A 55225-nucleotide genomic window follows, 5' to 3' on the forward strand; every position below is an offset into this window, starting at 1 on the left:
CCGCCGGCGGCCCCCGCCGATCGAGTCATCCTTTTAAACGGTTCCGACCGATACGGACGGGTATGAGTCTCGACGCGTCGACGACGGCCGACGGCGAGCGGGTGTACACCGACCGGACGCAGGTCGAGCGGGGCGCTGACGGGCCCTTCTACGTCGTGTTCGCCGACGACGACGGCTCCTCGCGGTGGGGGTTCCAGTGCGGGAACTGCGAGTCGTTCGACACCGCGATGGACACGATGGGACGGATCCAGTGTACGGAGTGCGGCAACCTCCGGAAGCCGGACGAGTGGGACGCGGCCCACGAATAAGCGGAGCCACGGGATCGGGTCGCGTCCCGTACGGCGCGCCCGACCCCGGGCAGACGGGTACTGACCCGACGGCGACAGAATTGCCGGGAGATGTACCTTTAGCTCAGCGGTCGGCGAACGGGCGTACGGAGACGCCGATGAACCGAAACGACCGCGCGATCGTGGGCTTCACCACGATCGGTCACGCCACGTTCCATCTCTACGAGCTCGCGATTCCGCTTTTCATCGTCTACTGGCTCGCCGACTTCGACGTCTCGGCCGCCGTGATCGGCGCAGTCGTCGGCGGGGGGCTCGCGCTCGTGGGGGTCGGTGCGATCGGCAGCGGCGTGCTCGCCGATAAGTACGGATCGGCGCGGCTGGTGACCGCCTCGATCCTCGGGATGGGCGGTTCCTTCGTCCTGATCGGGCTCTCACCGCGGATCGAGGTGCTCGCCCTCGCGCTGCTCGCGTGGGGGGCCGCCTCCAGCCTGTACCACCCCGCGGCGCTGTCGCTTCTGACCCGCGGGACCGCGGAACAGGGCACGGCCCTCGCGTACCACGGCGCGGCCGGCAACGTCGGCACCGCGCTCGGCCCGTTCGCGGCCGCCGTGCTGTTGACGTTCGCGCCGTGGGAATGGGTGGCGTTCGCCTTCGCGCTCCCGGCGGTCGCCGCGGCGACGCTCGCGTTCCGATTCGACTTCGACGAGACCGCGGGAGTCGATCCGGAGGCGGAGAGTCGCGGTCCGTCCCTGACCGATGGCGAAACCGGACTCGCCGCGTTCCTCGCGCAGTCGCGGCACCTGTTCACCGGCGGGTTCGTCGTCGCGTTCGCGATCATGATGGTGCACGGCGTCTACTCCCGGGGCGTCATCTCGTTCCTCCCCGAGATTCTCGCCGACCTCCCGCTTTTCGCGCCCGTCCCGATCGGCGCGGAGTCGTTCGAGCCGAGCCAGTACGTCTTCGCGGGGCTGCTCCTGCTGGGTGCTGGCGGGCAGTACGTCGGCGGGAAGCTGACCGATCGCGTTCGGATCGAGCACGCGCTGATCGGCGCGTACGCGGGGATCGTCGCCGTCTCGCTGTCGTTTCTCCCTGCGGCGAGCGCGGGCATCGTCCCGATGCTCGCGGTCTGCGGCGCGCTCGGCGCCGGCATATATATGACGGCGCCGATCCGGCAGGCGCTTCTGGCCGCGTACTCGGCGGCCGACGTCCGCGGGCTCTCGTTCGGGTACTTCTACCTGGGGGTGTACGGCGTCGGCGCCGTCGGAGCCGCCCTCGCGGGCGCCGTGTTGACGTACGCCTCGACCGAGGCGTTCTTCGTCGTCTTCGCGGGGATCGCCGCGGCCGCGGTCGCTCTCGGCGGCCTGCTGCTCGTGCGCTTCGCGGGAGTGTCTGGCGGGCGCGACCGCGCCGCCGACGCTGATCACGGCGATCGCGACGAACCAGAATCGTGAGAAAGTTTATCACGGAAGCCGGTCAACATCGGAGTAGATGGCCACTGCGAGCATCCCACCGACGACGGAGGCCAGAGACGTCTTTCGCGAACTCGGGTACACTGTCTCCGAGGGCGGACAGGAGTTCGTCGCGGAGCGGAAATGGCGGCGCGTGCTCGTGACCGTGTTGTGTATGGAGAACGACGATCTCGACCCGTATCTGGCCGACGGCGGCGAGACGCCGCGGCTCCGCTGTTTCGTCACGTGGCGCAATCGGGCGGGCGACCTGCGAGACCGACTCGTCTCCGCGAAGCCCCCGTACGACTGGGCGGTGATCGGCGTCGACGCCGACGGCGAGGACTTCGCGGTGATGGAAGGCGCGCCCGGCAGTCCCTGACCAGCTTCGACGGCGGTCCCCGTTCCATCGCCTCCTTTTATATCGCCGTGCGCCTAACTACCGCGTGACATGGTGTTCAAGAAGATCACGCTGATCGGAACGAGCGAGGAGAGCTTCGACGCCGCCGCAGACGACGCGATCGACCGCGCCGAGGACACGCTGGAGAACGTCTACTGGGTGGAGGTCGAGGAGTTCGGCGTCGAACTGAAGGGCGCGCCCGACCGGGAGTATCAGGCCGAGGTCGAGGTCGCGTTCGAGCTCGAGGACTGAGATCGGGTCGCGTCTCGGCGAGCGGTGGTTTCGGCTTTTTACGTATCGGTAGGGACAAGATGTTTCTCAGCCGCTCGCTTATAAGTGATTGCGGGTGACTCGACGATGAATTCCTTCAAAGCCCCAGCAGCGCTCGGCTCCCACAGCTCGCTGCGGTCCTCAGTCGTTCGCTTCGCTCACTCCTTGCGGTCCTTGCGTCGCTGGGGTTCGCCGAGCGCGACTGCCCCTTTGAGTCCCACCCCGCCCGCAACCGCAGCCTCACGCCTCCCCAGCCTCGCGGCTCACGGCTCGCGGCTTCGCCGCTCGCGTTCGCCGCGTCCCTCGCACCGGCGGTTCGCGGCCCTGCGGGCCGCTCACCGGGGCGCGCCAACCGCACCGGCTGTATATAAGCGATCACCGATGCGCCCACCTATTTATCCGATCGCCACCACGGACCGCCAATGACTGCGTCACGCGCGCCGGCGGAACCCGACGTTCGGGAGTTCGAGGCGACGGTCGAATCGGTCGACGGCCGGGAGGTCGTCCTCGACGAGACGTACTTCTACGCCGAGTCGGGCGGCCAGCCGGCGGACCGGGGGACGATCGACGGAGTGCCGGTGGCGGACGTGACCGAGCGCGACGGCGAGGTGGTCCACCTGCTCGACGGGGGCGCGGAGAGCCTTCCCGAGGCCGGCGAGACGGTCTCCGCGGTCGTCGACGACGCGTTCCGGACCTACTGCGCCCGCGCGCACACCGCCTCGCACGTGCTCTACGGCGCGGCGCGCCGGACCTGCGAGGACCTCGGCTACGCCGGCTTCGACATCTCGGAGACGAAGGTGCGCGTCGATCTGACGACCGCCGAACCCCTCGACGACGCGGATCTGGTCGAGTTAGAGCGGCTCGCCAACCGCGCCGTCTGGGACTCGCTCCCGGTGTCGTGGGAGACGCTGTCCGAGGACGAGGCCCGCGCGCTCGACGGGATCGCGTTCAACACCAAGACGGAGGAGGGGGCGATGAGCGGCGGCGAGGCGGTCCGGGTCGTGACGGTCGGCGAGCGCGGCGGGGAGCGAGACGACGGCGGGAACCCGCCGACGTGGGACGTGGCCGCCTGCGGCGGGACCCACGTCAGGAACACGAGCGAGATCGGTCCCCTCTCCGTGCTCGACCGGTCGAACCCCGGCGAGGGCGTGACGCGCGTGGAGTTCGCGGTGGGCCCGACCGCGATCGACCACGAGGCCGCGGTCCACGCCGCCGCGCTCGACGCGGCGACCGCCCTCGACGCGCGGGTCGGCGACCTCCCGGACGCGATCGACCGACTCCGCGATCGGGCCGACCGACTCGAAGCCGACCTGCGGGCCGCCACGAGCGATCTGCTCGCAGCGCGCCTGCGCGAGCTCCCGACTACCGAGGCCGACGCCGACGGCGCGACGTGGGCGGTCGGGACCGTCGAGGACGCGGACCCGAACGACCTCCGCGAACCGGCCCAGCGCGCCCTCTCCGCGGCGGACTCGCCCGACGCGATCGCGGCGGTCGGGACGGGCGACGCCCCCTTCGTGGTCGCCGCGGTCGCTGACGACGCGGGCGGCGAGGGCGACGGCGACGCGACCGACGACGCCCCCGACGCCGGCGCGGTCGTGGCCGCCGTCACCGACGAGTTCGGCGGCGGAGGCGGCGGCGGTCCGACGTTCGCGCAGGGCGGCGGGCTCGACGCCGACCCGGAGGCCGTCGTCGCGTGGCTCCGCGACCGATGACCGGCAAGCTCGGCCCCGAGGCGCTCGCGGAGGTGCTCGCGGCGACCGGCGCCGACGACGCCGCGGTCGACGCGGGACCGGCCTACGGCGAGGACGCGGCCGCGATCGACCTCGAAGGCGCGGAGTCCACCCTCGTCGTCGCCGCGGACCCGCTGTCGCTGGCGGCGGACGCGGTCGGCGAGCTGGCGGTCCACGTCGCCTGCAACGACGTGGCCGCCAGCGGCGCGGACCCGCGGTGGCTCACCCACACGCTCTTCCTCCCCGACGACGACCCGGCCCGCCGGCGGACCGTCACGGAGCAGGTGGACGCGACCGCCCGCGAGCTGGGCGTCGCGATCGTCGGCGGCCACACCGAGGTGCTGCCGTCGCTGGAGCGACCCCTCTGCTCGATGACCGCGCTCGGCACCACGGACCGGTTCGTGTCGAGCGGCGGAGCCGAGCCGGGCGACCGCCTCCTGCTCACGAAGGGCGCCGGCATCGAGGCGACCGCGATCCTCGCGACCGACTTCCGGGAGGAGTGCGCCGAGGCCGGAGTCTCCGAGGAGACGCTCGACGCGGCCGCCGGATTCCTCGACGAGGTGAGCGTCGTCCCCGACGCGGCCGCCGTCCGCGACGCCGCGAGCGCCATGCACGACCCCACCGAGGGCGGCCTGCTGACCGCGCTCGTCGAGACCGCGACCGCGAGCGGGGCGATCCTGTCCGTGGAGCGCGACCGGGTCCCGGTTCGACCCGAAACGGAGGCGTGCTGCGCGGCGTTGGGCGTCGACCCGCTGGCGACGTTCGGCTCCGGCGCGTTGCTCGCGGCGGTTCCCCCCGAGCGCGTCGACGAAGCGACCGACGCGCTGGCGACCGCCGGGATCGACGTCGGCGAGATCGGGGAGGTGCGGGCGGCGGGAGACGGCGAGGACGGATCCGACGACGGCGACGCCCTCGACGACGGACGCGTCCTCCTCGACGGCGATCGGATCGACGAGGCGCCCCGCGACGAGCTGTACCCGCTGTGGGAGTAGCGGGGAGAGCGGGGGGAGCGGAAGTCTCGCGCCGGCCCCCACCCCCGATCGCCCACCTTTTTCAGTGTGAGATCGAACCGAACGGTATGACTGGCGCACGCGTCGGCTCGTCGCTCACCGACGAACAGGAGGCGATCCGCGACCTCGTCCGGGAGTTCGCGGCCGAGGAGGTCCGACCCGGGGCCGGCGAGGCCGACGAGGCCGAGTCGTTCCCGGAGGAGGTGTGGGACGGGCTCGCCGAGCTCGGCCTGACCGGCCTAACGGTCCCCGAGGAGTACGGCGGCTTCGCGGCCGACGAGACGACCTACGCGGTCGTCAACGAGGAGCTCGCGTACGGCCACCTCGCGGTCGCGACCGCGCTCTCCGTCCACTGTCTCGCGACCTCCTGTATCGCGGAGTTCGGCAGCGAGGCGCAACGAGAGCGCTGGCTGCCGGAGATGGCGGAGTCGGGCCGGCCCGTCGGGATGTTCTGTCTCTCCGAGCCGCACGCGGGGTCGAACCCGGCGGAGATGTCGACGACCGCCGAGTACGACCCCGAGGCCGACGAGTACGTCCTGAACGGCGAGAAGCAGTGGATCACGAACGGGAAGCGGGGCGGGGTCGCGATCGTCTTCGCGAAGGCCGACGGCGACGACGAGCGATCGATCACCCAGTTCCTCGTCCCGGCCGACGCCGAGGGGTTCGAAGTCGGCAAGAAGGAGGAGAAGCTCGGGCTCCGCGCCTCGGACACGACCGGGATCAGCTTCGACGACTGCCGAATTCCGGCCGAGAACCGGCTCACCGAAGAAGGAAAGGGGCTCTCGGCCGCGTTCCGGACGCTCACCGGCGGTCGGATCGGGATCGCGTCGCAGGCGGTCGGGCTGGCGCAGGCGGCCTTCGACGAGGCGAAGGCGTACGCCGCGGAGCGCGAGCAGTTCGGCGGGCCCATCGACGACATCCAGACGGTCCGACACAAGTTCGCGGAGATGGCGACCGACGTCTCGGCGGCCCGCCTGCTGGTCCGGGAGGCGTGCCGGCAGGCGGAGGCCGGCGAGGACAACCGCGTCGCGGCCTCAAAAGCGAAGTACCGCGCCAGCGAGACCGCGATGTCGGTGACCAACGAGGCCGTCCAGATCCACGGCGGGTACGGCTACACGACCGAGTTCGACGTGGAGCGGTTCTACCGCGACGCGAAGATCACGGAGATCTACGAGGGGACGACGGAGATCCAGAAGACGATCATCGCTCGGGGGGTGTTGGGCAAATGACGACGGAGGACGGGCGAGTGGCGACGGAGGACGGGCGAGCGACCGAGACGGGCGGCGACGAGCGGTCGGTCGACACGGAGGCAGACGCCGGCAAAAGCGCCGCCGGCGCCGTTCCGAGCGTCGAGAGACCGGTCGATCTTTCCGCGTACGACGCCGTCGTTTACGATCTGGACGGGACCCTCGTCGAGCTCGAGGTCGACTGGGTCGCGGTCGCGGAGTCGGTCCTCGACGTGTACACCGAACACGCGGTGATACCCCCGACCGACGACCTGTGGGGCCTGCTCGGAGCCGCCGAGGGGTACGGGCTCCGCGACGAGGTCGAGGAGGCCATCGCGGCCCACGAGCGGGCCGGCGCGCGCGACTCGACGCTGCTTCCCCTCGGAGGGCGGCTGATCGAGGCCGTCGAGGAGGGCCGAAACGGTCCTCCCGCCGGCGTCTGCTCGCTCAACTGCGAGGAGGCCTGCCGGGTGGCGGTGGAGGTCCACGGGCTCGGCGAGGCGCTCGATCCGGGCGCGATCGTCGGGCGCGACACGGTCGACACGTACAAACCGGAGCCGGAATCGGTGCTCGCGGCGGTCGAGCGGCTCGGCGCCGACCCGGCGCGCGCGCTGTTCGTCGGCGACTCGCGGCGCGACGCCGTGGCGGCGGAGCGCGCGGGCGTCGCGTTCGCGTGGGCGGAGGATCTGCTCGATCAGTAATCGGCTCGGACGGCTGCTCAGGCGGTGTCGGTGTCGTCCTCCTCCCCATCTTCGGAGCCGGTGTCGGCCTCCTCCGCCACTCCCCCGTCCCCCGCCTCGGTGCGTCGGGCGTAAGCCGCGACGGCGACGGCGGTGACGAACCAGATGGGGGCGCCGACGCGGACGGCGAAGGCCGCGCGGGCCGGCCACGAGTCGAGGGTGACGAACGCGGAGAGGACCGCGACGACGGGCGCGCCCACGAGGATGGTGACGACGAACGTCGTCTGCATCACCCAGCCGTAGTCGATCCCCTCGTACTCGGCGCGCTCGACGGGTTGCACGACGGCCCGTCCGTGGCGGACGTGCAAATCGGTGACGATCCACGGGGCGGTCCGCCGGCACGGGAGCGGGGTCCGAGGGGACGGTTCGAGCGGTCCCGACCTTCCGGATTCCGGCGATTTTAACCGGTCGCACGGGCGTGTTCGAGGTATGACCACGACGCGGGGACTCCGGGAGGGCGACGAGCCGATCACGATGCTGACCGCCTACGACGCCCCGACGGCGGCGGTCGTCGACGAGGCCGGGATCGACGTGGTCCTCGTCGGCGACAGCATGGGCAACGCCGTCCTCGGCTACGACTCGACGCTCCCCGTGACGTTCGAGGAGGTCGCGAGCCGGACCGCGGCGGTCGCCCGCGCGACCGAGGACGCGCTCGTCGTCGCCGACATGCCCTTCCTCTCCTTCGGCGTCGACGAGGCGGAGTCGGTGCGCAACGCCGGCCGGCTCCTGAAGGAGGCGAACGCCGACGCGGTGAAGATCGAGAGCGGCCCCCACACCGTCGAAACGACCCGGCGGATGACCGACGTGGGGATCCCGGTGATGGCGCACCTCGGCTTAACGCCCCAGCACGTCAACCGACTCGGCGGCTACACCCGGCAGGGGACCGATCAGGACGCCGCCGAGGAGATAATCGACCTCGCGGGCGCGCACGCCGAGGCCGGGGCGTTCGCGCTCGTGTTGGAACACGTCCCCGCGAACCTCGCGGGGGCGGTGACGGAGGCGCTCGATATCCCGACGATCGGTATCGGCGCGGGCCCGGACTGCGACGGACAGGTGCTCGTGATCAACGACGCGGTGGGGCTCGGCGAGTGGTCGCCGCCGTTCTCCCGGCAGTTCGGCGACGTGCGCGGCGAGATGCTCGACGCCGTCGAGGCGTACGAGGAGGCGGTGACGAGCGGCGAGTTCCCCGCCGAGGAGCACTCGCACGTCGAGTCGGAACTGGAGGATCTGTACTGAGTCGGGGCTGTCGAAAGAGAGGCGCCCTGTCTCGGATGCGATCAGTACAGATATCACCGCGAGCGATACCGGGAGTGGGTATTGCAGATCGGTGGCGGCGAGAGAGTATTTAAACGACCGAGAGCGACGGCGACGATCGCTTATAAATCGATGCGGTGGCGTGCGCCTCCGAGCGGCCGACAGGCCGCGAGGAGCACGCGCGAGGGAGTCGCTGGCGGCGACAGCCGCCAGCGACGAGGCTGGGGAGGCGTGAGGCGCGGTTGCGGTGCTGTGCGGGTGGGATTCAAAGGGGCAGTCGCTGTGGGCGGCGCAGGCGACGCAAGCACCGCAAGGAGCGAGTAAAACGAGCGACTGAGGCGCGCAGCGAGCGTGCGCCGCCCACAGCGACTGGGGCTTTGGAGGTCTTCGCCGCAATACCGTCGATCACTTATAAACAGCCGCCAGCAACACCACTCGATCGCTTATAAACAACCGATCAACCAATGTGCTATACCCACTCCCGCTATCGGTCAGAAGTCGGCTCCCACACCGAAACCGTCCCACCCGGCGTGGGGTATATACGCGTCAGCGGCCTAGTGAACCCGTGACAACCCGGACGATCCGCGCCCGCGACCGGCCGGTGTTCGGCGTCGACGTGCACAGCGGCGACGTCCGCGGCGACGACCCCTCCTACGCCCTCGTCATCTTGGACCCCGTCGACGAGGACGACCCGGACGCGCCCGACGCGGACGGCCCGATGGCGCGAGTCACCCGCGACGTGGTGTCGTTCCGGAAGCTCTGCCGACTGATCGACGACCGCGAGCCGCTGTACGTCGCCACCGACAACGCCTACGAACTGGCGGCGGACAAAGGGGAGCTCGTGGGGTTCCTCCGGTCGCTTCCCGACGGCACGCGGCTGGTGCAGGTGACCGGCGCGGAGCGCCCGGAACCGCTTTCGCGGGTCGCCTCGCGACACGGGATCCCGTACGGGAAAGAGCCGATGAAGGAGGCGGAGGCGTCGGCCCGGCTCGCGGCCGCCAACGTCGGCCACGAGGTGACCGCGTTCACCGACGAGACGCGGGTGAAGGTGTCCCGCGGGCGCTCGACCGGGAAGGGCGGGTGGAGCCAGGACCGCTACACTCGACGGATCCACGGCAACGTCCGGAAGCGGACCCGACAGGTCCAGTCGAAGCTGAAGGAGGCGAACCTCGAGTTCGATCGCGACGTGACCGAGAAGTACGGCGGCTACGCGAACGCGACGTTCACCGTTGAGGCGCGCCCCGAGGACATCCCCGTGTCGAACTCGCGGGCCGGCGACGTGCGCGTCGAGGTCGAGCGCGAGCGCCGAGACGGGATCGAGTACGAGCCGCTCGTGCAGCGGCGCGACCGGGTGATCGTCGGCATCGACCCGGGGACGACCACTGCGGCCGCCGTGGTCGGGCTCGACGGGACCGTCCACGCGCTGTACTCCTCGCGGACCGCCGACACCGCCGACGTGACCGAGTGGGTCATCGAGCAGGGGCGGCCGATCATCGTCGCCGCCGACGTGGAGCCGATGCCGGAGACCGTCGAGAAGTTCCGGCGCTCGTTCGACGCCGCGGGCTGGCGACCCACCACGGACCTCCCCGTCGACGAGAAGCTCCACCGGACCCGCGAGGCCAGCTACGCGAACGACCACGAGCGCGACGCGCTGGCGGCCGCGCTGTACGCCTACGACGACCACGAGGACCAGTTCGAGCGGATCGCGGCGAAGACCCCGCCGCGGCTCGACCGCGAGGCGGTGATCGCGGGCGTGGTCGCCGGCGGCGGCTCCGTGGAGGCCGTCGTCGCGGAGCTGAGCGAGGACGACGGAAGCGGCGCTGGCGGCGGGAGCGGCGACGACGAGGCCGACGAGACGGACCCCACCGAGCCCGAGCGCACCGAAGAGGAGGAGACCATCCGGCGGCTCCGCGAGCGCGTCGACCGGCTGGAGTCGCACGCGGAGTCGCTGGAGGACGACCTCGCCGAGCGCGACGAGCGGATCGCGGAGCTTGAAGGAGAGCTGGAGGAGGCGAAACGCGAGGAGCGGATCGAGGCGCGCACGCGTCGGGCGGTCTCCCGGCTCGAACGCGAGACGGACCGGTTGGAGCGCGAGCGCGACGAGGCCCGGGAGCGCGTCGCGGAGCTCGAGGGGAAAGTGGAGACGCTGAAGGAGCTGTGGCGGCTCGACCACTCGAACTTCGACGACGTGGCCGCGGACCAGGGGCTCGCCAGCGTGAAGGTCGTCGAGCAGTTCACGCTCGACGCGATCGAGGCCGCCGACGAGGAGTACGGCCTCGTCGCCGGCGACGTGGTCTACCTCCGCGACGCGTCGGGCGCGGGCCGCCGGACCGCCGAGCGGCTGGCGGAGACGGACCCGCGCGCCGTGATCCGCGACGGGAACCTCTCGGACGTGGCCGATCAGGTGCTCTTCGACCACGACGTGCCGGTCGTCCCGGCCGAGTCGGTCCCGGTCCGCGAGGTCGACGAGCTGGCGGTCGCGAGCGAGGAGGACGTGGCCGCCGCCCTCGACGACTGGGAGCGTCGGGCCGAACGGCGGCGGAAGGACGAGAAACAGGAGCACCTCGACCGGATCATCTCGGAGCACCGGGCGGGGCGGACGCTGCCGGAGACCGAGGAATAGGGCGGACGGCCGTTCCGCAGAGATTCCTCCTCGCCATCCGTCCGCACGCATCCAGAAGTCATATGACCGACAACCGCACAGTCGGAAGCATGGACGCTTACGAGCGGATCACCCGGAACGCGGCCGAGGTGGTCACCGAGGAGGAGATCGAGGCGCTGGCCGACGACCCCGACGGGAAGCGGGCGTACGTCGGTTACGAGCCCTCGGGCGTCCTCCACATCGGGCACATGCTCACCGCGAACAAGCTCATCGACCTCCAAGAGGCCGGGTTCGAGGTGACGGTGCTGCTCGCCGACGTGCACGCCTACCTCAACGACAAGGGCTCGTTCGAGGAGATCCGCCACACCGCCGAGCGCATGCGCGACCAGTTCATCGCCTACGGGCTCGAGGAGTCGAACACGCAGTTCGTCTTGGGCTCCGACTTCCAGCTCGACGACGACTACACCCTCGACCTCCACTCGCTGGAACTCGAGACGACGCTCGCGCGGGCCGAGCGCGCGATGGCCGAGATCACCTCCGGCGACTCGGTGAAGGTGTCGCAGGCGGTGTACCCGCTGATGCAGGCGCTCGACATCCCGTACCTCGGCGTCGACCTGGCGGTCGGCGGGATGGAGCAGCGCAAGGTCCACATGCTCGCGCGCGACGTGCTCCCGAGCATCGACCGCGAGCCGCCGACGAGCCTCCACACGCCGCTCATCGCCGATCTGGGCACCGGCCGCGGAAAGATGTCCTCCAGCGAGGGCGTCACCATCTCGATGGAGGACTCCCGCGAGGACATCGAGTCGAAGGTGAACGACGCGTACTGCCCGCCGACGGCCGACCCCGAGCCGACCGACGACGGCGAGGCGCGGGAGAACCCCGTCTTGCAGGTGTTCGAGTACCACGTGTTCCCGCGGTTCGACGCCGTCGTCGTCGAGCGCCCCGAGGAGTACGGCGGCGACCTGGAGTACGACGCGTACGACGCCTTAGAGGCCGACTTAGAGTCCGGCGAGCTCCACCCCGCCGACGCGAAGGGCGCGCTCGCGGAGTACCTCGACCGGCTGATCGCGCCGGGACGCGAGCAGCTCGCGGAGTAGGCGGCTTCAGTCGGATTTCCGCCGTTTCTACCCGCCTGTCGCCGTGTGACCGTCCAGCTCACAGCTTCCGTCCAGACAGCCGTTTCCGGCGGCCGTCTCGAAGACCGGGAGCCCGCAGTCGCACTCGTCGACGACGACGCCGGAGGGGATCGAGAAAGTGGTTTCACAGTCCGGACGATTTTCGCAGGCGAGGTAGACGCGGCCGGGCGCGGACTGGACGGTGAGGTCGCCGTCGCAGTCCGGACAGTCCCAAACCCGGTCGAACCGGTCTCTCACGGCGGCCTCCATGGGGTCGCACGCGGGGTCGAGACAGAGGTGGAACGGCTCGCCGCGTTCGATCCGGATCTTCGGGAGCCCGCAGTCGTCGCAGACGCCGTCGGTGACGCTCGCGCCGGCCGGGAGCCCCCACCGCTCCTCGCAGTCGAGACAGACCACGTCGCCGCGCGAGCGCACGAGCGCCCCGCCATCTTCCGGGCAGGTGCCGACCGGGAGCCCGGCTTCGGTGACGGGCAGCGCGCGGCTCGCGGTCGCCTCCTCGGCGACGACCCGGAGCCGGCGGGTGCCGTCGCGGGCGGTGATCGAGAACCCGTCGCCGTCGCCCTCGACGACGACCGAATCCGGTCGGGTCAGCCACGCGACCGGCTGATAGCCGTCGGCGTCGTGGACGAGGGTGGTGTCGTCGGGCTTGATCAGGACGACGACGCGCCCGCGGTGGGTGCGGGAGCGGTCGCCGCGTTCGGTCACTCGGCAGTCGCCTGCGAACACGCGGAGTCGTTCGGGCATACGACGGGTGGCCGCGGTATCGGGCTTAACGTGTGGGCCGACCGCGGAGCGGTGCGCGGTCCGCGCGGCCAGCGGTTCAGGCGGGTTCGCGTCGAAGCCGGCGCGCGGACCTGACTCGATCGGTGAGCCGCCGGATCGCGAGCGCGAGGGCCGCACCGACGAAGGCGGCGACGAGGGTGTCGCCGCCGAAGACGGTCGCGGCCCACGCGAGCGTCAGCACGCCGACGTGGAGGGCGACGACGAGCCCCGAGACGACGGCCAGGCCACGCGCCGAGACGTCCTCGAGAGTTGTCGAAGCGCCCACTGTACGGAAACGAACGGTCGAGCGGCGTCGGTCACGTCCAGTCATCACCTGTACAGAGGGCGACCTCCGCCTAAAGTGTAATCTGAATAATGTTTATGTAGCGCGGGTTACCAAAATATCTTTCAGCGAACGTTTATGATGGATGCTCCGACATTCCCGGGTATGAGCGGTATCTCCGGATCCGACGCGGGGGGATCGAACCGAGCGCGCGAAGAGCGGTCGATCGCGACCTGCGGCGGAGAGTGCGTTCCGCCGGCTGACGCGTTCGCGGTCGTCGCCAGCGAGACTCGGCTCCACATCTTGGAGGCCCTCTGGCGGAGCGACGACGACGCCGTGCGGTTCTCGGACCTTCACGGGGAAGTGGATCTGCGCGACTCCGCGCAGTTCAACTACCACCTCGACAAGCTCACCGACCAGTTCGTCGCCAAGACCGACGAGGGGTACGCGCTCCGGCACGCGGGCGAATCGGTCGTCCGGTCGGTTCTCGCGGGCACGTTCACCGAGAGCCCCGATCTCAACCCGATCGACGTCGGGCACGACTGCGTCGACTGCGGCAGCGGCCTCCGAGCGACCTACGCGGACGAGCGCCTCGCCATCGAGTGCCCCGACTGCGGCGCTTCCCACGGTCGGTACAGCTTCCCGCCGGGGGGACTCAACGACCGCACGGACGCGGAGGTCCTCGACGCGTTCGATCAGCGGGTCCGCCACCTCCACTGCCTGGCCGCCGACGGGGTCTGCCCGGAGTGTAACGGCCGGATGGCGACCCGGATCGCCGAGGGGGCATCCGGCGATCACGGCACCGATCTCGGCCTCTCGGTCCGGGTCGTTCACGAGTGCGCGCAGTGTCGCCACCGCCTCGACTCGCCGGTCGGCCTCTCGCTGCTCGACACCGCCGCCGTCGTCGCCTTCTACGAGGAACGGGGCACGGACCTGACGGCGACGCCGTACTGGACGCTCCCGTGGTGCGTCTGCGACGAGTACGTCTCGGTGGTCGACCGCGATCCGTACCGCGTGCGAGTTCGGATCCCCGGGGACGAGGAGACGCTTTTCGTCACGCTCGACGAGTCGCTGGACATCGTCGCGACGGAGCGCCGGTAGCGATCCCACTCCGTCCGGGTGGCGACCTACTCCACCCGAACGGTCCGCGCCGCCCGGACCGGCATCAGCGGCAGGTCCGGGAAGACGACCTCGACGACGAACTCCAGCTCGTCGGCGTCGGGCGGCCCGAACACGCCGACCGGGACCGCGGTCTCCCCGTCGAGGTACGTCGTCGTCGCGGTCATCTCCACGTCGTTGACGGTCACCCTGATCCCCGCGCGGGCGCTCCCTGAGACGGCGGCGACGGCGACTTCGCACATCTCGTTTTCGCCGACGGCGATGGTCTCCGGGAAGTCGCCCCAGTCGACGTCGACCCGCGGGCAGTCACGGGCGGCGTCGACGACGCGCTCGGCGACGGAGCCGCTCATGCCGGCGTTCTCGAGTTCGCTCGCGCCGGCGTCGACGACGCCGGCGGGGGAGGTGAGTCCGGCGTCCGCGAGCCGCTCGGCGCGACCGGAGCCGACCCCCTCTATCGCGGTGAGCGCGACGGCCTCGCGGGAGACGCCGTGCTCGACGCGCGCCTCGACGCGGCACGCGAGGTTGGCGGCGCGGGGACCGGCGAACCGGTCGAGGAACTCCGCGAGCGCGGCGAGCAGTCGGAGCGCGTTCTGCCGGATCACCCACGCGTCCGAGCGCAGGTCCGAGGGGATCGAGTCGGCCATCCCGGCGAGCAGGATGGCGAACACCTTGCGGTGGCCGTCCTCCAACTCGGTGTCGCGACCGTCGAGGATCCGGTCGATCGCGTCCGACTCGGCCGACCGCGCCGAGACGGAGTCGAACTCGCCGGCCGACGCGACGGTCTCCAACACCGAGTCGACCGTCAGCGTCTCCCGGTCGGCAAGCCGCCGGAAGCGGCGGGCGGTGTCGAGCCGCAGGTAGTACTTCGACGCGAGCCGCCCGAGCCCCGTCGGCTCGATCGCGAGGTCGTCGTCGGCCGCGACGAATCCGTCGTCCACCAGCGACTCGAGGGTGTCGCGGACGCGGTCGCGGAGGGTGGCGAACTCGTACTCGTCGGGCTTCGACTCGGCGCGGACGTAGTAGAAAGTGGTCTCCAACCACTCCATCACGTCCTCTAACCCGCGGATGGTGCCCATCGCGATCTCGGCGTTGAGGTGCGACTCGAGCTCGGCGGCGAGCCGCGACTCGATCTCCTTGCCCTCTCGCAGCAGTTCGCGGTACTTGTCGGCGTCCGCGCGGTCGCAGACCACCCAGCCGTACCCCACGTCGTCGTAGCCGGGACGGCCCGCGCGCCCGAGCATCTGGAGCACGTCGAGCGGCGAGATGTCGGTCTCGCCCTCCAGCGGGTCGTGGTACTTCGTGTCGCGGATGACGACGCAGCGCGCCGGGAGGTTCACCCCCCACGCGAGCGTCGACGTCGAGAAGAGGAGCTTGATCTTCCCCTGTTTGAACCACTCCTCGACGCGGTCGCGGTCCTCCTTCCCGAGCCCCGCGTGGTGGAAGCCGACGCCGTCGGTGACCGACTGCCGGAGGGTGTCGTTGGTGAGCTCCTTCGCCTCGTTGTGGAAGTCGTAGTCGCCCCGCGAGTCGATCGGGATGTCCCGATCCGTTATCTCGTCTCGCGCCTTCTTGGCGGCCTGCACCGTGTCCTGCCGCGAGGAGACGAACACGAGCGCCTGCCCGTCCTCGCGCACGTGCGGCTCGGCCAGGTCGAGCGCGCGGTAGAGCCGCCGGTACTTGTCGGCGAAGGCGTTCGAGCCGTGCGAGTACGTCTTCACGCCCGTTTCCAGGTCGACCGGGCGGTACTCGTCGCCGAACTCGTAGGTCGTCTCCGCGGGCGCGTCGAGCCACTCGGCCACGTCCGCGACGTTCGGCATCGTCGCCGAGAGCGCGACGACGCGAGGGTCCTGTAAGCGGCGGAGCCGCGAGACGGTGACTTCGAGCACCGCGCCGCGCTTCTCGCTGTCGAGGAGGTGGACCTCGTCGATGACGACGCAGTCCACGTCGGTGATGAACGAATAGCGCCCGGAGTCGTGCTTCCGGGTGGCGCTGTCGGCCTTCTCCGGTGTCGTCACGAGCACGTCCGCGCGCTCCGCGCGGCGGGGGTTGAGGTCGCGCTCGCCGGAGACGACGTACACGGAGTAGCCGAGCTCCTCGAACCGCTCCCACTCGCTCTCCTTCTCGTTGGTGAGCGCGCGGAGCGGCGCGACGAAGAGCGCGGTCCCGCCCTCAGAGAGGGTCTTGCAGATCGCGAGCTCGGCGAGCGCGGTCTTGCCCGAGGCCGTCGGCGCCGACGCGACCACGTTGTGGTCGGTCTCCATGATTCCCGGCAGCGCCTCGCGTTGCATCCGGTTGAACTCCTCGAACCCGAAGGCGTCGGCGAACTCCGGCACCGCGTCCGCGACCTTCACGCCGCACCACGCCCGTGGGCGACTCGACGGCGACCGAGAGTCGTTCGCATCACGTCGAACGGAGGGCTTCGAGAGCAAAGGCGTTTCTCATGCGGTCGGCGCGACCGCGTCGGATCGAGAACCCCGAGCGTTTACGTGACCGCGGGTCGACCGCCCGGTATGTTGCCGTCGTCGCCCGTCGTCATCGGTGCCGCCGCCGTGATCGCCCTGCTCGTCCTGCTGGTCGCCGCCCGTCGCCTGCGCGGCCCCTCCTCAGAGGCGCGCGAGTCGAAGCGCGCGCACGACGCCGCCCAGGAGCGCGAGCCGCCGGTCGAGATCGGAGAGACGTACGAGTTCGGCGTCACCGAGCTCACCGACCACCACTCGGGCGAGGAGGTCGCCGTGGGCAAGGTCGAGGGATTCGTCGTCTTCACCGAGGACATACCGAGCGACCTCTCGACGGGCGACGTGATCCGCGCGAAGGTGCTCTCGTTCAACGAGGGGCGCACTTCCGCCGACGCGACGTTCGTGACGAAGGCCTAACCGAACCGGGTCCGAGAGCCGATCGCGGACCGACGAGATCCACCTCCGCCCCGAGCATGAGGTTCATACGTGATGGCGACGAAGTGGTTTCGTAATGGCTCAGGCCGGGAATCAGGACCTCACGGAGCGGTTCATTCAGTTCTATCGTAACTACTACCGTGAGGAGATCGGACAGCTTGCGCAGCGATACCCCAACGAACAGCGCTCGCTGTACGTGGAGTACGACGACCTCTACCAGTTCGACCGCGACCTCGCCGAGGACTTCCGCACGAAGCCGGATCAGATGCGCGAGTACGCCGAGGAGGCGCTGCGGCTCTACGACCTCCCCGCCGACGTCAGCCTCGGACGCGCGCACGTCCGGATCGAGAACCTCCCCGAGAGCATCGACATCCGGGGAATTCGGGTCCACGACGACCACATCGGCAAGCTCGTCTCGATCAAGGGCATCGTCCGCAAGGCGACCGACGTGCGCCCGAAGGTGACCGAGGCCGCCTTCGAGTGCCAGCGCTGCGGCACGATGACGTACATCCCCCAGAGCGACGGCGGCTTCCAAGAGCCCCACGAGTGTCAGGGCTGCGAGCGGCAGGGCCCCTTCCGCGTCAACTTCGACCAGTCGGAGTTCATCGACTCCCAGAAGCTCCGCATTCAGGAGTCGCCCGAGGGGCTCCGTGGCGGCGAGACGCCCCAGAGCATCGACGTCGACATCGTCGACGACATCACCGGCGAGGTGAGCCCCGGCGACCACGTCACCTGCGTCGGCGTCCTCCACATCGAGCAGGTCGAGCAGGGCAACGAGAAGTCCGCCATCTTCGATCTGTACATGGACGGGGTCTCCATCGGCATCGAGGACGAGGAGTTCGAGGACATGGACATCACCGAGGCGGACAAACGCGAGATCATCGAGCTCTCCAACCGAGAGGACATCTACGACGCGATGGTCGACTCCATCGCCCCGGCCATCTACGGCTACGAGGAGGAGAAGCTCGCGATGATCCTCCAGCTGTTCTCGGGCGTGACGAAGCATCTCCCCGACGGGTCGCGAATTCGCGGCGACCTCCACATGCTTCTGATCGGGGATCCGGGTACGGGAAAGTGTCTCGATGGCGACACAAATGTTGTCCTCAACGATGGCCGAGAGGTTCCGATACGCGATCTGGTCGAGCGGAACCTCAACGATCCGAAGCCAGTCGACGACGGCGTCTGGGACAGTGTCGACTTCGAGGTTCCCGCACTTCAGGGGAACGGCACTGTCGGGAAGTCCCGCGCGACGAAAGTCTGGAAGAGAGAGGCGCCGGCAGAGATGTATCGAGTCGAAACGGCGTCGGGCCGTGAACTCGATGTGACGCCTTCTCACCCGTTGTTTATCCAGCGGGACGGGCAGTTCGCTCCGGTCCGTGCCGAGGAACTGGAAGCGGGCGAGTTCGTGGCGGCACCCACCCGACTCGACGTGGACGCCGACGACACGCTCGACGTCGATTTCCGAAGGGCACAGTCGCACAACGCCGTCCGTCTCGACGCTCCCGAACGGTGGACGCCAGCTCTCTCCCGACTTGTCGGATACATCGTTGCCGAGGGCTACGTCGAGAAACGCGACGATCACTCGGGGTTCGTTTCGATCACGAACAACGACGAGGAGGTCCTCGAAGACGCGCGCAACACGCTCCACGACCTCAACCTCGAAACGGCCTCTAGGAAGTCGCACGATGGCAAGAGCGCGCGTGAGTTGCTGTGTTCCGCCGGCGAGTTCGTCAGTTTCCTCGACGAGGTCGATGCGGCGCTACTGAAAAGCTCCGCTGAAAAGCGGGTCCCGTCGAGAATCGCAGGCGCATCTGACGAAATTACCGCCGCTTTCATCGAGGGATTCATCGAGGGAGAAGGTCACGTCTCTGCGTCGCAACGCGAGATAACCGTCGCGTCGATGAGCGAGGAGCTTCTCGAAGGAGTCCGGTCGCTCTTGCTTCAGCACGGGATTACGTCCCAGTTACACGAGCGGCACAACGGAAGCTACCGGCTCCGTGTCAGCGGCGCACAGTTCGACCGCTACGTCACTGAAATCGGGTTCGTTACCCAACGGAAACAGTCCGCAGCGGCGGAGCATCTCGAAACGGATCGGAACACGAACGTGGACGTGATCCCGAACGTCGGTCAGACGCTTCGTCGACTACGTGAGTCGCTGGGACTGACACAGTACGAGTGCGGTGTACCACGGAACACGTACCGACACTACGAGGCCGGAAACCGGAATCCGAGTCGTGACGCCCTCAAGCGAATTGTCAATGCATTCGAGGACGCGTGTGGATCCTCCATCGACGGCGACAGCGACGCGTTCGCCAAAACAGACGGCGGGTCCACCGCACGCGACGTTGTCGCGCTCGGTCGACTCACTGAGAGCGATATTCGCTGGGATCGGATCGAGTCCATCGAGCGAGTCGAACCTGAGGACGAGTGGGTGTACGATCTCGAAGTCGAGGGGACTCACAACTACGTCTCGAACGGGATCGTCTCGCACAACTCACAGATGATTTCGTACGTAGAAAACATCGCACCCCGGTCGGTGTACACGTCCGGGAAGGGGTCGTCAGCGGCGGGGCTCACCGCCGCGGCTGTAAGGGACGACTTCGGCGACGGTCAGCAGTGGTCGCTCGAAGCCGGCGCGCTCGTCTTGGCCGACAAGGGGATCGCCGCAGTCGACGAGCTCGACAAGATGGACTGCGTCACGGGCGACACCCTCGTCACGCTCGCCGACGGGCGCGTGGAGCGCATCGACGAGCTGGCGCGGGAGGCCGCCAAGGACGGTGATATCGAGGATCTCTCGAACGGCCGACGAATCCGCGACGTCGACCTCGACGTCTGGTCGATGGACGACGACGGGCGACTGGTCGAGCGTCCCGTCTGCTCCGTCCACGAGTACGACGCGCCGTCGGAGCTGACGCGGGTCACGATGGAGACCGGGGAGTCGCTGCGCGCGACAGCCGACCATCCGTTTTTTGTCCTCGACGACGGAGAGCGCGTCGAGCGCGAGGCGGCCGCCCTCGACGAGGGAGACTGGGTGTACGTCCCGCGCGAGATTCCGACGACGGCCGCCGACGGCGGAGCAGCGGTCGCAGCGGGCGGCGTCGACAGCGAACTCCCCGATGACGACGCGGGGATCGACGCCGCGATGGCGAGCGTCCTCGGGTACCTCTCTGGAGACGGAAACGTCTACTACGACCGCGACGAGGGCGTCTACGGAGTTCGGTTCACGAACACCGACGACGATCTGTTGGACGACTTCGAACGGGCGGCCCGAGAAGCGTTCGACGCGGAGCCGACCCGACCGCCGAGCGAGAAGCGAGACGGGGGCGCCGAGACGGTTCGCGTCCACGGGAAGCGACACGCCGACGCCGTCCTCGACGCGGGCATGAACCTCGGCCGGTACGACGAGAAGTGCTTCCCGACCGCGGTCTCGACGGGAAGCCGGGCGGCGAAGGCCGCGTTCGTCCGCGCGCTGGCCGATAGCGAGGGCCACGTCGACGAGTCGGCGGGGAACGTTCGGATCGCTTCCGCGAGTCGAGACCTGCTGCGGGGCACGCGGAACCTCCTCTTGCAGTTCGGCGTGTCGAGCCAGCTACAGCGTCGCGCCCGCGCCGACGGTCGGGACGTGTACTACCTCACGGTGACCGACGCAGACTCGCTCGCGGCGTTCCGGCGGTTCGTCGGCTTTACGGCCACCCGAAAGGCGGAGGCGCTCGATCGGGTCGTCGATTCCGCCGACGGCGACCGCACGATCCTCGAAGTGATCCCGGAGGTCGACGACGTGTTGGCGCGGTGTCGCGAGTCGCTCCGGCTCCACCAGAGCGAGTGCGGACTCGACGCCGTCACGTATCACGACTTCGAGAGCGGAGCGGCGAACGTGTCGCTCCATCGCGCTCGTCGGATACTCGCCGCGTTCGAGGAGCGGCTGGAGGCGGCGGCCGAAGACCGATCGGCGCTTGACGACGACCCGTCGTGGGAACTCCTCGCCGAAATGCGCGATCGGTACCACGTCTCACAGTCCGAGATCGCCGAGGGAGCGACGCGGTCACAACAGCAGATCTCTCACGGGTGGGGCGACAACGACGCGGTCCGCCAAACGGTGGTGGACCGCCTCCGGGATGTCGTCGCGTCGGTCACGGAGTCCGATCTCGATGGCCTCCGCGAGTTCGTCCGCGGAGACGTGAAGTGGCGGCGGGTCGACTCGGTCGACACCGTGCCGCCGGAATCGACCGAGCACCGGCGCGAAGTCCTCCGGCAGCGACTCGCGGACGTTATCGGCGGCCCGGTCGAGGACGTGGAACAACGCGCTCGGGACCTGCTCGAACACGGTTCGATCGGAGAGACGCGAGAGGAGTTGGCGGCGGCGCTCGACGCGTACGGTATCAGCCAGACGGCCGTCGCCCCGTCGCTCGACGTGGATCAGGCGACCGTCTCGCGCTGGCTGTCCGGAGCTGTCGAAACGGACCGGCTCGACGATCTCCGGGAGGCGATCGCGATCGAAGTCGACGCCGTCAAAGAAGAGCTTCGGTCGCTCCTCGCTCGGATCGAGGACGGTCGGCGCCCGAAGGTGTACGATCTGACCGTCGACGACACGCACAACTTCGTCGCGAACGGACTCGTCGTCCACAACTCCTCGGACCGCTCGGCGATGCACGAGGGGCTCGAACAGCAGAAGATCTCCGTCTCGAAGGCGGGGATCAACGCCACCCTCAAGGCCCGCTGTTCCCTCCTCGGCGCGGCGAACCCCAAGTACGGGCGGTTCGATCAGTACGAGCCGATCGGCGAGCAGATCGACCTCGAACCCGCGCTCATCTCGCGGTTCGACCTGATCTTCACGGTGACGGACAGCCCGGACCCGGAGCACGACTCCCGGCTGGCGAAACACATCATCAAGACGAACTACGCCGGGGAGCTGAACACCCAGCGCGAGGAGCTGGCGAGCTCGGAGTTCACGCCGGATCAGGTCGCGGAGGTGACCCAGGAGGTCGCGCCGGAGATCGACGCCGAGCTGCTCCGGAAGTACATCGCCCACGCGAAGCGGTCCTGTTACCCGACGATGACGGAGGAGGCGAAGGAGCTCATCGAGGAGTTCTACGTCGACCTGCGCTCGAAGGGCGCCGACGAGGACGCGCCGGTCCCGGTCACCGCCCGGAAGCTGGAGGCGATGGTGCGGCTCTCGGAGGCGAGCGCGCGGGTCCGCCTCTCGGACACCGTCGAGCGCGAGGACGCCGATCGAGCGACCGACATCGTCGAGTCGTGTCTCAAGGACATCGGCGTCGACCCGGAGACGGGGCAGTTCGACGCCGACGTGGTCGAGACGGGCACCTCCAAGAGCCAGCGCGACCGCATCAAGAACATCAAGGGGCTCATCGCGGACGTCGAAGAGGAGTTCGAGGAGGGCGCGCCCGTCGAGGAGGTGCTCGACCGCGCCGGCGAGATCGGGATGGACCCGGGGAAGGCCGAACAGGAGATCGAGAAGCTCCGGACGAAGGGCGAAGTGTACGAGCCCAAGCAGGGCCACCTCCGGACGACGTAGATGGACCGGATATCCGCGATACGGAACGTCGAGGACGCGCTCCGGGCGTTCGAGAACGGCGAGGCCGACCTCGCCGACACCGAGCGGCGCGTGGCGGCGGTCCTCCGGACGTACGCCACCGAGTTCGACGGCGACGACGACGTGTTCCGCGCGGTCGGCGAAGAGCCGGTCGACGGGACGATCGTGGTCGCGCCCTCGGAGCCGGCGGCCCGGGAGCGCGTGCTCTCGCTCACCGGAGAAGGTAGTTTAGAGAAACAGACATATCCTGAATCCGATTCAGTCCCCGAATTCGACGTGGAACGGGTGTGATTCGCGTACCGGTTCGGAACAGATAAGTTCCGGAACCGATCAGGCGCGTTCGTGCTGCTGGTCGTGACGTATTCGACGGCGGCCCGCACCGGCCTCCGAAACCTGTGTCGCCGCCACGAGGAGACGGTCGCGCGGCGGTTCGGGCGGGCGGCGCTGCTCGACGAGACGGTGTACGCCGCGTTCCTCGCGCTCCGGCTGCGCGAGTCGCACGGCGGGGACGTACAGATCGAGCGGACGGAGCCGTTCAACGAGTTCGTCGCGCTCGACGGGCCGGTCCGCGAGGCCGCGAGCGCGTACGCGAACCGCGACGCGAAGTCGACGCCGTACGCCGCGTTCGCCGCCGGGACGGACCACCCGGACCCGGACTCGATGCGAGGCGACGAACTGTGAGCGGGGCGGACGGGCGGCGCGATCGAGCGGGATCCGGCGAAAGGTCCGAGAGCAACGGCTGTCGAGTCGCTCTCGAGCCGACGATCCCCGAGCCGGCCGCCGTGATCGGTCGCGTGCCGACGGGAGCGAGCCTTCGTCGCGAGCTCGCGGCGGCGGCCCGGACGATCGGGCTGTCGTCGTCGGTCGAGGACCAGGTTATCGAGATCCGCGACGCGCTCGCGGCGATCGAGGTCGAACCGGTCGACCTCGACGCGGCCCGGCGCCGAGTCGCGAACGCGAGCGGCGAGGAGGAGCGCCTGAAGGAGCGCGTGGCCGCCCTCCGCGGGGGCGTGCGAGCGCGCCGAGAGGTGGAGGCGGAGACCGACGCGGCCCTCGGCGACCTGGAGTCGGCGGCCGCCGAGCTGTCGGCCGCACAGAGCGAGCGGATCGCGGCCGAGCAGGCGCTCGAACGCGCCCGCCAGCGCGCCGCCGACGCCCGCGACGCCCGCGAGCGACGGCTCGAGCTCCGGGACCGGCTGCGGAACCGGCGCCGGGACGCCCGTCGAGAGCTCGCGCGGGAGGTGTACCCGGCGTTCCGCGACGCCCTGAGGGGCGTTCCGGGCGCCGGCCCCGACGACGCCGGCGCGGAGCCCGGGCGCTACGACGGCCCGCCCCTCGCGGCGTCGCTGGCGGCGGTCCGGCTCGCCGACCTCGACGGACCCGTCGCGCTCGGCGCGGAGGCGGTCGGGTGGATCGTCGACCGCGGCGGCGCGTCGCCGGAGTCGGTGGTCGAGGCGGCGGTGGTCCGGCCCCACGGGCGGCCGTCGTTCTGACGGCACTCGATCGGATCGAGACGCGTTCACGGCGGCTTAAAACGAGAGGTGCGAGGACGACCCCGGCCCGTCGTCGCCGTCGTTCAGGCCGCCGTCGTGCAGGTAGTCGTAGTGCTCGTCGGTGAGGAGGACGGTGTCGTCCTCGACGGCGACATCCACTCCGGGGAGCGTCGTTCCCGACGCCTCCCCGTTGTCGCACTCGCCGGAGCAGGCGTCGAACATCGACCCGTGTCGCGGACAGATTATCTCGCCGTCGCGGATCGCCGCGCCGCGGCCCGCGTCGAGGCGCTGGTCCTCGTGCGTGCAGTTGTTGACCCACGCCCTGACGCCGGGGGGCTCCTCGCACGGGACGAGAATGACCTCCGTCTCGTTCCCGAAGGCGTCCTCGGCGGTGAAGCGGTACGAGCCGCCCTCCGTGACCGCGGAGCGGTCGGCGATCGCGGTTGCGTCCGACATGGGATCGGCGTAGGGACGTCCGGTCGAAAAGCCTGCCGTCCGGATCGATCCCCCGATCGCGGCGGCCGGCGGACTCGCCCCGTTCGATGGGTTTTATCCGGTCGTCCCGCCTTGATCCGGTGTGAGTCAGTTCGATCGGACCGCCGGCGCGGACGCGGGAGCGGAGGCCGACGCGGCGACCGAAACGGAGACCGACGCGGCGGCGGCGGAGGCCGACGCGGCCGCGGAAGCCGACGCAGCCACGAAGACCGGGGTCGACGCCGAGGACGGCCTGACGGCCGCCCTCCGGACGGAGTCCCGAGTGCTCCCCGCGGAGGTGTTCGCCACCCTCGGCAACGACACGCGAGTCGACATCCTGCGCGTCCTCCTCGAACTCGGCGCCGACGAGGAGCCGGTGAGATTCACCGACCTCTTCGAGCGGGTCGGCATCGACGACAGCGCCAACTTCAACTACCATCTCCGACAGCTCACCGGCCACTTCGTCAAGCGGAGCGACGACGGCTACGAGTTCCGATACCCCGGCCGCAAGGTCGTCAGCGCCATCTTCACCGGAACCCTCACCGATCGCGCGCAGGTGGGGTTCTTCCCGGTCGGGGGGTCGTGTTACGACTGCGACGGCGACCTCCACGGCTGGTACGTCGACGACACGCTCACCGTGGGCTGTGCCGACTGCGGCACCATTCAGGTGAGCTACCCGTTCCCCTCCGGCGGCCTCGACGACCGCACGACAGACGAGCTGCTGCAGGCGTTCCACCACTACGTCCGCCACCACTACTGCCTGGCCGCGGACGGGGTCTGCCCCGAGTGCACCGGCGCGGTGGAGACGACGCTCGTCCGCGACCCCGACGAGGAGGACCTCGACGTCGCCGTCGAACACGTCTGCGGGCGATGCAACTACCGGCTGCGGTCGACGGTCGGCGTCACCCTGCTGGACCACGCCGAGACGCTGCTGTTCTTCTCCGAGCGCGGCGTCGACCTGAACACGGCGCCGTTCTGGGGGTTCGACTGGTGCGTGAGCGACGAGCGGACGGCGGTCGTCTCCGAGGACCCGCTCCGGGTCCGGCTCTCGCTTCCCTGCGACGGCGACGAGCTCCGGGTAGTCGTCGACGAGTCGGTGGACGTGATGGAGACGTCGCTCGCGGAGTGAGTCGGAGGGAATGAGCCGGCGGATCCGTCGCTCGCGGAGCGAAAGCGTCCACCGGGCGGGCCGAACGACCCGGCGGAAAAACGGTAGAATACCTCGGTGAGATCGGCCGAATTCGGGCCGATCGATCGGACTCGTTACTCGAAGAGCTCGACGGCCTGCTCGTAGCGGGTCGACGGTTCGTCCCAGTCGACGACCTCGAAGAAGTTGTCGACGAACTCGCCGCGGGCCGGGCCGTAGTCGTGGTAGTAGGAGTGCTCCCACACGTCCAGCGCGAGAACCGGGTGACCGCCCCAGATGGCGCCCTGGTCGTGCTTGTCGACCACGACGTTCCGCAGCTGGTTCGAGAACGTGTCGTACACGAGGAGCGCCCAACCGCCGGCCGCAGAGGCCGCCGCCTCGAACTCGCCCTTCCACGCCTCGTAGGAACCGAAGTCCTCCTCGATCCGGTCGGCCAGCGCGCCCTCTGGCTCAGCGCCGCCCTCCGGGCTCATGTTCTGCCAGAACAGGTCGTGGAGGATGTGGCCCGACGAGTTGTGCGTCACGTTCCGGAGCGCGCCGCCCGACGACGAGAAGTCGCCCGACTCGCGGTTCTCCTCGAGCGTCTCCTCGGCCGAGTTCCACCCGTTCACGTACCCCTGATGGTGCGTGTCGTGATGCCATTCCAGCACCTGCTCGGAGAGGTGCGGCTCTAAGGCGTCGTACTCGTACGGCAGCGGATCGAGTTCGTAGCTCATGTTACATTCCTGTCTATGCACGGGACGGGTAAGAACGTTCTCTGTAACGCATTTCAGTAACATTTCCGATATTACCTAAGTACTACATACAGCTCTATGTAGTTCGTTATATAGACATATCTGGGTAATCATACGGAATCCGTCTATTTTCGACTACCGGCGACGCGGCCCTTATCTGTGCCGAACTCGTCAGATCGAGTATGACACCAGACGAGACGATCGCGAGCGGCGTCGAGCCGCTCTCCGGCGAGACGGTCCGACACGGGACGGGCGTGAACTCCGACCGCGCGTTCCCGACGAACGGCCACCCCGACAACCTCGACCCGTTCGTGCTGTTCGAGCGGTTCTACATCGACCCGGACGAGGGGTTCCCGATGCACCCGCACAAGGGGTTCGAGATCGTCTCGTACATGATCGACGGCGGGATGGAGCACGCGGACTCGCTCGGCGTCGAGCACACCGCCCGCGAGAACGAGGCGATGCGGATCACGACCGGAAGCGGGATCCGTCACTCCGAGTTCCCGGCCGACGGCGAGGCCTGCAACGGGCTCCAGCTGTGGGTGAACCTCCCGCGCGAGGAGAAGGAGGCGGACCCGGACTACGTCGACGCGAGCGCCGCGGAGCTTCCCACCGCCGAACTCGACGGTGCGACCGTCACGACCGTCGTGGGAGAGGGGTCGCCTATCGAGCTGTGCACCCCGATGGAGTACCTCGACGTTCGCGTCACCGACGCGTGGACGTGGTCGGTCCCCGGCGAGAGGACCGGATTCCTCTACGGCGTCGAGGGGAGCGGGACCGTCCGAGAGAGCGATGCCGACACCGACGCCAGCCGCGAGTTCGCCGCGGGCGACGTGCTCCCGAACCCGGACGCGCGAGACGTGATAGTCGAGAGTGGCGGAGGGGAGGAGCTCCGCTTCGTCGCCGTCTCCGGCCGGCCGCACGGCGAGCCGATCCGCCAGCAGGGGCCGTTCGTCCTCTGAGATCGGTCAGCGGCGGAGAACGGGGTATGATAACACGGGGCGTCGAAGAGGCGACCGAATGCCACTCGATCCGGACCGCGTTCGGACCGTCACCTTCGACTCGTACAGCACCCTCGTCGACGTGGAGGCGGCCGAGGCGGCGCTCGCCGACCGCGTCCCCGACCCGGAGCCGGTGTCGCGGCTCTGGCGGTCGCGCTCGCTGGCGTACACGTTCGTCGCGAACGCGATCGACGCCTACCAGCCCTTCTACGAGATGAACCGCGACGCGCTGACGTACGCGCTGGCGGCTCACGACGTCGACATATCGACCGAGGAGCGCGACGAGATCCTCGCGGTGTACCACGAACTGGAGGTGTTCGACGACGTGCGCTCGGGGATCGAGCGCCTGCGCGAGGGGGGCTACGAGCCGTACGTGCTCTCGAACGGGAACCCGGAGATGCTCGACTCGATGGTCGAACACGCCGGAATCGGGGACCTCGTCGCGGGCACGATAAGCGCCGACGAGGTGGAGACGTTCAAGCCGGCGGCCGAGCTGTACCGCCACGGCGCCGCCCGGACGGGGACGCCGATCGACCGGATCGTCCACGTCACCGCGGGCTGGTTCGACGTGTTAGGGGCGTCGCACGCGGGGATGCAGGCGGTCCGCCTCGACCGGAAGGGGACGCCGTGGGAGCCGTTCGCGGGCGACCCGGACCGCACGGTGGAATCGATCCACGAGCTGGCCGACGCGCTGGGGGTTTGAGGCGGTCGACGGGGCATCGATACTGACGGCGGGCCCGCGATCTCAGTCCCGCTCGGCGACGATCGTCTCGCCGGCGCGCACCGCGTCGCCCTCGCTCACGAGGAGGTCGCTCTCGTCGACGTCGGCGGGGAAGATAACGTCCGCCCGCGAGCCGAACGAGACGTGGCCGACGCGCTCGCCGCGGTCGACCGCGTCGCCGGGCTCGACCGAGGGGTGGATCCGGCGGGCGAACCAGCCGGCGATGACTAACAGCTCGTACTCGCCGAAGTCGATCGCGACCTGCTCGTTGCGGTCGGACTCCTTGCTGAACGCGGGTCGGTTCGCGCCGGGACGGTGCCGCACCTCGCGGACCTCGCCCGCGAGGGGCGCGCGGTTCACGTGCACGTCGGTGACGTTCATGAACACGCCGACGCGCAGGCGCTGGCCCTCCTCGCGGACGACGCTCACCGTGCCGTCGGCGGGGGCGACGACGGCTCCCTCGGCGTCGGGCGTCGAGCGGTCGGGGTCGCGGTGGAACCAGAGGACGCCGAGCGCGAGCGCGAGCAGGCCGAGCCCGACCGGCGGGAGGACGGGGAGCGTCGCGGCCCCGAGGAGCGCGGGGACGAGCGCCAGCCGCCACGCCTCGTCGACGACGGGGAACGGGAGGACCGCCGCGAGCGGGGGGTTCCGGGCCACGGCTCAGGCCTCCGCGGGGTCCCGGAAGTCGGGTCGGAGCTCGGTCCGTCCCGCCGCCCACGCCGCGAGCAGGTGGACGAGGTGAGTCCGGTCGTCGAGGCCGTCGACCAGGTCGAGGTCGGCCTCGCCGGCGAGGACGTGGAGCCGCGCGAGGTCGTCGCCGCCGTACTCGGAGCCGGCGCGGGCGACCCGCAGGGCCTCTCTGAGGAGCTCCCCCCCGTCGTATCCGCCCTCGTCGAGCAGGTCGCCGAGGGTCGAGCGCGCGTCCTTGAGGTCGCCGGCGCGGGCGTCGGCGAGCGCCTCCCGGATCGCGTCGTCGTCGCCGACCTCGCCGAGCGTCTCGTAGGCGGTCGACATGGTGATCTCGCCGCCCTCGACCGCGGTGGCCTGCGCCGAGAGGATCGCCTCTCGGAGGTCGCCGCCGGCCGCGCTGGCGACGAACTCCAGTCCGTCGCCGTCGTAGTCGACGCCCTCGCGCTCGCAGATGGTTTCGAGCACGTCGATCGTCTCGTCGGTGGTCGGCGCGCGCACGCGAACCGGGAAACACCGCGAGCGGATCGGCGCGATGAGCTTCGACGGCTGCCGGGTGGCGATCACGAACTGCGTGGTGCGGTGGTGCTGTTCCATCACCCGACGGAGCGCCTGCTGGAAGTCCTCGCGGATGGCCTCGGCGTTGTCCAGCAGGACCGTCTTGTACTCGCCGGACATCGGCGCGTACGACGCCGACTCCTTGAGCACGCGGTTGATCATGTCGCGTTTCGCCATCCGGCTGCGGCCCTGCAGGAATCCCTCGAAGCGGGGGTCCGTCCGGATCTCCTTTTTCGTCCGACCGAAGAAGTCCGCGACGTTGATCTCGATCAGGTCGCCCTCGGGGTCCTCGTGGGCGGCCCGGGTCAGGGCCCGTGTCGCCGCCGTCTTCCCGACGCCGGGCGGCCCCTGCACGACGAGGTTCATCGGCTCGTCGACCGCGCGCTCCAGCCGCTCGCGGGCCTCGTCCTGGCGGATCTCGTCGAGCGCCGGGGCGTGCGCGTCGATCCACAGCGGTCCGTCCATGTCGCGTCCTCCGGGCCACGCGCTCAAGAATCGGTCGGTCCGCCATCCGGCCCGTCAGTCCTACCGATGAGACCGCAAGCACGTTGTGTTCCGGATAAACAGCCCCCCTGACGAGATTTTTAACAATCGAAGTAAATGAACATCAACGGTTAAGTATCGGGAGTTACCATCATTATCATACATGTCACACGACAGCCGATCCGATGACGACGACCGCCTCACCCGCCGACATTACGTCGCGGGCGCGGGAACGCTCGCGACCGTTGGGATCGCCGGGTGTTCCGATTCCGGCGGCGACGGGAGCGACGGCAGCGACGGCAGCGACGGCAGCGACGGCAGTGACGGCAGCGACGGAAGCGACGGGAGCGACGGAAGCGACGGCAGCGACGGAGGGGACTCCGCGAGCGAACTGGAGATCATCCACTGGTGGACCGCGGGCGGTGAGCAGGACGCCTATCAGGCCCTCCTCGACGGGTTCCGAGAGGAGCACCCGGACGTCGAGATCACGGACAATCCGGCGCCGGGCGGCGCCGGCTCCGCGATCGACACGGTGGTCCAGAACCGCGTCATCGACGGGAACCCGCCGAGCACGTTCCAGATCTGGCCCGGGCAGGCGCTTACCCCGTACACTGACGAGGGGCTCCTCGAGGACATCGGCGACTCCGTCTGGGACGAGGAGATGCGCGGCGCGTACCTCGACGGCGTCATCGACCTCGCCCAGCCCGCCGGCGACCTCGTCGCGGTGCCGATCAACATCCACCGGCTGAACAACCTGTTTTTCAACGTCTCCGTCCTCGACGACGCGGACGTGGACGCCACCGACATCGACGACCCGCAGGGGCTGCTCGGCGTCTTGGAGACGCTCGACGCCGAAACGGACGTGACGCCGCTCGTCCACCAGACCCAGAGCCCGTGGTCGTCGCTCCAGCTGTGGGAGAGCATCTTCATCGGCCAGCAGGGCGTCGACGACTACCAGACGGTCATCGGCGGCGACGTCTCGTCGCTCGAAGACGAGGTCCGCTCGGCGCTCGACCTGCTCGCCAGCTACCTCGAGTACATCCCCGAGGACGCCGGCTCCATCAGCTGGGACCAGGGGAACGACCAACTGATCGAGGGGAACGCGGCGTTCCTCCATCAGGGCGACTGGGCGGCCGGGCAGTACAGCTCCGCCGACGGCTTCGAGTTCGGTAGCGACTGGGACATGGTGCCGTTCCCGGGCACGACGGGCGTCTACCAGTCGGTCATCGACTCGTTCGTCTTCCCGACGAACAACCCGTCGCCGGAGGCGACGGAGCAGTTCCTCAACTACGCCGGCAGCGTCGACGCACAGGAGCGGTTCAACCCGATCAAGGGCTCGATCCCGCCGCGCACCGACGTGCCGATGGACGAGTTCGGCGACTTCCTCTCGCGGCAGTTCGAGGACTTCCAGAACTCGAACACTCAGCCGCCGGCCATCGCGCACGGTACCGCCGTTGCACCCGCCATCCAGTCCGCTCTGGAGGAGACGTTCGCGAACTTCAACGAGAACCGGGACGTCGACGCGGCGTACCAGGGCATCGTCGACGCGTTCTAACGCGATGTCCTCCGGGATTTTCGCAGCGTTAATACGCGATACCGGTGGGTCGGTCCGGAGCGACGGACCGGACGTCGACAGCGACGCGGCCGGAGACGAGGCTTCCGACGCGGAGCCGCGGGTCCGGACCGACGGCGGGACGGTCGTCGACGGCGCGGGAGAGCGGTCGGGATCGGCGGACGCCGAACCGTCGCTCCGCTCGCGGTTCCGCCGGAGTCGGTTCCTCGAATCGATTCCGTTCTGGGGACCGCCCGGCGTGCTGGTGCTGTTCTTCGTCTACGGCGCCATCGGGTGGAACTTCGTCATCTCGCTGACGGGCTGGGAAGGCCTCGGCTCGCCCGACTACTCCTCGCTGTCGACGGAGATGTACACCCAGCTGCTCGCGGACTCGTCGTTCCACGCCGCGTTCCAGAACACGCTCGTGTTGCTGTTCGCGTTCACCGTCCTGTCGCTCGTCGTCGGGCTGTTGTTGGCGATCCTCGTCGACCAGAAGATCCGACTCGAGAACACGTTCCGGACGATCTACCTCCTGCCGATGAGCCTCTCGTTCGTCGTCACCGCGATCTTCTGGTCGTGGATGTACAACCCGTCGAACGGGCTTATCAACGAGTTACTCCGCGCGATCGGGTTAGACGCGCTCACGCAGGCGTGGCTCTCCGACCCGCAGTTCAAGCTGGCGGCGATCATCTTCGCGCTGATGTGGCAGTTCTCCGGCTACTGCATGGTCGTGTACCTCGCCGGCCTCCGCGCGATCCCCGAGTCCCAGTACGAGGCGGCCCGGATCGACGGCGCCTCGACGACGCGACTCTACTGGCGGGTCATCATCCCGCAGTTGCGCGCCTCCACGATGTCGGCGGCGGTCGTGTTGGTCGTGTTCGCGCTGAAGGCGTTCGACTTCCTGTTCGTGCTGTTCGGGGTCAACCCCGGCCAGTCGGCCGACATCCTCTCTGTGATGATGTACCGCGTCGCCTTCGACCGGGTCCAGTGGGCGTACGGCTCCGCCGTCGCGATGGTGCTTTTCGCCATGGCGCTCGGCGTGATCGGTCCGTATCTCTACCTGCAGTACCGGCGGGGTGAGCTATGAGCGCGGCCGATCGAGCGCGATCGGCCGCGACCGGCCTGGACCGCTCTCGCGTGGCCCTGTACCTCGTCCTGCTCGCGATGGTCGCGTTTTACCTCGCACCGCTCGAGTCCGGATTGATGACGGCGTTCAAGACGCCGGAGGGGTTCCGGACCACGACCCCGTTCGCGCTGCCGCCGATCGGTGAGTTCACCGTCTCAGCGTGGGGGATGGCGTTCGAACGGCTTTCGAGCGGGCTGCTCAACAGCGCGATGATGGCGGTGCCGGCGACGGTGCTGTCCGCGCTGTTCGGGTCGCTGGCGGCGTACGGCCTGACGAACCTCAGTTGGCGCGGGCAGATCGGCGTGCTGATGCTCTTCGTCGCTGGCGTGTTCATCCCGTACCAGGCCGTGCTGGTGCCGCTGACCCAGTTCTGGTCGTTCGTCGACCTCGGCGGGCGGATCCCGCTCGCGTTCGTCGACGAGTATCAGGGGCTCATCAATCTCGGAATCACGCACGTCGCGTACGGGATTCCGATCTGTACGGTGTTGTTCCGGTCGTACTACGCGACGATCGATGAGGACATGCTGGAGGCGGCCCGGCTGGACGGCGCCTCCGCGGCGACGATCTACCGACGCATCGTGTTGCCCCTGTCGGTGCCGATCTTCGCGGTGACGCTCATCTACCAGTTCACGCAGATATGGAACGACCTCCTGTTCGCGATCGTGTTGGTCAGCGACCCGTCGAACCAAGTGGTGACGGTCGCGCTGAACCAGCTCCAGGGGTCGTTCGTCCAGCAGTTTAACCTCCAGATGGCGGGGGCGTTCGTCGCGGCGTTGCCGACGCTCGTCGTGTACGTCCTCTTCGGAGAACAGTTCGCGAAAGGCGTCGCAGGTGAAACATAATGGCACAACTCGAACTCGACTCGGTGACGAAACGGTTCGGCGAGGGGGACGAATCCGTCCTCGCCGTGGACGACGTGAACGTCGACATCGCGGACGGGGAGTTCCTCGTCCTGGTCGGCCCGTCCGGCTGCGGAAAGTCGACGACGCTGCGGATGGTCGCCGGGCTCGAATCAATCACGGACGGCGAGATCCGGCTCGGCGGCGACCGGATGAACGAGAAGCGTCCGGCCGAGCGGGACATCGCGATGGTGTTCCAGAGCTACGCGCTGTACCCGCACATGACCGTCAGACAGAACATGCGGTTCGGCCTCGAGGAGTCGACCGACCTCGACGACGACGAGATGGACGAGCGCGTCGAGGACACCGCGGAGCTGCTCGACATCACGGAGCTGCTCGACCGGAAGCCCGGGGCGCTCTCGGGCGGCCAGCAGCAGCGCGTCGCGCTCGGCCGCGCCATCGTGCGCGAGCCCGCGGCCTTCCTGATGGACGAGCCGCTCAGTAACCTCGACGCGAAGCTCCGGTCGCAGATGCGCACGGAGCTCCAGCAGCTGCAGGACGACCTCGACACCACCACCGTCTACGTGACCCACGACCAGACGGAGGCGATGACGATGGGCGACCGGATCGCCATCCTCGACGCCGGCGAGCTACAGCAGGTGGCGACGCCGCTCGAAGCGTACCACCGGCCGGCCAACCGGTTCGTCGCCGGCTTCATCGGGGAGCCGTCGATGAACTTCGTCGAGGGCGCGGTGGACGGCGACGCCCTCACCGCCGACGGGTTCCGGTACCCGCTCGGCGAGTCCGTGGCCGCCGCGGTCGACGGGAGCGCGAACGCCACCCTCGGAATCCGTCCCGAGGACATCACCGTCGACGGGAGCGGGAGCCTCGAAGGCGATCACACCTTCGACGCGACCGTCGACGTCGTCGAGCCGATGGGCGACGAGAACGTGGTGCATCTCTCGATAGACGGCGGGCCGCAGCTGATCGCGACCGTCGACGGGTTACGACGGATCGAGAGCGGAACCGCGGTCACCGTCGAGATCCCGGAAGAGGCCATCCACGTGTTCGACGGGAGCTCCGGTGAGGCCCTCCACAACCGCTCGCTCGACGACGCGGAGCTGGACGACAGACGCGTCTGAGGCGCCCGGCGGCCGCGGCCTCGACGCCGCACCGATCGGTTCAAACGCCCTGTCGCCGCCACGCCCGTCCGGTCGCCTGACCGATCGCGGCGGCGGCGGCGACCTCGGCGTAGAATCCGACGAAGAACCCGAGAGCGACCGCGTTGAGCGGACCGTACGCCGCCGCGACGAGCCCGAGTCCGCCCGCCGCGAGCAGGGTCGCGACGAGGTAACCGGCGTCCCGCGTGGCGGCGCCGACCAGGGAGCGATCCACCGCGGCGCGGAGGGTCCGTTCCCGGGCCACGGCGACGAGCGCGGCCGGGAGCGGGTAACAGATGGCGAACGCGAGCAGCGTCGCGACGGTCGAGCCCACGACGAACACGAGGCCCTCCGTGGAGCCGGTGGGATCGATCCCTTCGAGCGGGCCGCCGAGCGTCACGAGGAGGAGGACGAGCGGGATCGCGAGATAGCCGACCGCGGTCGCGACGAACCGGAGCCCGTCGCGGATCAGGGGACCGAACGGACGCCAGTCGGGACGCTCCGCGGTCTCGTGCGACTCCGTCGCCGCAGTCGCGGCGAGGACCCGCGAGAGGTAGCCGGCGACGGCGACGAACGGGACGAGGGGGAGCCACATGGCGAGCAGGTGGAGTCCGCCGCCCACGAGGACGGCGTCGAACCGCGGCGAGCCGCGGACCGGGAGCGTCAGGGCGTTCGGGATCACTCGCGGACGCGCTCGACTTCGCGCCGGAGCCCGTCGCGGACGCGCTCGGCGATGTCCTCGGTGTCGCCGCGGTCGGCGGTCTCGGCGTCCTCGGTCGCCAGCAGCCGGTCGAGCTTGCGCTCGAACTCGCGCTCGTCGATCTCGCCGCGGGCGTAGCGCTCGCGGAGCGCGCGGAGGGCGGGGTCGTCGGGAGCGTCGGCGTCGCCGTCGTCGTCCCCGTCGGGAACGGGCTTCGTCAGCGTGTGGAGGACGGGCAGCGCGACGAACAGGCCGAAGAACCAGACGAGCGGCAGCGACCACCAGAGCCCGGTGACGAGCGGAGCCGCGACGCCGGCACCGAGGACGAGAACCGCGAAGATCCGCCGCCAGCGGTGACGGAGGTTCCACGCGATCCGGCGGGGGAGATCGGTCATGACTCGAATGACGCCCGCGAGGGGCAAGTCGGTTTCGTCGGGGAGAGAGATCTCGTCGGGGGAGGAGTTTCGTCGAAGGGGGTTCCTCGCGGATCAGTCGAGTTCGAACGCGAGCCGGTCGCCCGGCTCGACGCCGCTGCGCTCGCTCCACCCCCGCGGCACTTCGAGGACGTACTTCCCCGTTCCGCGGTACCGAGTGTACGGGCGTGAGTCGGGTTCCGCCTCGTGGATCGCGGTGACGGTGCCGTTCGGCGCGACGAAGACGATGTCGAGCCCGAACGACATCCCTCGCATCACGTAGGCGTGCTCGGCCGCTTCGTCGTGGACGAACAGCATCCCCTCGTCGTCGGCGAGCTCGTCGGTCTCGGAGAGGCCGACGTACTGCTTCGCGAGGCCGTCGGCGACGCGTGCCTCGACGGTCGCGAGCGACTCGCCGGTCTCGCCGTCGACCGCCTCGACGGTCGCGGTGTCGTAGCCGGCGATCAGGAGGGTCGGATTCGCCGCGATCGCGGCGGCGAGGAGGAGGGCGAGGGCGGCGGAGGCGCCGGCGATCGCGAGGAGACGGCGGTTCACGGTCGATCCTCGCGCCGCAGAAAGAAACCGTTTTCCGCTCCCGGCGGGTTTGAAACGCTGAGGGCTCGTGGTCTAGCTGGTTATGACGCGGCCTTTACAAGGCTGAGATCGGCGGTTCGAACCCGCCCGAGCCCATTTCTGGGACGAACGAAGTGAGTCACAGAAATGTCTGCGAGGGCGGTCGAACTACGCGAGACGAGCGAAGCGAGTCTCGCCATCGAGTTCGAACCCGCCCGAGCCCGTTCATACTACACACGAGTTTAAGCCGCGTTGATATTGGAAATTTACTCTTCGAATGCCAGCGTAGTGTCCTCGAATGCATGTTGTTTGCATATAGGAGCGGTAAATTCATCTATGGGCCGATCGATGTGCGTGTGGATGCATGAGAGAGCGTGAGTTAGGGAATGGCGCTCCGGGAGCGCTCGTCTCGTACGGACGGGACTCTTATTATAAGCCCGAGCCACTTCCGCCGTCACGGGAGCTAGACCTCACCGATCGATTCTACGAGACGCTCGCGGACGCCGCGTTCTGGCTCGGCCAGCTCAGCGGGATCAGTCGCGAACTCGACTTCCCGCCCGTCCTCTACACGTCTCTCTTGCGAAAGGAAGCGATGGAATCGGCCGAGATCGAAGGTGCAGACGTCGACTACAACGCCCTCTACAGTCTCGAAACTCGTGCCCTCGACGACTCGGCAGACACCGATGCGCTGGCGTCCCGATCGTCGTCGAAGACCACGAAGGACACGCGTGAAGTGCTGAACTACGAGCGAGCCGTTGAGGATGGTATTCGAGCGATACACGACGGCGAATCGCTCAGCGTCGACCTGCTACATACGCTCCACGAGACGCTTCTCAGCGGGGTTCCCGACGACCGCGTCGACACCGAGACAGTCGGAGAGTACAAGACGCGTCCGAATCACCTCGGCGAGTTCCTCCCCCCGGTACCGGGCGTCGTCGACGGTCTCATGGATGCGCTGCTGACGTACTACCGGACGGGCGGACGGTATCATCCGCTCATCGACATCGCGCTCTTTCACTACCAGTTCGAGACGATTCATCCCTACGGCGACGGAAACGGTCGGCTCGGACGCCTCCTCATCACGCTCCAGCTGTACGATCACGGCTACCTGCAACGCCCGAATCTCTACCTGAGCGAGTACTTCAACCGGAACAAGCCCGCCTATGTCGACCGGATGACTGCGGTACGGGCGGGCGGTGAGTGGGAGGCGTGGCTCTCGTTTTTCATCGAGGGAGTTGCCAAGCAGGCCGAGGAGTCCGTCACGCGCACGCTCGCACTCGACGAGCTTCGACGGCGGTACGAAGACGAGTACGGTGGCGTCGACTACACGAAGAATCGACTCGCCTGCAAGCTCTTCGAGCGGCCGTACCTGACGACTAAGACCGTCGCAAAGTTGTTCGACGTCGATCACTCGACGGCGTCTCGCGCAATTGCTGCCCTGGAGGAAGACGGCGTTCTCGAAGAGGTCACCGGCAAAGCGCGGAACAAGGAGTATCGGGCGAGAGAGATCTTCGAAATCCTCGAACGGCCACCGCAGACGTACTAGTACGGATCCGCTCGGCCGTTCACCGATCAGTCGCCGACCGGCCATAGCGTTTTGTGCGCTCGCGGTGACGTAGTTTCCGTATGCCCGAAGAAACCGTTCACGAGTCGCGGAAGTCCCGGAGCCGACAGGCGGTCGCCACCTACTTCCGACGCATCGCCCGGGCGCTCGGCCGCGGAGAGCCCGTTCCCGTCGACGACGCCGGCACGGTGACGGTCGATCCGGCCGCGGAGCAGGAGGTCGAGATCGAACTCGAACGCGAGGACGGGACGGTCCACTTCGAGGTGGAGATGGAGTGGCCCGAGACGGAGGGCGAGATCGACGAGGAGGCCGCCGCGAGCAAGGCGACCTTCGAGCTATTCCGGGACAAGGCGGACGAGCACCGCTGGCGGCTCGTCCACGACAACGGGAACATCATCGCCGACGGCGGCGAGGGGTACTCGGACAAGCGCGACGCCGAGTCCGGCATCGAGAGCGTCCAGCGGAACGCGCCGGGCGCCCACGTGATCGACGTCTCCCGCGACGAGGAGGCCCCCGAGGAGGGCGGCAGCGACGCGACCTTCGAGCTGTTCCGCGACAACGCGGACGACTACCGCTGGCGGCTCCGCCACGACAACGGCAACGTCATCGCCGACGGCGGACAGGGGTACGCCTCCAAGCAGAAGGCGAAACAGGGGCTCAACAGCGTGAAGTCGAACGCGCCCGGCGCGGCGGTCGAAGGGGAAGAAGCGGAGGAGTAACCGAACGATGGTCCCCGACGACACGCTCTCCGCTGACGAGACCGAGACCGCTTCCGCCGATTCTCGCCCCGTAGACGCACCCTCCCCAGACGCCGGCAGAACCGCCTCGAACGGCTTCCTCGCGCCCGGCGACGACGCGCCGGCGGATCTCGGCGACGTGCTCATCTACGGGCTCGTCGGCGGGATCGCCGGCTCGGTGCTGTCGTTCGTCCCCTTCGCAACCGTGCTCGGCGGCGCGGTCGCCGGCTACCTCTGCGGCGGCCGCTCGGCGGACGCGCTCAAGACGGGCGCGGTCGCCGGGGTCGTGATGACGCTGCCGTTCGCGGCCGCGGTGGCCTTCCTGCTGTTCTTCCTCGGGATCGCCGGGGCGCCCGCGGAGTTCGGCGTCGTCGCGCTGTTCGTGATCGGGCTCGCCGCCGCCTACACCCTCGGGTCCGGGATCGTCGGCGGGTACCTCGGGCGCTACCTCCGGGGGAAACTGTAGCCGCGTACCGCACCGCTTATTCGACCCCCGTTGCTACCTCGGCCCGGACATGGACGCGCTCGACGCCAAGTACCCGTTCTTCGCGACCGCCCGCGAGGCGGTCGCCGACGCCGCGGTGTCGCTGCCGGAGCTCGTCGCGGCCGACGCGCCGGCGGTCGAGCGCGCCCGTGAACGCGTGGAGCGCGCCCTGATGGACGGGACGGTCGCTTCCGAGAGCGGCGCGTTCCCCGCCGAGTCGGAGTACGACGCGCAGGCCGAGCTGCTCTCGTACCCGATCGCGCGGATCCTCGTCTCGCTTCTGGACTCCCAGCCCGCCATCGAGAAGTACGCCGCCGCCGAGGCCGCGACCGCGATCGACCGGATCCGCGAGGACCTCGCGACCGACGACGAGCTGCGGTCGATGTCGACGCCGACCGTCTCGCTTGACGACGTGCTCGCCGAGTTCGACCTCGCGGACGCGGTGCGGCCGGAGTCCCCGCGACCGTCGGCGGGGACCGCCGGCGGCACGGCTGCGACGGGAGCCGGGTCAGGCACCGGATCCGCCCGCGACCCGGAGCACTACTGGATCGCCGTGGGGCCGTACCTCCGGCTCACCTCGCCCTCGTGGGGCGAGTCGTGGCGGCTCGTCAACCGCGCGCTCGCCGACGGCGAGGTGCGCGTCTCCCGCGAGGAGCTGCTGGACGCGCTCGAAGCCGCGGTCGAGGATCGGGTCCGCGAGGGACTCCCGTTCGAGCTGGCGACCGGCGAGGGGATCGCCGCGGAGCTCGAGTCCGGCGTCGCGGACCTCAAGCGGCTCCTCTCCGAGCGCACCTACGCCGGCCCGGTCGACGTGGTCGCGCCCGACCTGTTCCCGCCCTGCATGCGGAACCTGATCGAGAAGGCCGAGCGCGGCACGGATCTCTCCCCGCCGGAGTCGTTCGCGCTGATGGCGTTCCTCGTCGGCATCGGCATGAGCCCCGACGAAGTGGTCGCGTTCTGCGCCGACACGAGCCTCGACGCCGAGGGGATCCGGTACCAGACCGAGTACCTGAGCGACGACCGAGGGAGCCAGTACCCGCCGCCGACCTGCGAGACGCTGGCGAACTACGGGATCTGTCACAACGAGGAGGACCACATGCAGGTCGCCGCCGACCCGCTCACGTACTACGAGCGGCGCGTGACCGAGGCCGACGAGGTCACCGACTGGCGAGAGGAGAACGCGACCGCGGCAGAAGCGGAGAGCGAGTAGCCGTCTACGCGTCGTCGTCGTTCGCTCGGATCAGGTACGCGCCGACGAGCGCCATCAGCAGGACGAACGCGGCGAGCAGCGCGACGAGAGCGATCGCACCGGTCTCCGGCAGTCCGTCGGGACCGCCGAACGCGACCCCGATTCCGACCAGTCCGGCGACGAAGACCGCGGCCGCCGACAGCGAGACCGCGATCTGCCGACGGAGCTCCGCGTCGATTTCCATGCCCGCGAGTTTCCGTCGCCGCTAAAAAAGGACTTCGATGAGGGCGGCGGGGTCGGAGACGCCCGGCCGGCGAAACAGTCTCGAACGGAGAATATCGGCTCCTCGACCCGTTTCAGCGGCGATCTTATCCCTTTCCGGCCCCTATCTCGACGTAAGCGAGGGTCCCCCTCGCGGTCACTATGACGCACACTCGAAACACACCCGCGTCAGCAGCCCCCGAACCGGTCCCGGCCCGCGAGTCGTCCGCGACGGTGTCGCTAGCGGCGTCGACGTCGTCGGACGAGCGCGGCGATCCCGGTGAGATTGACGGGCCCGGCGAGAGCGACGAGTCCGGTGGGACCGACCGGCCCGAGGGCCGATCCGCTCGCGCCGTCGACGAGGAGATGACGGTCCGGCCGCTTCGCGACCGGCGCTACGTCGTCGAGACCGACGGCGGCACCTACGTGGTCGCGCTCGACGCCGGTACCTGCACCTGTCCCGACCACGCGATCCGCGGCTCGCGCTGCAAGCACCTCCGCCGCGTCGCGATGGAGGTGACGGCGGGGTCCGTCCCCGCGCCCGACGAGCGCGTCGGCGCCTGCGCGGTCTGCGGCGCGGAGACGTTCGTCCCGTTCGAGGCCGGCGGGTCGCACCTCTGTGAGCGACACACGTTCGAACCGGGCGCGGTCGTCCGCGACCGCGAGACGGGGAAGGGACTCGTCGTCGTCGACGTCACGACCGAGCGGGCCGACGCCTACCGGACCGACGAGGGGCGGGCCGTCGCCGAATACCCCACGAACGCCGACTACGGCGCCCACGAGCCCGTCGTCGAAGCGGTCTACGCGGAGTCGATCCGACCGGGCCGGAGCGTCGCTGACTGCGACCGATACGGGTTCCCCGCCTCGCGGCTCACCCGGCGAGGTGACTGATGTCTCGGCGCAGCGTGTATCCCTTCGGCACTCCGACGGCGCCCAAGCACTCCTCGCACAGCACCCGCTCGTAGTCGCGGTTCGTCTCCTTCTCGAGCAGCGAGACGTCTCCGATCGGGAACACCGACTCGCACCGATCGCACTCGACCTTGTCGCCGTCGACGATCTTCATCACCTCTCCGTTTCCGAGATCGATATATAAACTCGCGGACGGCGTTATCACTCCGGATAGCGGGTTCGGCAAAAATCGAGGTCTGAGAGTCGGTCGACGCGGTCGGAGTCTCGGTGATGTCCGGCGTTAGCCGAAGAGCTCGCCGAGGCCCTCGCCGCCGTCGCCGTCTTCCTCGTCGTCGTCGTCGGCCGCTTCCTCGGCGGCGTCCTCCTCGTCGGCCTCGTCGTCGTCGGCCTCGTCGGCCTCCGCGGCGTCCGCGGAGCCGCCCGAGGCGGCGCCGGCGGCCGGGGCCGCGGCGGCCGTCTCGATGGCCTCCTCGATGTCGACGTCCTCCAGCGCGGCGACGAGCGCCTTGACGCGGGATTCCTCGACGTCGACGCCGGCGGCTTCGAGCACGCCGGTGACGTTGTCTTCGTTGATCTCTTCGCCAGTCTCGTTCAGGATGAGCGCAGCGTAAACGTATTCCATTGGTGTGTCCTCGTGGTGTTATCCGAACATCGCGCCGAGACCTTCGCCGCCGTCGTCGCCGTCGTCGTCGTCGGCGTCGTCGTCGGCCGCCTCAGCGTCGTCCGTGTCGTCTTCTTCCTCCGCCTGTTCCTCCTCGTCGGCGTCGTCCGTCTCCGGAGCCGGGGCGGCTTCGACGCCCTGCAGCTCCTCGGGGAGCGCCTCCTCGTCGTCGATCTGGGTCGCGAGCGCGCGGAGCTGGGCGTCGGCCTTCCCGATGAGGTCGGGCACGACGTCCGGGCTCTCGATCTCCGCGAACAGCCCGACGGACTTCGCCTCGCCGGACGCCTTCGCGAGAAGGGCGCCGGCGGTGGCGGCCGTCGGGTACGCGGCGTTGACGGAGAGGTTCCGCGCGGCGGCGGCCGCCGAGCGGATGTCCGCCTCGTACTCGTCGACGTCGATCTCGAGCTCGTCCGGCTCGAACAGGACGCCGTCGGAGTAGACGCCCTTGAGGTCGAGCCCGACTTCCTTCGGCTCGATGCCGAGCTCGGTCAGGACGTTCGCGAGGTCGTCGTCGACGACCTCGCCCTCGGAGAGGACCTTCGAGTCCTCGGTGACCATGATCGAGCCGTCCTGGATGCGGGCGGCCGCGCCGACCGTCTGGAGCTCGCCGACGAACGGTCCCGGGTCGACGCCCGTGTCACCCTCGGGGATGACGACGTCGTTGGGGGCGACCTCGCCCGCGTTGATCGGGGCGGGGGTCTTCGAGGCTTCCAGCTGCTTGAAGAGGCCGAACGGGTTGTCGTTCGTGCCGATGAGCGCGACCTGACCCGAGACGTACTGGGTCAGCTCTTCGACGCCGTCGTTCACCTCTTCGAGCGCGCGGACGGTGAGCGTGTTGCGGCTCATCCGGACGTCCGCGGAGCCGTGCAGCTCGCGGCGCATGGCCTGGAGCTGGCGGCTCGGGATGCCGGCGACGCCGACGATCCCGACGGAGTTGAACGAGCGGATGAACTCGACGAGCTCGTCGACCTCCTCCTGTTTCCACTGCGGGATCGTCTCGGTCTTGCGGACCGAGCTCATACGGGCACCTCCTTCGCGGGACCCATCGTGGTCTTCACGTAGATCCCGTCGATGTTGAGCGGTCCCTTCTCGAGGCTCGCTTCGAGTCGCCGGATGATGACGTCGATGTTGTCCGATATCGCGTCGGGGCCCATGTCCTCGGCACCGACGCGGGTGTGGAACGTGCGCCGGTCGCGCGACCGGAGCTGCACGGTATTTTTCATCCGGTTGACTGTGTCGACGACGTCGTCGTCCGGCTGCAGTGGGGTAGGCATCTTCCCGCGCGGACCCAGGACGGTACCGAGGTACCGACCGATGTCCTGCATCAGGCTGGCCTCCGCGACGAAGAAGTCGGTCTCGTCGGCCAGGTCCTTTGCGCGGTCGTCGTCGTCTCCTAAGTCTTCGAGGTCGTCGCTGTCAAGCACTTGATCAGCAACTTCCTGAGCGCGGACGGCGGTTTCGCCCTCCGCGAAGACGACGATCTGTGTCTCCTGCCCCGTTCCAGCCGGCAGCACGACGGACTCGTCGATGCGGTTCGACGGATCGTTGAGGTCGAGGTCTCGCAGGTTGATCGCGATGTCCACTGTCTCGCGGAAGTTCCGCTCGGGCGCATCGTCGAGTGCGAGGGTTACGGCCTCTTGTATTGTGTCTGCCATTTTCACCTCCGTAGTACGCAGGTCGCTCCTACGGGTCAGTGAAACAGGCGAAGCCTGTCTCACCGGAAAGTGGTTCATCGGAGGTTTAAAAGCGTCGAACCGTCCGTCCGGGTGTGAACCGGAGACAGGGGCCGTGCGGGCGGTTCGCGCACCCAGCTCTCGATCGCCTCATCACCGTCGATTCGACGCGCGTCGAACGCGGGAACGTCGCGTAGGGGAACCCTTTTGATGCCGCTCGCCGACCCACGAGGTAATGACTCAGGGTGGTCCGGCGTGACGATGGACGACCGTATCGAGGACCTCCGCGAGCGCCGCGAGCGGGCGGCGAAGGGCGGCGGCGACGAGCGGATCGAGTCCCAACACGAGAAGGGGAAGATGACCGCACGGGAGCGCATCGACTACTTCCTCGACGACGGGACGTTCCACGAGTTCGACCGGTTCCGCACCCACCGGAACCACAAGTTCGGCATGGAGGAACAGCAGATCCCGGGCGACGGCGTCGTCACCGGGTACGGCGAGGTGAACGGGCGGAAGACGTTCGTCTTCGCCCACGACTTCACCGTCTTCGGCGGGTCGCTCGGCGAGGTGTTCGCCGAGAAGGTGTGTAAGGTGATGGACAAGGCGATGGACGTGGGCGCGCCCGTCGTCGGCCTCAACGACTCCGCGGGCGCCCGGATTCAGGAGGGCGTCGGCGCGCTCGGCGGCTTCGCGGAGATCTTCCGGCGCAACACGGAGGCGTCCGGCGTGATCCCGCAGATCTCGGCGATCATGGGCCCCTGCGCGGGTGGGGCGGTGTACTCTCCCGCCATCACGGACTTCACGTTCATGGTCAAGGACACCTCGCACATGTTCATCACCGGCCCGGACGTCATCGAGACCGTCACGGGCGAGGAGGTGAGCTTCGAGGAGCTCGGCGGCGCGGTCACCCACACCTCGACCTCGGGCGTCGCGCACTTCGCCGAGGAGAGCGAGGAGGAGGCGCTAGACGACATCGCGCGGCTGCTCTCGTACCTCCCCGCCAACAACGTCGAGGACCCGCCCCGCGTCGAGCCGTGGGACGACCCCGAGCGCGCCGACGAGGAGCTGGCCGACATCGTCCCGAACGCCCCCCGGAAGCCGTACGACATGAAGGAGGTCATCGGCAGCGTCGTCGACGAGGGGTCCTTCTTCGAGGTCCAGGAGAACTTCGCGAAGAACGTCGTCGTCGGGTTCGCCCGGCTCGACGGCCACTCGATCGGGATCGTCGCCAACAACCCGCGGGTGAACGCCGGCACGCTCGACATCGAGTCGAGCCAGAAGGGGGCGCGGTTCGTCCGCTTCTGTGACGCGTTCAACGTCCCCATCCTCACCTTCGAGGACGTGCCCGGATTCATGCCCGGCACCGATCAGGAGCACAACGGGATCATCCGCCACGGAGCGAAGCTTTTGTACGCCTTCTCGGAGGCGACCGTCCCCCTCCTGACGGTCATCACCCGGAAGGCGTACGGCGGGGCCTACTGCGTGATGTCGTCGAAGCACATCGGCGGCGACGTGAACTACGCGTGGCCCACCGCCGAGATCGCGGTGATGGGGCCGAAGGGCGCCGTCAACGTGCTCTACCGCGAGGAGCTGGCCGAGGCCGACGACCCCGACGCGCGCAGACAGGAGCTCATCGACGAGTACCGCGAGGAGTTCGCGAACCCGTACACCGCGGCCGACCGCGGCTTCGTCGACGACGTGATCGAGCCCGCGGAGACCCGCGCGCGGCTGATCGACGACCTCCAGATGCTGAAGGGGAAGCGCTCGGACGCGCCCGAGAAGAAACACGGCAACATCCCGATCTGATGGCGGCCGACGCATCCGAACCGGACGACGCGGCGTCCGAATCGGTCGACTCCGGGCCTCCCGACGGCGCCGCCGTCGGCCTCGACGGGCTCTCGATCCCGGACGACGCCGGCGACGCGGAGGCCGCCGCCATCGCCGCCGCGGTCGCGGCCCACCTCCGGGACGGCGAGCGCGCCGCGGCGGCTGCCGCGACCGCGGCGGACGGCGAGCCGGACTGGGAGGGCGATCGCTGGTCGTTCGCCGGTCGAGTCGATCGGCTGCAGAATCGGTCGGTCCGCGTGCCGGTCGACGCGCCGACCGACCCGTGGACCGCGGCCGGCCGCGCCGACCGGTTCTGAGTCCGAACGCGCGCATTCCCCCGGCGGCCCGCCTCGTGGCACCGTTGGACTCGGTGGCGAACCGCCGTGCGAGCCCGTCGCAGGGCGCGTCCGAGAATTCGTTCGATCGCGTATATAGCTACGCCCAATATCTGTGGTCGGGTCCACGCCGACGCGTCACGCCTCGCGCGACTCGTCGGCGTCGACGTCGCCGTCCCCCGGACTCTCGATCGGTTCGTCGATCCGTCCGCTCGCCGAGCCGCCGCCGAGGAGTCGGTTGAGGACGATCGGTACGACGCCCGCGAGGAGCGCGAGGACGCCGATCCGGACGAGCAGCGAGGCGTCGGTCAGGAGCGTCGCGGCGAGGTACGCGACCGCCGCGACCAGCACCGACGGCAACACGTAGGGGTTTCCGGCCGAGAGCATGTCCGGATGTGGCGTCCGGCAGGCTCTTAATCGTCTCGGGGAGCCGCGGAGTTCGCCGATTCGGTACGACGATCGTCGTCACCGACCGTCGTCGCGGACCGATAGAATGAGGTGGGTTATGGTGGAATGACGGTGTAAGAATGTTCGATAAGGTTCTGGTCGCGAACCGCGGGGAGATCGCGGTTCGGGTGATGCGCGCCTGTGCGGAGCTGGGTGTCGACACCGTCGCCGTGTACAGCGACGCGGACAAACACGGCGGCCACGTCCGATACGCCGACGAGGCCTACAACGTGGGCCCCGCCCGCGCCGCCGACTCGTACCTCGACGGCGAGGCGGTCGTCGAGGCCGCGCGGGCCGCCGGCGCCGACGCGATCCACCCCGGATACGGCTTCCTCGCCGAGAACGCCGACTTCGCGGCTCGCGTCGAGGCCGCGGAGGGGATCACCTGGGTCGGCCCCGCCAGCGACGCGATGGAGCGGCTCGGGGAGAAGACCCACGCCCGGCGCGTGATGGACGACGCCGACGTGCCCATCGTCCCGGGGACGACCGAGCCCGTCACCGACGCCGAGGCCGTGACCGAGTTCGGCGACGAGCACGGCTACCCCGTCGCGATCAAAGCCGAGGGGGGCGGCGGCGGCCGCGGGATGAAGGTCGTCGAGAGCGCGGACGAGGCCGAAGAGGCGCTCGAGTCCGCCAAGCGCGAGGGCGAGGCGTACTTCTCGAACGACTCCGTCTATCTCGAACGCTACCTCCAGAACCCCCGCCACATCGAGGTGCAGATCGTCGCGGACGACCCGGCGGCGGGGTCCGACGGCGGGAGCGGCGACGGGGACGCCTCGGTCGCCGAGAGCGACGTGGTCCACCTCGGCGAGCGCGACTGCTCGCTCCAGCGCCGCCACCAGAAGGTGATCGAGGAGGGGCCGTCCCCGGCGCTCTCCGACGAACTGCGCGAGAGGATCGGCGAGGCCGCCCGCCGCGGCGTCGCCGCCGCCGACTACACCAACGCCGGCACGGTCGAGTTCCTCGTCGAGGAGGACGTGGACCGCGACCCCTCGGAGCCGCTCGGGCCGGACACGCCCTTCTACTTCCTCGAAGTCAACACGCGGATTCAGGTCGAACACACCGTCACGGAGGAGCTGACGGGGATCGACATCGTGAAAGAGCAGCTCCGGGTGGCCAGCGGCGAGGGACTGTCCGTCTCGCAGGGGGACGTGGCGCTCGAGGGGCACGCGATCGAGTTCCGGATCAACGCCGAGAACGCCGCGAAGGAGTTCCAGCCCGCCAACGAGGGCCGGCTCGACACGTACGACCCGCCGGGCGGGATCGGCGTCCGCGTCGACGACGCGCTCCGGCAGGGCGACGAGCTCGTCACCGACTACGACTCGATGATCGCGAAGCTGATCGTGTGGGCGCCGGACCGCGAGGAGTGTCTCGCGCGCTCGAAGCGCGCGCTCGCGGAGTACGATCTGGAGGGCGTCGTCACCATCGTCCCGTTCCACCGGCTCATGCTCGACGATCAGCGCTTCGTCGACGGCACCCACACCACGAAGTACCTCGACGAGGAGCTCGACGACGAGCTGATCGCGGAGGCGCAGGAGAAGTGGGGCACCGAGTCGTCCGCGGGCGGAGATGACGACGAGGAGGTGTCCGAACGCGAGTTCACCGTCGAGGTGAACGGCAAGCGCTTCGAGGTCGAACTGGAGGAGCGCGGCGCGCCCGCGATTCCGGTGCCCGAGGGCGGGGCGGGTGGCGCCGGCGGGGGCGGCGGCCAGCGCCCCCCGCAAGCGAAGTCGGACGATGACGGCGAGGGCGACAGCGTCGACGTCGCTGAGGGCGGCGAGGCGATCGAGGCGGAGATGCAGGGGACGATCCTCTCGGTCGACGTCGACGAGGGCGACCAGGTCGCCGCCGGCGACGTGGTCTGTGTGCTCGAAGCGATGAAGATGGAGAACGACGTGGTCGCCGAGCGCGGCGGCACCGTCGCGAGCGTCCACGTCGGTGAGGGCGACAGCGTCGACATGGGCGACGTGCTGATCGTCTTGGAGTAAGGTCGAGCGTTTTCCAGACGCGGTCGTTTACGAGCGTTCGGCGGCTCTGCGGCGAGCGGATCCGAAGTCTCTGTAGACTACTTATAGATGTTTGACAGTAGGTCGACAGCGGGCACCTCCCAGGCCCCAGTCGCTCGCTTATAAGTGGCTGCTGGCGACGGATCGTCGATAAACACTGCCAAAGCCCCAGCCGCGACGGCTCGCGCACCTCGTTGCGCTCCTCGCTCGTTCGCGTTGCTCACTCGCTGCGGTGCTTACGTCGGTGAGCTTCGCCCTCGCGACTGCCCCTTTGAGTCCAACCCCGACCGCACCGCAACCGCAGCCTCACGCCTCCCCAACCTCGTCGGCCTCCCTGCGGTCGGCCGACTCCCTCGCGCGTGCGGTTCGTGGCCCTTTGGGCCACTCACCGGCACGCGCCACCGCGTCGTTCATTTATAAGGAAGCGTCTCCGTCCCCCGCGCTTTTTAAATGCCGTATCGCCATCGAGATTCTCGACGCACACTCCCGTTACCGACCCCGCAGACCGAGCAGCTCCCGCGTCTCCGCGGGCGTCGCTACCGGTCGACCCAATTCCTCGGCGATCCGCGCCGCTCGCGCGACCAGTTGCTCGTTGGTCGCCAGCTCGCCGCGCTCGTAGTACCGGTTGTCCTCCAGCCCGACCCGGACGTGCCCGCCGAGGAGGATCGACTGCGTCGTCAGCGGGAGCTGGTGCGGCCCGAACCCGATCACGTTGAACTCGACGCCCTCGGGTAACGCCTCGACCCGATTCACCAGGTTCCGCGGGTGCGGCGGCGACGTGGTGCCGCCGCCGAACAGGAAGTTGAGGTACGGCGGGTCCTCCAACTCCTCCAAAATTGCCAGCGACTCGTTGAGGTGGCCGTCGTTGAACACCTCCAGTTCGGGCTTAATCGACCGCTCTTTCATCTCCTCGTGCAGCGACGCCACCAGCCCGCGGGTGTTCTCGGAGGTGAGCCGCTCGTAGCGATTGAGCGGCCCCATGTCCAGCGACGCCATCTCGGGGGCGGGATCGGTGCGCAGGGGCTCGTGGCGGAGGGCGTCGGGCGCGGCGGTCCCGCCGGTGGAGTGCTGGAGGACCGCGTCGTCGGTGGCGTCGCGGACTGCGTCGGCGACCACCTGAAAGCGCTCGGTCGAGAAGGCGCGCTCGCCGTTGTCGCGGCGCGCGTGGAGGTGGAGCACGCTCGCGCCCGCCTCCTCGCAGGCGGCCGCCGCGGCGGCGATCTCCTCGGGGGTCTCCGGGAGGTCGGGATGAGCCTCCTTCCCGTGGACGCCGCCCGTGAGCGCCGCGGTGATGACGACCGGCTTCCCGTCGAGGTAGTCGTCGTAGGTCATCGGTCGGCGTCGGGGCGCTCGCCCCCCTCGGACGACGACTCGGCCTCGACGTAGAACTCGCAGTCCGCCTCGGGATCGAGGCCGTAGCGCGCGTTACAGATGTCCGCGCGCATCGGCTGCACGAACGACCCCGTCACGGTACAGAACGCGCGGGGCTCGTCGAAGGAGCCCCCGTCCGAGTCGGTCCCCTCCGAGTCAGTCCCCTCCGAGTCGGCCCCGTCACCCTCCGTGCGATACGCCAAGTGTGGACACGTCTCAGCCATGGCGGACGGAAGCGGGCGAGCGGCTTGAAACCACGCGTCGGGTGAGGGGGCGTCCTGACCGACGCTGTTTAACCGAACGCCCGAAAATGGGTCGGCATGGAGCCGGTCGACGACTGGCGCGCGGCGATCGCGGAGGCCGGGGAGCTGACCGGCCCGATCGCCGCGGCCGTCGTCGACGAGCACGGCGACCGGGGGCAGCGCGCCATCGAGGCGGTCGGTGAGGGGCGCGTGAAGCGCTACCGCGACTTCACCGTCGTCGTCGGCCACGACGACGAGTACGTGGTCGAGGAGGGCGAGTGCAACTGCGCGGACGCGACCTACAACCTCGACGCCGACGACCCCTCCGAGCGCTGCTGGCACGCGATCGCGGTCGACGTGGCGGATGCGGTCGGCGCGGTCGATCACCACGACATGTGGTATTCGGAGGTCCGAGAGTTCCTGTGAGCGGGGACCGAGAGCGGAACCGGCGGCCGAGCCAGCCGCACTCACCCGGACGAGCCGCCGTTCACCCGGATGAACCGCCGATACGCCGGATTTTTCGATCGCCCAGTCGAAAACGTTTCAACGGCGGCCGGTCTCCCGTACGGTATGGCGGACTGTCCACTCGCCGACGAATGCCCCAGTTTCGACGAACGAATCGAGGGGATGGGGTGTCAACACTACGGCAACAAGGGCGGCGCGGAGTGGTGTAACCACTACGATATGCCCATCTACGAACTGAAACAGCAGCCGGTCCAGCCCGGCGAGCAGGTCGTCGTCGAGGTCGACGACATCCACGAGAGTGGAGCCGGCGTCGGCCGCACCGACGACGGCTTCATCGTCCTCGTCGACGGCCTCCTTCCCCCGGCGCGCGCGGAGGTTCGGATCCACCGCGTGAAGTCGAGCCACGCGACCGCACAGGACGTCGTCGAGCGCCTCCCCGACGATCCGGAAGAGGAAGAGGGCGACGACGGCGACGAGGCCGGAGCGAGCGACACCGACGCCGACGCCGACGACGCGGACGGAGACGACGAGGGCGACCGTCGCCGCGACCGCCCCGACCGCGAGCGGCTCGGCAGCCGCGAGAACTTCTGGGGCAAGTAGGTCGCGTCCCGGGGGACGGCCCCACCCCACGGACAGTCCGGACGCTACCGATCCGCGTTTCGTTTCTCATCTCACCGAAACCGCCGTTTTTTGAGCGGGCGTCCCCTGACGACGCGTATGGTCGCAGACGACGGGGGCTCAGGGCCCGACCCCGACCCCGACGACGTCGACGCCGCGGCGCTGTTGGAGCGCGCGGGGTTCGACGCGGACGAGAGCGTCCTCACTCGCCGGCAGGCCGAGGTGCTCGCCCTCCGCGAGCGGGGGCTCCGGCAGTCCGACATCGCGGACCGACTGGGCACGTCGCGCGCCAACGTCTCCAGCGTCGAGGCCAGCGCCCGCGATAACGTGGCGAGCGCCCGCGAGACGGTCGCGTTCGCGGAGGCGCTCTCCGCGCCGGTCCGGGTCGAGATCGAGCCGGGGACCGACCTCTACGACGCGCCGAAGCGCGTGTACGACGCCTGCGACGAGGCGGGCGTGAAGGTGAACCAGACCGCGCCCGACCTGATGAAGACGATCGGCGACCGCGCGGGCGACGCGGTCCGCGGGCGCGAGGTGCGCGACCGGCTGTTCGTCACCGTCGACGCCACGGGGACGATCCGGGTGCGGCGGCCCTAGGTGGCGCCGGAACCCGCTCCGCAGCGCCGGATCACTCCTCCAGCCGCTCGGCCACGCCGGATCACTCCTCCAGCCGCTCGGCCACGCCGGATCACTCCTCCAGCCGCTCGGCCACGCCCACGAGCGTCGCGCCCGCGGTCACGGTCGCCTCGCGGGCGATCGAGTAGACGATCCCGTCGCGGTCGGCCGCGGCGGTCTGGAGCGGCTCGAACGTCGCGGGGTCGTGAACGACGCCGAGCCGGTCGCCCGCCGCGACCTCGTCGCCGACCGAGAGGCTGGACTCCGGCGTGAACAGCCCGGAGTCCGCGGCCTCGACGCGACCGAGATGGTTCCGCGCGACCGTCCCCTCCCACGGCGCCGGCTCGCCGGGCAGGACTCCCTCGTGGCGGAGCACGCCGACCATTCCCTCGACGCCGACCGCGACCGCCTCGGGGACGACCTCGCGGCTGTGCGCGAGCTCGGGGGTGACCGTCGGGATCCCCTCGCGGGTGGCGGCGACGCGGAGCTTGCCCGCGAAGCCGCGCTTGGACCACTCCGTGTCCGCCTCGTCATCAGAACTCGTCGAGTTCTGATCGGCTCGCAGATCTTCCGATTTGCGATCGTCGCCCGCGGCCTCCGCGAGCAGGAGGTCCGTGCCGAACGCCTCCGCGAGCCCCCGGCAGGCCGCGTCGTCGCGCATGTACACCGCGTGGGTGAGCATCGCGGGCGACCCGGTGTGGAGGTCGACGACCGCGTCCGCCGCGCTCGCGAACCGCCACAGCCGGGCCGCCATCCGCTCGTGGAGGGTCCCGTCGGCGTCGCCGGGCCAGCAGCGGTTCATGTTCGAGTGGACCGCGTCGAGCGACTCGGGCGTGGTGTACGAGACGCGGTCGAAGGTGAGCGGGTCGGCGACCGGGACCGTCACGAGCGTGCCGGCGAGACCGCCGTCGCCGAGGTTCCCCTCGGAGCCCGCGTCGACCGCGTCCTCGCTCGTCCCCGTCAGCCGCTCGTGGAGCCGGCGGAGCGCCGCCGTCCCGTTCACTTCTCGGCCGTGTTGGGCCGCCTGCGCGTAGACGAACGGGCCGCCGTCTGCGGGAACGTCGAGTTCGGGACCGTCCGGGCCGTCGACGAGGTCCCCCTCGCCGTAGACGTGGACGGTCGTGCGGATCGGGACCCCCGAGGGGACCCGCGCGAGGACGAGGTCGCTGGCGTCGTGCATACCGGAGGGTCGGCCCTGAAGCGTTTATAAATCGGGGCGGAATGCGTCGATCAGGGACGCTAAGTCGGTGGACCGTCGACCCCGATCCGAGATGCGGGTCACCCTCCTCGGCACCGGCGACACGACCGGGACGCCGACGGTCGGCTGCGACTGCGACACCTGCGCCGCGGCGCGCGAGCGCGAGGTCTCCCGCTCCCGGTTCTCGGTCCACGTCGCCAACGAGCGCACCGGCGAGTCGCTGCTCGTCGACTTCAGCCCCGACTTCCGGAGCCAGTTCCTCGACAACGACGTGTCGCTGCCCGACGCCGGGCTCGTGACGCACATCCACTTCGACCACCTCGACGGGCTCGGCAACGTCTACCGGCTGGTCGACGGGCTCCCGGTCCACGCCCCGTCGGAGACCGACCCCGCCACCGACGAGAGCGTCGCGGAGACGATCCGCGCGAAGTACGACTACCTCGAAGACCGGATCGGCGTCCACTCCCGCGAGCCGTTCGAACCGTTCGAGACCTGCGGGTTCGAGGTCCGGTTCGTCCCCGTCGACCACCCGCCGCTCCTGTGTTACGGCGTCGTCGTCGAGGACCCGGAGACGGGGGGCAAGCTGTCGCTCACGGGCGACACGAGCTACGACGTCCCGGAGGAGTCCCGCGAGGCGCTCGCCGGCGCCGACCTCCTGCTCGCCGACGCCATCGTTCCCGCGTCGCTCTGCGACCACCACCCGATCGGCGGGCGCCACGAGGGGCCGGACGGCGTCCCGCGCACGTTCGGCACGAAGCACATGACCCGCGAGGGCGCGCTCGCGCTCGCCGACGAGCTGGACGCCGATCGTACCCGGCTCGTCCACCTCGCGCACTTCTACCCGCCCGACGAGGCGTTCGAGGAGCCGCTCGCGGTGGACGGGGAGACCTACGAGCTGTAAGCGGGGACGGCGAACCGCCGCGGACTGTACCCTTTTGTCTCGCTAGCACGTACCACGTGCAGATGGCCGCGACGGACCGACTCCGGGCCGCGCTCGACCGCTTCGAGCCGCCGCCGCGCGCGGTCGACTGGTCGCTGTTCGCGTTCGTCGTCGCCGAGGCCGTGACGGGACTCGTCTCGTTCACGGTGGGCGCCCCGGAGGGGTGGCCGCTGTTCTGGCTTCACCGCGCGCTCGGCGTCGCGATCGTCGCGCTGCTCGCGTGGAAGCTCGCGCGGGTCCGTCGCCGGCTCACCGATCCGGAGCTGTGGCGGCGGTCGACCGCCCTGTCGGTCCTGACGCTCCTCGCCGCGCTCGGCGCGCTCGCGACCGGGATCGCGTGGGTGTTCGGCCTCGACGTGCGGGTCTCGTACTGGACGCTCCTCTCCGTCCACGTCGGCTTCGGGCTCGTTCTCGTTCCGCTCGTGGCCGCGCACGCCGCGACCCGGTTCCGGCTCCCGCGCCGCGTCGACTTCGAGCGCCGCCGGACCGCGCTCCGGTACACGGTGCTGCTGGCCGCGGGCGCGGCGGCGTACCGGCTCCAGCAGGGGGTCAGCGATGCGCTCGACACCGCCGGTGCAGACCGGCGTTTTACCGGATCGCAGCCCCGCGAAGGTGCGGGGAACGCGGCCTTCCCGATCACCTCGTGGGTCGCCGACGACCCCGATCCGATCGACCGCGACGAGTACCGGTTGACGGTCGACGGGCTCGTGAGCGATCCGGTCGAACTGACCGCCGAAGAACTGGCCGCGGGCCACGAGACGGAAGCGCTGCTCGACTGTACGAGCGGGTGGTACACGGTCCAAGAGTGGGGCGGGACCCGCGTCGGCGACCTGCTTGACGCGGCCGGCGAGCTCGACGACGACGCCGCCTACGTCCGGTTCACGTCGGTTACGGGGTACCGCTGGAGCCTCCCGATCGACGAGGCCCGAGACGCCCTCCTCGCGACCCATGTCGGCGGCGAGCGACTCTCGCACGGCCACGGCGCGCCGGCCCGGCTGGTCGCGCCCGATCGGCGGGGCTTCCAGTGGGTGAAGTGGGTGACGCGCGTGGAGGTCCGCGCGGAGTACGACCTCGGGCAGTGGGTCGTGACGCTGGTCAGTGGGTCGTGACGCTGGTCAGTGACCCACGACTGAAGTCGTGGGCTTGTCAGTGGACTCGCCTTCTGCCGTCGAATCGACGGAGGCGATAAATTCGCCGTTCAGGTTCAACGTCCCTGACGTCAGCGCACACTGACAGGGTGCGCCTCCACTCGAAGACGTTTGCCCCGAGCAGAGACGTTTGAGGAGTTTCCGAGCAATGTTCTTGCTCGCGTTATA

The 55225-nt window shown here is 69.3% G+C and carries 57 protein-coding genes, 1 tRNA gene and 1 pseudogene (1 of these 59 cut by a window edge); 38 read left to right on the plus strand and 21 right to left on the minus strand.

What is annotated here, in order from left to right; all coding sequences use genetic code 11:
* The first annotated feature begins 62 nt into the window (after positions 1 to 62).
* The 8 genes from EDM04_RS15430 (at position 63) to EDM04_RS15465 (ending at position 7069) form a co-directional block, all read left to right on the plus strand.
* Positions 63 to 308 (plus strand): DUF5816 domain-containing protein, encoded by a 246-nt coding sequence (locus EDM04_RS15430; protein WP_123623679.1) that lies wholly within the window; start codon positions 63 to 65, stop codon positions 306 to 308.
* A 137-nt stretch (positions 309 to 445) separates the two neighbouring features.
* A complete protein-coding gene (locus EDM04_RS15435) occupies positions 446 to 1738 on the plus strand; it encodes an MFS transporter (protein WP_123623681.1) in 1293 nt (430 codons plus the stop codon).
* A gap of 37 nt (positions 1739 to 1775) precedes the next feature.
* Complete coding sequence (locus EDM04_RS15440; RefSeq protein WP_123623683.1) at positions 1776 to 2114, plus strand: hypothetical protein; 339 nt, start codon at positions 1776 to 1778, stop codon at positions 2112 to 2114.
* A gap of 69 nt (positions 2115 to 2183) precedes the next feature.
* Positions 2184 to 2384, plus strand: a complete 201-nt coding sequence (locus EDM04_RS15445; RefSeq protein ID WP_123623685.1) for a dodecin — start codon at positions 2184 to 2186, stop codon at positions 2382 to 2384.
* 440 nt (positions 2385 to 2824) lie between these two features.
* On the plus strand, positions 2825 to 4114 hold the full coding sequence (locus EDM04_RS15450; protein WP_123623687.1) for an alanine--tRNA ligase-related protein: 1290 nt from the start codon (positions 2825 to 2827) through the stop codon (positions 4112 to 4114).
* On the plus strand, positions 4111 to 5124 hold the full coding sequence (locus tag EDM04_RS15455) for an AIR synthase family protein (protein ID WP_123623689.1): 1014 nt from the start codon (positions 4111 to 4113) through the stop codon (positions 5122 to 5124). The genes EDM04_RS15450 and EDM04_RS15455 overlap by 4 nt, the downstream gene beginning before the upstream one ends.
* 86 nt (positions 5125 to 5210) lie before the next feature.
* The gene (locus tag EDM04_RS15460; RefSeq protein ID WP_123623691.1) at positions 5211 to 6371 is read left to right on the plus strand and encodes an acyl-CoA dehydrogenase family protein; all 1161 of its coding nucleotides are present in this window, start codon (positions 5211 to 5213) and stop codon (positions 6369 to 6371) included.
* A complete protein-coding gene (locus EDM04_RS15465; protein WP_123623694.1) occupies positions 6368 to 7069 on the plus strand; it encodes an HAD family hydrolase in 702 nt (233 codons plus the stop codon). The genes EDM04_RS15460 and EDM04_RS15465 overlap by 4 nt, the downstream gene beginning before the upstream one ends.
* A 17-nt stretch (positions 7070 to 7086) precedes the next feature.
* Here EDM04_RS15465 and EDM04_RS15470 read toward each other — a convergent pair whose 3' ends face one another.
* Positions 7087 to 7389, minus strand: a complete 303-nt coding sequence (locus EDM04_RS15470) for a DUF5822 domain-containing protein (protein ID WP_123623696.1) — start codon at positions 7387 to 7389, stop codon at positions 7087 to 7089.
* 148 nt (positions 7390 to 7537) lie between these two features.
* Here EDM04_RS15470 and panB point away from each other — a divergent pair, with 148 nt between their 5' ends.
* The 3 genes from panB (at position 7538) to EDM04_RS15485 (ending at position 12061) form a co-directional block, all read left to right on the plus strand.
* Positions 7538 to 8344 carry a 3-methyl-2-oxobutanoate hydroxymethyltransferase gene (gene panB / locus EDM04_RS15475; RefSeq protein WP_123623698.1) on the plus strand — a complete coding sequence of 269 codons (807 nt, stop codon included), beginning with the start codon at positions 7538 to 7540 and terminating at the stop codon, positions 8342 to 8344.
* Between the two features lie 583 nt (positions 8345 to 8927).
* A complete protein-coding gene (locus tag EDM04_RS15480; RefSeq protein ID WP_123623700.1) occupies positions 8928 to 10985 on the plus strand; it encodes a DUF460 domain-containing protein in 2058 nt (685 codons plus the stop codon).
* An 89-nt stretch (positions 10986 to 11074) separates the two neighbouring features.
* Positions 11075 to 12061, plus strand: coding sequence for a tyrosine--tRNA ligase (locus EDM04_RS15485; protein ID WP_123623702.1), 987 nt, complete (start codon positions 11075 to 11077; stop codon positions 12059 to 12061).
* 27 nt (positions 12062 to 12088) lie between these two features.
* On the opposite strand, the gene EDM04_RS15490 is transcribed toward EDM04_RS15485, so the two are convergent.
* Positions 12089 to 12844 carry a topoisomerase DNA-binding C4 zinc finger domain-containing protein gene (locus tag EDM04_RS15490; protein WP_206424481.1) on the minus strand — a complete coding sequence of 252 codons (756 nt, stop codon included), beginning with the start codon at positions 12842 to 12844 and terminating at the stop codon, positions 12089 to 12091.
* Positions 12845 to 12920: 76 nt separating this feature from the next.
* Complete coding sequence (locus tag EDM04_RS15495; protein WP_164471149.1) at positions 12921 to 13148, minus strand: hypothetical protein; 228 nt, start codon at positions 13146 to 13148, stop codon at positions 12921 to 12923.
* A 162-nt stretch (positions 13149 to 13310) separates the two neighbouring features.
* Between EDM04_RS15495 and EDM04_RS15500 the strand changes: the two genes are divergently transcribed.
* Positions 13311 to 14246: a helix-turn-helix transcriptional regulator gene (locus EDM04_RS15500; protein ID WP_206424482.1), complete on the plus strand. Its 936-nt coding sequence runs from the start codon at positions 13311 to 13313 to the stop codon at positions 14244 to 14246.
* A gap of 26 nt (positions 14247 to 14272) precedes the next feature.
* Here EDM04_RS15500 and EDM04_RS15505 read toward each other — a convergent pair whose 3' ends face one another.
* On the minus strand, positions 14273 to 16615 hold the full coding sequence (locus EDM04_RS15505) for a DEAD/DEAH box helicase (RefSeq protein ID WP_123623706.1): 2343 nt from the start codon (positions 16613 to 16615) through the stop codon (positions 14273 to 14275).
* 159 nt (positions 16616 to 16774) lie between these two features.
* Between EDM04_RS15505 and EDM04_RS15510 the strand changes: the two genes are divergently transcribed.
* The 5 genes from EDM04_RS15510 (at position 16775) to EDM04_RS15530 (ending at position 24199) form a co-directional block, all read left to right on the plus strand.
* Entirely contained in the window at positions 16775 to 17137 is a 363-nt protein-coding gene (locus EDM04_RS15510) for a TRAM domain-containing protein (protein ID WP_123623709.1), read from the plus strand.
* A 94-nt stretch (positions 17138 to 17231) separates the two neighbouring features.
* Positions 17232 to 22688, plus strand: a complete 5457-nt coding sequence (locus tag EDM04_RS15515) for an LAGLIDADG family homing endonuclease (protein WP_123623711.1) — start codon at positions 17232 to 17234, stop codon at positions 22686 to 22688.
* Complete coding sequence (locus EDM04_RS15520; RefSeq protein WP_123623713.1) at positions 22689 to 22997, plus strand: hypothetical protein; 309 nt, start codon at positions 22689 to 22691, stop codon at positions 22995 to 22997.
* Between the two features lie 51 nt (positions 22998 to 23048).
* Positions 23049 to 23387, plus strand: a complete 339-nt coding sequence (locus EDM04_RS15525; protein ID WP_123623715.1) for a hypothetical protein — start codon at positions 23049 to 23051, stop codon at positions 23385 to 23387.
* Positions 23384 to 24199 carry a hypothetical protein gene (locus EDM04_RS15530; RefSeq protein WP_123623717.1) on the plus strand — a complete coding sequence of 272 codons (816 nt, stop codon included), beginning with the start codon at positions 23384 to 23386 and terminating at the stop codon, positions 24197 to 24199. Before EDM04_RS15525 ends, EDM04_RS15530 begins: the two co-directional genes overlap by 4 nt.
* 36 nt (positions 24200 to 24235) lie before the next feature.
* Here the strand turns inward: EDM04_RS15530 and EDM04_RS15535 are convergent, their stop codons facing one another.
* Positions 24236 to 24655, minus strand: a complete 420-nt coding sequence (locus EDM04_RS15535; RefSeq protein ID WP_123623720.1) for a Rieske (2Fe-2S) protein — start codon at positions 24653 to 24655, stop codon at positions 24236 to 24238.
* 121 nt (positions 24656 to 24776) lie between these two features.
* Between EDM04_RS15535 and EDM04_RS15540 the strand changes: the two genes are divergently transcribed.
* Positions 24777 to 25802 (plus strand): winged helix-turn-helix domain-containing protein, encoded by a 1026-nt coding sequence (locus tag EDM04_RS15540; RefSeq protein WP_123623722.1) that lies wholly within the window; start codon positions 24777 to 24779, stop codon positions 25800 to 25802.
* A gap of 134 nt (positions 25803 to 25936) precedes the next feature.
* On the opposite strand, the gene sod is transcribed toward EDM04_RS15540, so the two are convergent.
* Positions 25937 to 26536 (minus strand): superoxide dismutase, encoded by a 600-nt coding sequence (gene sod, locus EDM04_RS15545; RefSeq protein WP_123623724.1) that lies wholly within the window; start codon positions 26534 to 26536, stop codon positions 25937 to 25939.
* Between the two features lie 200 nt (positions 26537 to 26736).
* Here sod and EDM04_RS15550 point away from each other — a divergent pair, with 200 nt between their 5' ends.
* Complete coding sequence (locus tag EDM04_RS15550; protein WP_123623726.1) at positions 26737 to 27516, plus strand: pirin family protein; 780 nt, start codon at positions 26737 to 26739, stop codon at positions 27514 to 27516.
* 58 nt (positions 27517 to 27574) lie between these two features.
* Positions 27575 to 28258: a haloacid dehalogenase type II gene (locus EDM04_RS15555; RefSeq protein ID WP_123623728.1), complete on the plus strand. Its 684-nt coding sequence runs from the start codon at positions 27575 to 27577 to the stop codon at positions 28256 to 28258.
* A gap of 42 nt (positions 28259 to 28300) precedes the next feature.
* On the opposite strand, the gene EDM04_RS15560 is transcribed toward EDM04_RS15555, so the two are convergent.
* Entirely contained in the window at positions 28301 to 28933 is a 633-nt protein-coding gene (locus EDM04_RS15560; RefSeq protein ID WP_123623730.1) for a protein sorting system archaetidylserine decarboxylase, read from the minus strand.
* Positions 28934 to 28936: 3 nt separating this feature from the next.
* Complete coding sequence (locus tag EDM04_RS15565; protein WP_123623732.1) at positions 28937 to 29986, minus strand: AAA family ATPase; 1050 nt, start codon at positions 29984 to 29986, stop codon at positions 28937 to 28939.
* A 181-nt stretch (positions 29987 to 30167) separates the two neighbouring features.
* Here EDM04_RS15565 and EDM04_RS15570 point away from each other — a divergent pair, with 181 nt between their 5' ends.
* Genes EDM04_RS15570 through EDM04_RS15585 form a run of 4 tightly spaced genes read left to right on the plus strand, consistent with a single transcriptional unit; the run spans position 30168 to position 34663 of the window.
* Positions 30168 to 31559, plus strand: a complete 1392-nt coding sequence (locus tag EDM04_RS15570; protein ID WP_123623734.1) for an ABC transporter substrate-binding protein — start codon at positions 30168 to 30170, stop codon at positions 31557 to 31559.
* 4 nt (positions 31560 to 31563) lie between these two features.
* Complete coding sequence (locus EDM04_RS15575) at positions 31564 to 32643, plus strand: carbohydrate ABC transporter permease (RefSeq protein ID WP_123623736.1); 1080 nt, start codon at positions 31564 to 31566, stop codon at positions 32641 to 32643.
* Complete coding sequence (locus tag EDM04_RS15580; protein WP_123623738.1) at positions 32640 to 33524, plus strand: carbohydrate ABC transporter permease; 885 nt, start codon at positions 32640 to 32642, stop codon at positions 33522 to 33524. Before EDM04_RS15575 ends, EDM04_RS15580 begins: the two co-directional genes overlap by 4 nt.
* Positions 33524 to 34663 carry an ABC transporter ATP-binding protein gene (locus tag EDM04_RS15585; protein WP_123623740.1) on the plus strand — a complete coding sequence of 380 codons (1140 nt, stop codon included), beginning with the start codon at positions 33524 to 33526 and terminating at the stop codon, positions 34661 to 34663. The genes EDM04_RS15580 and EDM04_RS15585 overlap by 1 nt, the downstream gene beginning before the upstream one ends.
* 40 nt (positions 34664 to 34703) lie before the next feature.
* Here EDM04_RS15585 and EDM04_RS15590 read toward each other — a convergent pair whose 3' ends face one another.
* The 3 genes from EDM04_RS15590 to EDM04_RS15600 form a co-directional block, all read right to left on the minus strand.
* Positions 34704 to 35363, minus strand: coding sequence for a DUF4013 domain-containing protein (locus EDM04_RS15590; RefSeq protein ID WP_123623742.1), 660 nt, complete (start codon positions 35361 to 35363; stop codon positions 34704 to 34706).
* Positions 35360 to 35776, minus strand: coding sequence for an SHOCT domain-containing protein (locus EDM04_RS15595; RefSeq protein WP_123623744.1), 417 nt, complete (start codon positions 35774 to 35776; stop codon positions 35360 to 35362). The genes EDM04_RS15590 and EDM04_RS15595 overlap by 4 nt, the downstream gene beginning before the upstream one ends.
* Before the next feature lie 93 nt (positions 35777 to 35869).
* On the minus strand, positions 35870 to 36349 hold the full coding sequence (locus EDM04_RS15600) for a DUF192 domain-containing protein (RefSeq protein WP_123623746.1): 480 nt from the start codon (positions 36347 to 36349) through the stop codon (positions 35870 to 35872).
* Positions 36350 to 36410: 61 nt separating this feature from the next.
* Between EDM04_RS15600 and EDM04_RS15605 the strand changes: the two genes are divergently transcribed.
* From EDM04_RS15605 to EDM04_RS15625, 5 genes are all read left to right on the plus strand, one after another.
* Positions 36411 to 36484: transfer RNA gene (locus tag EDM04_RS15605), tRNA-Val, on the plus strand.
* A 247-nt stretch (positions 36485 to 36731) separates the two neighbouring features.
* Entirely contained in the window at positions 36732 to 37913 is a 1182-nt protein-coding gene (locus EDM04_RS15610) for a Fic family protein (protein ID WP_123623748.1), read from the plus strand.
* An 80-nt stretch (positions 37914 to 37993) separates the two neighbouring features.
* Positions 37994 to 38650 (plus strand): HVO_2922 family protein, encoded by a 657-nt coding sequence (locus EDM04_RS15615; protein ID WP_123623750.1) that lies wholly within the window; start codon positions 37994 to 37996, stop codon positions 38648 to 38650.
* Positions 38651 to 38657: 7 nt separating this feature from the next.
* Positions 38658 to 39134 (plus strand): DUF5518 domain-containing protein, encoded by a 477-nt coding sequence (locus EDM04_RS15620; protein ID WP_123623752.1) that lies wholly within the window; start codon positions 38658 to 38660, stop codon positions 39132 to 39134.
* 49 nt (positions 39135 to 39183) lie between these two features.
* Positions 39184 to 40362, plus strand: a complete 1179-nt coding sequence (locus tag EDM04_RS15625) for a DNA primase (RefSeq protein WP_123623754.1) — start codon at positions 39184 to 39186, stop codon at positions 40360 to 40362.
* A gap of 4 nt (positions 40363 to 40366) precedes the next feature.
* On the opposite strand, the gene EDM04_RS15630 is transcribed toward EDM04_RS15625, so the two are convergent.
* Entirely contained in the window at positions 40367 to 40585 is a 219-nt protein-coding gene (locus tag EDM04_RS15630; RefSeq protein WP_123623756.1) for a hypothetical protein, read from the minus strand.
* 179 nt (positions 40586 to 40764) lie between these two features.
* On the opposite strand from EDM04_RS15630, the gene EDM04_RS15635 reads away from it, so the two are divergent.
* Positions 40765 to 41493 carry an SWIM zinc finger family protein gene (locus tag EDM04_RS15635; protein WP_241154944.1) on the plus strand — a complete coding sequence of 243 codons (729 nt, stop codon included), beginning with the start codon at positions 40765 to 40767 and terminating at the stop codon, positions 41491 to 41493.
* Here EDM04_RS15635 and EDM04_RS15640 read toward each other — a convergent pair.
* The 4 genes from EDM04_RS15640 to EDM04_RS15655 form a co-directional block, all read right to left on the minus strand.
* A complete protein-coding gene (locus EDM04_RS15640) occupies positions 41474 to 41665 on the minus strand; it encodes a hypothetical protein (RefSeq protein WP_123623758.1) in 192 nt (63 codons plus the stop codon). The genes EDM04_RS15635 and EDM04_RS15640 overlap by 20 nt on opposite strands.
* A 126-nt stretch (positions 41666 to 41791) precedes the next feature.
* On the minus strand, positions 41792 to 42133 hold the full coding sequence (gene rpl12p / locus EDM04_RS15645) for a 50S ribosomal protein P1 (protein WP_123623760.1): 342 nt from the start codon (positions 42131 to 42133) through the stop codon (positions 41792 to 41794).
* An 18-nt stretch (positions 42134 to 42151) separates the two neighbouring features.
* Entirely contained in the window at positions 42152 to 43192 is a 1041-nt protein-coding gene (locus EDM04_RS15650; RefSeq protein ID WP_123623762.1) for a 50S ribosomal protein L10, read from the minus strand.
* Positions 43189 to 43827, minus strand: coding sequence for a 50S ribosomal protein L1 (locus EDM04_RS15655; protein ID WP_123623764.1), 639 nt, complete (start codon positions 43825 to 43827; stop codon positions 43189 to 43191). The genes EDM04_RS15650 and EDM04_RS15655 overlap by 4 nt, the downstream gene beginning before the upstream one ends.
* Positions 43828 to 44106: 279 nt before the next feature.
* Here EDM04_RS15655 and EDM04_RS15660 point away from each other — a divergent pair, with 279 nt between their 5' ends.
* Together EDM04_RS15660 and EDM04_RS15665 are read left to right on the plus strand one after the other, a co-directional pair.
* Positions 44107 to 45651 (plus strand): acyl-CoA carboxylase subunit beta, encoded by a 1545-nt coding sequence (locus tag EDM04_RS15660; RefSeq protein ID WP_123623766.1) that lies wholly within the window; start codon positions 44107 to 44109, stop codon positions 45649 to 45651.
* Entirely contained in the window at positions 45651 to 45989 is a 339-nt protein-coding gene (locus EDM04_RS15665) for a hypothetical protein (protein ID WP_123623769.1), read from the plus strand. Before EDM04_RS15660 ends, EDM04_RS15665 begins: the two co-directional genes overlap by 1 nt.
* Positions 45990 to 46145: 156 nt before the next feature.
* Here EDM04_RS15665 and EDM04_RS15670 read toward each other — a convergent pair whose 3' ends face one another.
* Positions 46146 to 46394, minus strand: coding sequence for a hypothetical protein (locus tag EDM04_RS15670; RefSeq protein WP_123623771.1), 249 nt, complete (start codon positions 46392 to 46394; stop codon positions 46146 to 46148).
* A gap of 140 nt (positions 46395 to 46534) precedes the next feature.
* Here EDM04_RS15670 and EDM04_RS15675 point away from each other — a divergent pair, with 140 nt between their 5' ends.
* Positions 46535 to 48442 carry a biotin carboxylase N-terminal domain-containing protein gene (locus EDM04_RS15675; protein WP_123623773.1) on the plus strand — a complete coding sequence of 636 codons (1908 nt, stop codon included), beginning with the start codon at positions 46535 to 46537 and terminating at the stop codon, positions 48440 to 48442.
* A 507-nt stretch (positions 48443 to 48949) separates the two neighbouring features.
* Here EDM04_RS15675 and EDM04_RS15680 read toward each other — a convergent pair.
* The gene (locus EDM04_RS15680; protein ID WP_123623775.1) at positions 48950 to 49792 is read right to left on the minus strand and encodes a 3-keto-5-aminohexanoate cleavage protein; all 843 of its coding nucleotides are present in this window, start codon (positions 49790 to 49792) and stop codon (positions 48950 to 48952) included.
* Positions 49789 to 50055: a hypothetical protein gene (locus EDM04_RS15685; protein WP_123623777.1), complete on the minus strand. Its 267-nt coding sequence runs from the start codon at positions 50053 to 50055 to the stop codon at positions 49789 to 49791. The genes EDM04_RS15680 and EDM04_RS15685 overlap by 4 nt, the downstream gene beginning before the upstream one ends.
* A 96-nt stretch (positions 50056 to 50151) precedes the next feature.
* Between EDM04_RS15685 and EDM04_RS15690 the strand changes: the two genes are divergently transcribed.
* From EDM04_RS15690 to EDM04_RS15700, 3 genes are all read left to right on the plus strand, one after another.
* A complete protein-coding gene (locus EDM04_RS15690) occupies positions 50152 to 50499 on the plus strand; it encodes a hypothetical protein (protein ID WP_123623779.1) in 348 nt (115 codons plus the stop codon).
* Between the two features lie 144 nt (positions 50500 to 50643).
* A complete protein-coding gene (locus EDM04_RS15695; RefSeq protein ID WP_123623781.1) occupies positions 50644 to 51138 on the plus strand; it encodes a TRAM domain-containing protein in 495 nt (164 codons plus the stop codon).
* 117 nt (positions 51139 to 51255) lie between these two features.
* Positions 51256 to 51753, plus strand: a complete 498-nt coding sequence (locus tag EDM04_RS15700; protein ID WP_123623784.1) for a Tfx family DNA-binding protein — start codon at positions 51256 to 51258, stop codon at positions 51751 to 51753.
* Between the two features lie 91 nt (positions 51754 to 51844).
* Here the strand turns inward: EDM04_RS15700 and EDM04_RS15705 are convergent, their stop codons facing one another.
* Positions 51845 to 52951, minus strand: coding sequence for a succinylglutamate desuccinylase/aspartoacylase family protein (locus EDM04_RS15705; protein ID WP_123623786.1), 1107 nt, complete (start codon positions 52949 to 52951; stop codon positions 51845 to 51847).
* 91 nt (positions 52952 to 53042) lie between these two features.
* Between EDM04_RS15705 and EDM04_RS15710 the strand changes: the two genes are divergently transcribed.
* Both EDM04_RS15710 and EDM04_RS15715 read left to right on the plus strand, forming a co-directional pair.
* Positions 53043 to 53870 (plus strand): MBL fold metallo-hydrolase, encoded by an 828-nt coding sequence (locus EDM04_RS15710; protein ID WP_123623788.1) that lies wholly within the window; start codon positions 53043 to 53045, stop codon positions 53868 to 53870.
* Between the two features lie 62 nt (positions 53871 to 53932).
* Positions 53933 to 55018, plus strand: coding sequence for a molybdopterin-dependent oxidoreductase (locus EDM04_RS15715; RefSeq protein ID WP_123623790.1), 1086 nt, complete (start codon positions 53933 to 53935; stop codon positions 55016 to 55018).
* A 6-nt stretch (positions 55019 to 55024) separates the two neighbouring features.
* On the opposite strand, the pseudogene EDM04_RS15720 reads toward EDM04_RS15715, so the two are convergent.
* Positions 55025 to 55225, minus strand: a pseudogene (locus EDM04_RS15720) (RNA-guided endonuclease InsQ/TnpB family protein) (its annotated part continues 591 nt past the right edge of the window); the annotation flags it as partial.

The sequence above is a fragment of the Halorubrum sp. CSM-61 genome (assembly GCF_003781945.1).
GTDB lineage: Archaea > Halobacteriota > Halobacteria > Halobacteriales > Haloferacaceae > Halorubrum.

What these genes read in the sequence shown, in the direction of transcription:
- EDM04_RS15485 (WP_123623702.1), top strand. Translation starts at nt 11,075, where the DNA reads ATGGACGCTTACGAGCGGATCACCCGGAACGCGGCCGAGGTGGTCACC.
- EDM04_RS15465 (WP_123623694.1), top strand. Translation starts at nt 6,368, where the DNA reads ATGACGACGGAGGACGGGCGAGTGGCGACGGAGGACGGGCGAGCGACC.
- EDM04_RS15690 (WP_123623779.1), top strand. Translation starts at nt 50,152, where the DNA reads ATGGAGCCGGTCGACGACTGGCGCGCGGCGATCGCGGAGGCCGGGGAG.
- EDM04_RS15460 (WP_123623691.1), top strand. Translation starts at nt 5,211, where the DNA reads ATGACTGGCGCACGCGTCGGCTCGTCGCTCACCGACGAACAGGAGGCG.
- EDM04_RS15510 (WP_123623709.1), top strand. Translation starts at nt 16,775, where the DNA reads ATGTTGCCGTCGTCGCCCGTCGTCATCGGTGCCGCCGCCGTGATCGCC.
- EDM04_RS15555 (WP_123623728.1), top strand. Translation starts at nt 27,575, where the DNA reads ATGCCACTCGATCCGGACCGCGTTCGGACCGTCACCTTCGACTCGTAC.
- rpl12p (WP_123623760.1), bottom strand. Translation starts at nt 42,133, where the DNA reads ATGGAATACGTTTACGCTGCGCTCATCCTGAACGAGACTGGCGAAGAG.
- EDM04_RS15570 (WP_123623734.1), top strand. Translation starts at nt 30,168, where the DNA reads ATGTCACACGACAGCCGATCCGATGACGACGACCGCCTCACCCGCCGA.
- panB (WP_123623698.1), top strand. Translation starts at nt 7,538, where the DNA reads ATGACCACGACGCGGGGACTCCGGGAGGGCGACGAGCCGATCACGATG.
- EDM04_RS15670 (WP_123623771.1), bottom strand. Translation starts at nt 46,394, where the DNA reads ATGCTCTCGGCCGGAAACCCCTACGTGTTGCCGTCGGTGCTGGTCGCG.
- EDM04_RS15515 (WP_123623711.1), top strand. Translation starts at nt 17,232, where the DNA reads ATGGCTCAGGCCGGGAATCAGGACCTCACGGAGCGGTTCATTCAGTTC.
- EDM04_RS15490 (WP_206424481.1), bottom strand. Translation starts at nt 12,844, where the DNA reads ATGCCCGAACGACTCCGCGTGTTCGCAGGCGACTGCCGAGTGACCGAA.
- EDM04_RS15660 (WP_123623766.1), top strand. Translation starts at nt 44,107, where the DNA reads ATGGACGACCGTATCGAGGACCTCCGCGAGCGCCGCGAGCGGGCGGCG.
- EDM04_RS15630 (WP_123623756.1), bottom strand. Translation starts at nt 40,585, where the DNA reads ATGGAAATCGACGCGGAGCTCCGTCGGCAGATCGCGGTCTCGCTGTCG.
- EDM04_RS15705 (WP_123623786.1), bottom strand. Translation starts at nt 52,951, where the DNA reads ATGCACGACGCCAGCGACCTCGTCCTCGCGCGGGTCCCCTCGGGGGTC.
- EDM04_RS15580 (WP_123623738.1), top strand. Translation starts at nt 32,640, where the DNA reads ATGAGCGCGGCCGATCGAGCGCGATCGGCCGCGACCGGCCTGGACCGC.
- EDM04_RS15455 (WP_123623689.1), top strand. Translation starts at nt 4,111, where the DNA reads ATGACCGGCAAGCTCGGCCCCGAGGCGCTCGCGGAGGTGCTCGCGGCG.
- EDM04_RS15565 (WP_123623732.1), bottom strand. Translation starts at nt 29,986, where the DNA reads ATGGACGGACCGCTGTGGATCGACGCGCACGCCCCGGCGCTCGACGAG.
- EDM04_RS15620 (WP_123623752.1), top strand. Translation starts at nt 38,658, where the DNA reads ATGGTCCCCGACGACACGCTCTCCGCTGACGAGACCGAGACCGCTTCC.
- EDM04_RS15500 (WP_206424482.1), top strand. Translation starts at nt 13,311, where the DNA reads ATGAGCGGTATCTCCGGATCCGACGCGGGGGGATCGAACCGAGCGCGC.
- EDM04_RS15445 (WP_123623685.1), top strand. Translation starts at nt 2,184, where the DNA reads ATGGTGTTCAAGAAGATCACGCTGATCGGAACGAGCGAGGAGAGCTTC.
- EDM04_RS15685 (WP_123623777.1), bottom strand. Translation starts at nt 50,055, where the DNA reads ATGGCTGAGACGTGTCCACACTTGGCGTATCGCACGGAGGGTGACGGG.
- EDM04_RS15650 (WP_123623762.1), bottom strand. Translation starts at nt 43,192, where the DNA reads ATGAGCTCGGTCCGCAAGACCGAGACGATCCCGCAGTGGAAACAGGAG.
- EDM04_RS15680 (WP_123623775.1), bottom strand. Translation starts at nt 49,792, where the DNA reads ATGACCTACGACGACTACCTCGACGGGAAGCCGGTCGTCATCACCGCG.
- EDM04_RS15640 (WP_123623758.1), bottom strand. Translation starts at nt 41,665, where the DNA reads ATGAAGATCGTCGACGGCGACAAGGTCGAGTGCGATCGGTGCGAGTCG.
- EDM04_RS15615 (WP_123623750.1), top strand. Translation starts at nt 37,994, where the DNA reads ATGCCCGAAGAAACCGTTCACGAGTCGCGGAAGTCCCGGAGCCGACAG.
- EDM04_RS15665 (WP_123623769.1), top strand. Translation starts at nt 45,651, where the DNA reads ATGGCGGCCGACGCATCCGAACCGGACGACGCGGCGTCCGAATCGGTC.
- EDM04_RS15595 (WP_123623744.1), bottom strand. Translation starts at nt 35,776, where the DNA reads ATGACCGATCTCCCCCGCCGGATCGCGTGGAACCTCCGTCACCGCTGG.
- EDM04_RS15520 (WP_123623713.1), top strand. Translation starts at nt 22,689, where the DNA reads ATGGACCGGATATCCGCGATACGGAACGTCGAGGACGCGCTCCGGGCG.
- EDM04_RS15450 (WP_123623687.1), top strand. Translation starts at nt 2,825, where the DNA reads ATGACTGCGTCACGCGCGCCGGCGGAACCCGACGTTCGGGAGTTCGAG.
- sod (WP_123623724.1), bottom strand. Translation starts at nt 26,536, where the DNA reads ATGAGCTACGAACTCGATCCGCTGCCGTACGAGTACGACGCCTTAGAG.
- EDM04_RS15610 (WP_123623748.1), top strand. Translation starts at nt 36,732, where the DNA reads ATGAGAGAGCGTGAGTTAGGGAATGGCGCTCCGGGAGCGCTCGTCTCG.
- EDM04_RS15675 (WP_123623773.1), top strand. Translation starts at nt 46,535, where the DNA reads ATGTTCGATAAGGTTCTGGTCGCGAACCGCGGGGAGATCGCGGTTCGG.
- EDM04_RS15700 (WP_123623784.1), top strand. Translation starts at nt 51,256, where the DNA reads ATGGTCGCAGACGACGGGGGCTCAGGGCCCGACCCCGACCCCGACGAC.
- EDM04_RS15535 (WP_123623720.1), bottom strand. Translation starts at nt 24,655, where the DNA reads ATGTCGGACGCAACCGCGATCGCCGACCGCTCCGCGGTCACGGAGGGC.
- EDM04_RS15625 (WP_123623754.1), top strand. Translation starts at nt 39,184, where the DNA reads ATGGACGCGCTCGACGCCAAGTACCCGTTCTTCGCGACCGCCCGCGAG.
- EDM04_RS15435 (WP_123623681.1), top strand. Translation starts at nt 446, where the DNA reads ATGAACCGAAACGACCGCGCGATCGTGGGCTTCACCACGATCGGTCAC.
- EDM04_RS15440 (WP_123623683.1), top strand. Translation starts at nt 1,776, where the DNA reads ATGGCCACTGCGAGCATCCCACCGACGACGGAGGCCAGAGACGTCTTT.
- EDM04_RS15430 (WP_123623679.1), top strand. Translation starts at nt 63, where the DNA reads ATGAGTCTCGACGCGTCGACGACGGCCGACGGCGAGCGGGTGTACACC.
- EDM04_RS15550 (WP_123623726.1), top strand. Translation starts at nt 26,737, where the DNA reads ATGACACCAGACGAGACGATCGCGAGCGGCGTCGAGCCGCTCTCCGGC.
- EDM04_RS15575 (WP_123623736.1), top strand. Translation starts at nt 31,564, where the DNA reads ATGTCCTCCGGGATTTTCGCAGCGTTAATACGCGATACCGGTGGGTCG.
- EDM04_RS15635 (WP_241154944.1), top strand. Translation starts at nt 40,765, where the DNA reads ATGACGCACACTCGAAACACACCCGCGTCAGCAGCCCCCGAACCGGTC.
- EDM04_RS15695 (WP_123623781.1), top strand. Translation starts at nt 50,644, where the DNA reads ATGGCGGACTGTCCACTCGCCGACGAATGCCCCAGTTTCGACGAACGA.
- EDM04_RS15585 (WP_123623740.1), top strand. Translation starts at nt 33,524, where the DNA reads ATGGCACAACTCGAACTCGACTCGGTGACGAAACGGTTCGGCGAGGGG.
- EDM04_RS15710 (WP_123623788.1), top strand. Translation starts at nt 53,043, where the DNA reads ATGCGGGTCACCCTCCTCGGCACCGGCGACACGACCGGGACGCCGACG.
- EDM04_RS15655 (WP_123623764.1), bottom strand. Translation starts at nt 43,827, where the DNA reads ATGGCAGACACAATACAAGAGGCCGTAACCCTCGCACTCGACGATGCG.
- EDM04_RS15715 (WP_123623790.1), top strand. Translation starts at nt 53,933, where the DNA reads ATGGCCGCGACGGACCGACTCCGGGCCGCGCTCGACCGCTTCGAGCCG.